Source organism: Streptomyces sp. YPW6 (assembly GCF_018866325.1).
Classification (GTDB): domain Bacteria; phylum Actinomycetota; class Actinomycetes; order Streptomycetales; family Streptomycetaceae; genus Streptomyces.
This window is the reverse complement of record NZ_CP076457.1, coordinates 1,642,672-1,699,006: the sequence shown is the minus strand read 5'-3', so window position 1 is coordinate 1,699,006 and position 56,335 is coordinate 1,642,672. Positions and strand designations below refer to the sequence as shown.

General features: G+C 71.5%; 52 protein-coding genes, 1 pseudogene and 1 riboswitch (2 of these 54 running past the window's edge). Of the genes and pseudogenes, 26 read left to right on the top strand and 27 right to left on the bottom strand.

Annotation, left to right across the window (positions count from 1 at the left end; all coding sequences use genetic code 11):
* The 3 genes in view from KME66_RS07335 to KME66_RS07325 are tightly spaced (each overlapping or abutting the next) and all read right to left on the bottom strand, a layout consistent with a single transcriptional unit that may run on beyond the window.
* Positions 1-359, bottom strand: partial view of a phage/plasmid primase, P4 family gene (locus tag KME66_RS07335; protein ID WP_253208253.1) — the beginning only. Its footprint begins 1,045 nt before the window's first position; the window shows 359 of its 1,404 coding nt (coding positions 1-359); its start codon is at positions 357-359; its stop codon lies off the left edge, out of view.
* Positions 356-706, bottom strand: coding sequence for a hypothetical protein (locus KME66_RS07330; RefSeq protein WP_216320320.1), 351 nt, complete (start codon positions 704-706; stop codon positions 356-358). Before KME66_RS07330 ends, KME66_RS07335 begins: the two co-directional genes overlap by 4 nt.
* Positions 703-1,614, bottom strand: a complete 912-nt coding sequence (locus KME66_RS07325; protein WP_216320316.1) for a bifunctional DNA primase/polymerase — start codon at positions 1,612-1,614, stop codon at positions 703-705. Before KME66_RS07325 ends, KME66_RS07330 begins: the two co-directional genes overlap by 4 nt.
* Positions 1,615-1,785: 171 nt before the next feature.
* Between KME66_RS07325 and KME66_RS07320 the strand changes: the two genes are divergently transcribed.
* Positions 1,786-2,799: a hypothetical protein gene (locus KME66_RS07320; protein ID WP_216320312.1), complete on the top strand. Its 1,014-nt coding sequence runs from the start codon at positions 1,786-1,788 to the stop codon at positions 2,797-2,799.
* Between the two features lie 43 nt (positions 2,800-2,842).
* Here KME66_RS07320 and KME66_RS07315 read toward each other — a convergent pair whose 3' ends face one another.
* The 11 genes from KME66_RS07315 to KME66_RS07265 form a co-directional block, all read right to left on the bottom strand.
* Entirely contained in the window at positions 2,843-3,031 is a 189-nt protein-coding gene (locus tag KME66_RS07315; protein ID WP_216320310.1) for a hypothetical protein, read from the bottom strand.
* Entirely contained in the window at positions 3,022-3,282 is a 261-nt protein-coding gene (locus KME66_RS07310) for a hypothetical protein (protein WP_216320307.1), read from the bottom strand. The genes KME66_RS07315 and KME66_RS07310 overlap by 10 nt, the downstream gene beginning before the upstream one ends.
* Before the next feature lie 152 nt (positions 3,283-3,434).
* Positions 3,435-5,513, bottom strand: coding sequence for a cell division protein FtsK (locus tag KME66_RS07305; protein WP_216320304.1), 2,079 nt, complete (start codon positions 5,511-5,513; stop codon positions 3,435-3,437).
* 86 nt (positions 5,514-5,599) lie between these two features.
* A complete protein-coding gene (locus tag KME66_RS07300; protein ID WP_216320301.1) occupies positions 5,600-5,923 on the bottom strand; it encodes a hypothetical protein in 324 nt (107 codons plus the stop codon).
* Positions 5,924-5,999: 76 nt separating this feature from the next.
* Positions 6,000-6,380, bottom strand: coding sequence for a DUF6251 family protein (locus KME66_RS07295; protein ID WP_216320298.1), 381 nt, complete (start codon positions 6,378-6,380; stop codon positions 6,000-6,002).
* Positions 6,381-6,424: 44 nt separating this feature from the next.
* On the bottom strand, positions 6,425-7,252 hold the full coding sequence (locus tag KME66_RS07290; RefSeq protein ID WP_216320295.1) for a phosphoadenosine phosphosulfate reductase: 828 nt from the start codon (positions 7,250-7,252) through the stop codon (positions 6,425-6,427).
* Positions 7,249-8,115 (bottom strand): protein spdB, encoded by an 867-nt coding sequence (locus KME66_RS07285; RefSeq protein ID WP_216320292.1) that lies wholly within the window; start codon positions 8,113-8,115, stop codon positions 7,249-7,251. The genes KME66_RS07290 and KME66_RS07285 overlap by 4 nt, the downstream gene beginning before the upstream one ends.
* Positions 8,112-8,303 (bottom strand): hypothetical protein, encoded by a 192-nt coding sequence (locus tag KME66_RS07280; RefSeq protein WP_216320290.1) that lies wholly within the window; start codon positions 8,301-8,303, stop codon positions 8,112-8,114. The genes KME66_RS07285 and KME66_RS07280 overlap by 4 nt, the downstream gene beginning before the upstream one ends.
* Entirely contained in the window at positions 8,303-8,575 is a 273-nt protein-coding gene (locus KME66_RS07275; RefSeq protein WP_216320289.1) for a DUF6284 family protein, read from the bottom strand. Before KME66_RS07275 ends, KME66_RS07280 begins: the two co-directional genes overlap by 1 nt.
* Positions 8,576-8,670: 95 nt before the next feature.
* Positions 8,671-9,093 carry an NUDIX hydrolase gene (locus KME66_RS07270; RefSeq protein WP_216320287.1) on the bottom strand — a complete coding sequence of 141 codons (423 nt, stop codon included), beginning with the start codon at positions 9,091-9,093 and terminating at the stop codon, positions 8,671-8,673.
* A gap of 530 nt (positions 9,094-9,623) precedes the next feature.
* Positions 9,624-10,340 (bottom strand): GntR family transcriptional regulator, encoded by a 717-nt coding sequence (locus KME66_RS07265; RefSeq protein WP_216320285.1) that lies wholly within the window; start codon positions 10,338-10,340, stop codon positions 9,624-9,626.
* A 56-nt stretch (positions 10,341-10,396) separates the two neighbouring features.
* Between KME66_RS07265 and KME66_RS07260 the strand changes: the two genes are divergently transcribed.
* The 5 genes from KME66_RS07260 (at position 10,397) to KME66_RS07240 (ending at position 16,695) form a co-directional block, all read left to right on the top strand.
* Positions 10,397-11,227: a bifunctional 2-polyprenyl-6-hydroxyphenol methylase/3-demethylubiquinol 3-O-methyltransferase UbiG gene (locus KME66_RS07260; protein ID WP_216320283.1), complete on the top strand. Its 831-nt coding sequence runs from the start codon at positions 10,397-10,399 to the stop codon at positions 11,225-11,227.
* A 162-nt stretch (positions 11,228-11,389) separates the two neighbouring features.
* On the top strand, positions 11,390-12,496 hold the full coding sequence (rlmN, locus tag KME66_RS07255; RefSeq protein WP_073213813.1) for a 23S rRNA (adenine(2503)-C(2))-methyltransferase RlmN: 1,107 nt from the start codon (positions 11,390-11,392) through the stop codon (positions 12,494-12,496).
* Between the two features lie 184 nt (positions 12,497-12,680).
* Positions 12,681-12,797: riboswitch (TPP riboswitch) on the top strand.
* A gap of 81 nt (positions 12,798-12,878) precedes the next feature.
* Positions 12,879-13,976 (top strand): thiamine ABC transporter substrate binding subunit, encoded by a 1,098-nt coding sequence (locus tag KME66_RS07250; RefSeq protein ID WP_216320281.1) that lies wholly within the window; start codon positions 12,879-12,881, stop codon positions 13,974-13,976.
* A 74-nt stretch (positions 13,977-14,050) separates the two neighbouring features.
* Positions 14,051-15,667 (top strand): iron ABC transporter permease, encoded by a 1,617-nt coding sequence (locus KME66_RS07245; RefSeq protein WP_216329136.1) that lies wholly within the window; start codon positions 14,051-14,053, stop codon positions 15,665-15,667.
* A gap of 5 nt (positions 15,668-15,672) precedes the next feature.
* A complete protein-coding gene (locus KME66_RS07240) occupies positions 15,673-16,695 on the top strand; it encodes an ABC transporter ATP-binding protein (RefSeq protein ID WP_216320279.1) in 1,023 nt (340 codons plus the stop codon).
* A gap of 165 nt (positions 16,696-16,860) precedes the next feature.
* Here KME66_RS07240 and KME66_RS07235 read toward each other — a convergent pair whose 3' ends face one another.
* Positions 16,861-17,529: a response regulator transcription factor gene (locus KME66_RS07235; RefSeq protein WP_216320277.1), complete on the bottom strand. Its 669-nt coding sequence runs from the start codon at positions 17,527-17,529 to the stop codon at positions 16,861-16,863.
* Positions 17,523-18,779: a sensor histidine kinase gene (locus KME66_RS07230; RefSeq protein ID WP_216320275.1), complete on the bottom strand. Its 1,257-nt coding sequence runs from the start codon at positions 18,777-18,779 to the stop codon at positions 17,523-17,525. Before KME66_RS07230 ends, KME66_RS07235 begins: the two co-directional genes overlap by 7 nt.
* 142 nt (positions 18,780-18,921) lie before the next feature.
* Between KME66_RS07230 and KME66_RS07225 the strand changes: the two genes are divergently transcribed.
* Both KME66_RS07225 and KME66_RS07220 read left to right on the top strand, forming a co-directional pair.
* Positions 18,922-20,337, top strand: coding sequence for a hypothetical protein (locus KME66_RS07225; RefSeq protein WP_216320273.1), 1,416 nt, complete (start codon positions 18,922-18,924; stop codon positions 20,335-20,337).
* A 276-nt stretch (positions 20,338-20,613) separates the two neighbouring features.
* Complete coding sequence (locus tag KME66_RS07220) at positions 20,614-21,069, top strand: SRPBCC domain-containing protein (protein WP_216320271.1); 456 nt, start codon at positions 20,614-20,616, stop codon at positions 21,067-21,069.
* Positions 21,070-21,079: 10 nt separating this feature from the next.
* Here the strand turns inward: KME66_RS07220 and KME66_RS07215 are convergent, their stop codons facing one another.
* The 4 genes from KME66_RS07215 to KME66_RS07200 form a co-directional block, all read right to left on the bottom strand.
* Positions 21,080-22,237 (bottom strand): hypothetical protein, encoded by a 1,158-nt coding sequence (locus KME66_RS07215; RefSeq protein ID WP_216320268.1) that lies wholly within the window; start codon positions 22,235-22,237, stop codon positions 21,080-21,082.
* Complete coding sequence (locus KME66_RS07210) at positions 22,219-22,956, bottom strand: ABC transporter ATP-binding protein (RefSeq protein ID WP_216320266.1); 738 nt, start codon at positions 22,954-22,956, stop codon at positions 22,219-22,221. Before KME66_RS07210 ends, KME66_RS07215 begins: the two co-directional genes overlap by 19 nt.
* A gap of 215 nt (positions 22,957-23,171) precedes the next feature.
* Positions 23,172-24,551, bottom strand: coding sequence for an aspartate aminotransferase family protein (locus tag KME66_RS07205; RefSeq protein WP_073213791.1), 1,380 nt, complete (start codon positions 24,549-24,551; stop codon positions 23,172-23,174).
* Positions 24,536-25,027, bottom strand: a complete 492-nt coding sequence (locus KME66_RS07200; RefSeq protein WP_073213789.1) for an Lrp/AsnC family transcriptional regulator — start codon at positions 25,025-25,027, stop codon at positions 24,536-24,538. Before KME66_RS07200 ends, KME66_RS07205 begins: the two co-directional genes overlap by 16 nt.
* A 177-nt stretch (positions 25,028-25,204) precedes the next feature.
* Here KME66_RS07200 and KME66_RS07195 point away from each other — a divergent pair, with 177 nt between their 5' ends.
* The 3 genes from KME66_RS07195 (at position 25,205) to KME66_RS07185 (ending at position 28,572) form a co-directional block, all read left to right on the top strand.
* On the top strand, positions 25,205-26,644 hold the full coding sequence (locus KME66_RS07195) for a gamma-aminobutyraldehyde dehydrogenase (RefSeq protein ID WP_216320264.1): 1,440 nt from the start codon (positions 25,205-25,207) through the stop codon (positions 26,642-26,644).
* A gap of 167 nt (positions 26,645-26,811) precedes the next feature.
* Positions 26,812-27,975 carry a spermidine/putrescine ABC transporter substrate-binding protein gene (locus tag KME66_RS07190; RefSeq protein ID WP_073213782.1) on the top strand — a complete coding sequence of 388 codons (1,164 nt, stop codon included), beginning with the start codon at positions 26,812-26,814 and terminating at the stop codon, positions 27,973-27,975.
* A gap of 54 nt (positions 27,976-28,029) precedes the next feature.
* Positions 28,030-28,572 (top strand): hypothetical protein, encoded by a 543-nt coding sequence (locus tag KME66_RS07185; RefSeq protein ID WP_073213780.1) that lies wholly within the window; start codon positions 28,030-28,032, stop codon positions 28,570-28,572.
* Between the two features lie 220 nt (positions 28,573-28,792).
* Here KME66_RS07185 and KME66_RS07180 read toward each other — a convergent pair whose 3' ends face one another.
* Together KME66_RS07180 and KME66_RS07175 are read right to left on the bottom strand one after the other, a co-directional pair.
* Complete coding sequence (locus tag KME66_RS07180; protein ID WP_216320262.1) at positions 28,793-29,506, bottom strand: glycerophosphodiester phosphodiesterase; 714 nt, start codon at positions 29,504-29,506, stop codon at positions 28,793-28,795.
* Positions 29,507-29,528: 22 nt separating this feature from the next.
* Positions 29,529-30,563, bottom strand: a complete 1,035-nt coding sequence (locus KME66_RS07175; protein WP_216320259.1) for an adenosine deaminase — start codon at positions 30,561-30,563, stop codon at positions 29,529-29,531.
* A 121-nt stretch (positions 30,564-30,684) separates the two neighbouring features.
* Here KME66_RS07175 and KME66_RS07170 point away from each other — a divergent pair, with 121 nt between their 5' ends.
* A complete protein-coding gene (locus KME66_RS07170) occupies positions 30,685-31,404 on the top strand; it encodes a DUF4190 domain-containing protein (protein ID WP_253208252.1) in 720 nt (239 codons plus the stop codon).
* Positions 31,405-31,489: 85 nt separating this feature from the next.
* Here the strand turns inward: KME66_RS07170 and KME66_RS07165 are convergent, their stop codons facing one another.
* Positions 31,490-32,047, bottom strand: a complete 558-nt coding sequence (locus KME66_RS07165; protein WP_216320257.1) for an NADAR family protein — start codon at positions 32,045-32,047, stop codon at positions 31,490-31,492.
* A 206-nt stretch (positions 32,048-32,253) separates the two neighbouring features.
* Between KME66_RS07165 and KME66_RS07160 the strand changes: the two genes are divergently transcribed.
* The 8 genes from KME66_RS07160 to KME66_RS07125 all read left to right on the top strand — a co-directional run bounded on the left by KME66_RS07160 (position 32,254) and on the right by KME66_RS07125 (position 42,021).
* Positions 32,254-33,768: a gamma-aminobutyraldehyde dehydrogenase gene (locus KME66_RS07160; protein ID WP_216320254.1), complete on the top strand. Its 1,515-nt coding sequence runs from the start codon at positions 32,254-32,256 to the stop codon at positions 33,766-33,768.
* Between the two features lie 76 nt (positions 33,769-33,844).
* Complete coding sequence (locus KME66_RS07155) at positions 33,845-35,092, top strand: PotD/PotF family extracellular solute-binding protein (protein ID WP_216320251.1); 1,248 nt, start codon at positions 33,845-33,847, stop codon at positions 35,090-35,092.
* A gap of 72 nt (positions 35,093-35,164) precedes the next feature.
* A complete protein-coding gene (locus tag KME66_RS07150) occupies positions 35,165-36,319 on the top strand; it encodes an ABC transporter ATP-binding protein (RefSeq protein ID WP_073213757.1) in 1,155 nt (384 codons plus the stop codon).
* Positions 36,316-37,248 (top strand): ABC transporter permease, encoded by a 933-nt coding sequence (locus KME66_RS07145; protein ID WP_216320249.1) that lies wholly within the window; start codon positions 36,316-36,318, stop codon positions 37,246-37,248. The genes KME66_RS07150 and KME66_RS07145 overlap by 4 nt, the downstream gene beginning before the upstream one ends.
* Positions 37,248-38,060 (top strand): ABC transporter permease, encoded by an 813-nt coding sequence (locus KME66_RS07140; protein ID WP_073213752.1) that lies wholly within the window; start codon positions 37,248-37,250, stop codon positions 38,058-38,060. Before KME66_RS07145 ends, KME66_RS07140 begins: the two co-directional genes overlap by 1 nt.
* 14 nt (positions 38,061-38,074) lie before the next feature.
* The gene (locus KME66_RS07135) at positions 38,075-39,490 is read left to right on the top strand and encodes an FAD-binding oxidoreductase (RefSeq protein WP_216320246.1); all 1,416 of its coding nucleotides are present in this window, start codon (positions 38,075-38,077) and stop codon (positions 39,488-39,490) included.
* 137 nt (positions 39,491-39,627) lie between these two features.
* Entirely contained in the window at positions 39,628-40,107 is a 480-nt protein-coding gene (locus tag KME66_RS07130) for a hypothetical protein (protein WP_216320244.1), read from the top strand.
* A gap of 90 nt (positions 40,108-40,197) precedes the next feature.
* The gene (locus tag KME66_RS07125) at positions 40,198-42,021 is read left to right on the top strand and encodes a chitinase (protein WP_216320241.1); all 1,824 of its coding nucleotides are present in this window, start codon (positions 40,198-40,200) and stop codon (positions 42,019-42,021) included.
* Here the strand turns inward: KME66_RS07125 and KME66_RS07120 are convergent.
* Positions 41,987-42,832 (bottom strand): phosphatase PAP2 family protein, encoded by an 846-nt coding sequence (locus KME66_RS07120; protein ID WP_216320238.1) that lies wholly within the window; start codon positions 42,830-42,832, stop codon positions 41,987-41,989. The genes KME66_RS07125 and KME66_RS07120 overlap by 35 nt on opposite strands.
* A gap of 148 nt (positions 42,833-42,980) precedes the next feature.
* On the bottom strand, positions 42,981-44,321 hold the full coding sequence (gabT, locus tag KME66_RS07115; protein WP_216320235.1) for a 4-aminobutyrate--2-oxoglutarate transaminase: 1,341 nt from the start codon (positions 44,319-44,321) through the stop codon (positions 42,981-42,983).
* A gap of 228 nt (positions 44,322-44,549) precedes the next feature.
* Between gabT and KME66_RS07110 the strand changes: the two genes are divergently transcribed.
* The 3 genes from KME66_RS07110 (at position 44,550) to KME66_RS07100 (ending at position 50,595) form a co-directional block, all read left to right on the top strand.
* Positions 44,550-46,958 (top strand): ATP/GTP-binding protein, encoded by a 2,409-nt coding sequence (locus KME66_RS07110; RefSeq protein WP_216320232.1) that lies wholly within the window; start codon positions 44,550-44,552, stop codon positions 46,956-46,958.
* Between the two features lie 196 nt (positions 46,959-47,154).
* Positions 47,155-48,729 carry a PucR family transcriptional regulator gene (locus KME66_RS07105; RefSeq protein ID WP_216320229.1) on the top strand — a complete coding sequence of 525 codons (1,575 nt, stop codon included), beginning with the start codon at positions 47,155-47,157 and terminating at the stop codon, positions 48,727-48,729.
* Positions 48,730-49,149: 420 nt separating this feature from the next.
* Complete coding sequence (locus tag KME66_RS07100; protein WP_216320226.1) at positions 49,150-50,595, top strand: aldehyde dehydrogenase family protein; 1,446 nt, start codon at positions 49,150-49,152, stop codon at positions 50,593-50,595.
* Positions 50,596-50,804: 209 nt separating this feature from the next.
* On the opposite strand, the gene KME66_RS07095 is transcribed toward KME66_RS07100, so the two are convergent.
* Positions 50,805-51,095, bottom strand: coding sequence for a hypothetical protein (locus KME66_RS07095; RefSeq protein WP_216320223.1), 291 nt, complete (start codon positions 51,093-51,095; stop codon positions 50,805-50,807).
* Positions 51,096-51,350: 255 nt separating this feature from the next.
* Between KME66_RS07095 and KME66_RS07090 the strand changes: the two are divergent.
* Positions 51,351-52,563 (top strand): annotated as a pseudogene (locus tag KME66_RS07090) (IS110 family transposase).
* Positions 52,564-52,598: 35 nt separating this feature from the next.
* Here KME66_RS07090 and KME66_RS07085 read toward each other — a convergent pair.
* A complete protein-coding gene (locus KME66_RS07085) occupies positions 52,599-52,934 on the bottom strand; it encodes a lysine transporter LysE (RefSeq protein ID WP_216320220.1) in 336 nt (111 codons plus the stop codon).
* A 297-nt stretch (positions 52,935-53,231) separates the two neighbouring features.
* Between KME66_RS07085 and KME66_RS07080 the strand changes: the two genes are divergently transcribed.
* Complete coding sequence (locus tag KME66_RS07080; protein ID WP_216320219.1) at positions 53,232-55,187, top strand: acyl-CoA dehydrogenase family protein; 1,956 nt, start codon at positions 53,232-53,234, stop codon at positions 55,185-55,187.
* A 502-nt stretch (positions 55,188-55,689) separates the two neighbouring features.
* Positions 55,690-56,335 carry the 5' portion of a 1-deoxy-D-xylulose-5-phosphate reductoisomerase gene (dxr, locus tag KME66_RS07075; RefSeq protein ID WP_073213721.1) on the top strand. The gene runs 608 nt beyond the window's last position, so only the first 646 of its 1,254 coding nucleotides appear in the window; its start codon is at positions 55,690-55,692; its stop codon lies off the right edge, out of view.

Here is a 56,335-nt window from a genome sequence, read left to right as displayed (position 1 = left end):
TGCTGGCCGTGCTCGTGGTCGATCCAGGACGGGGCGTCGGTGTCGGCGGGCAGCAGGGTGATTGCGGACATGGCGTCGAGAAGGTTGCTGATCTTCGTCTTCGTCGGGGCCCACGGGTGAGCCTCTGGCTCGCCCTTCTTGTTCAGCACGGTGTGGACGCAGTGCTCCAGCCGCTTGTAGAGCCCGGCGCGCATCTGCTGTTCGTCGTACTCACGCCAGCAGGTTCCGGTCCAGTGCATCCACGAGCCGCGCCAGCGACGCAGTCGCAGGTGTCCGTCCTGGGTGGTCCAGTCGGGGACGATGCGCCGTGCGACGGCGAGAGGGTTGGAAGGTGCGGGCAGCTCCTCGGCGGTGTTCACGCGGCGGTCCTCCCTTCGGTCTGGATCGGGCAGGTGGCCCGGTGGGCGGCGTGGTCGTCGATCAGCGCGAGGACGCGGGCCTGGCCCCGGGCGGTCTCGTGACGGCCGCAGGAGCAGACCGACTCGGCGGCCGGCCGAGCGTTCCGCCCTGGGGCGCTGATCCGGAGAAACCCGACCACCCGCCGCCCGTCCCCGACCTGCGGGTCAGGGCGAACAGCAACGGGGACGCCTTCGGCGACGCCTTTCGGCTCGCCACCGGTCATCCGTGCTGCCGTGGGGTTGGCGGCCTGCGGGGTGTTCGGGGTGGCAGGCAGGCTCTTAAGTCGCAGGTTCCTGGCGGTGGTCATGCCGGCCGCCCGGAGTTGTGGGCGACGGACCAGTTCAGAGCGCTCGCCACAGCCTTGCGGCACTCGTTCTCCCGGAGTCCGGCCGCCATTCCCGCCGAATTAAGAGCCTGCTCTACCTCATGGCGGGCGAGGTCGCCGGACGGGATGAACCGCCCCAACGCTCGGGCGGCCCGGACCAGCGTCCAGTTCCGCACGCCCTCCCCGGCCCCGGCGACGGCCGCCGTTTCGGCCCTGAGAGCCGCTGCGGCGTACCGAGAGGCCCGAACAGGCATGGGTGCAGCCGTCAGACCCCGGGGGGCCTGACGAGGCATCAGGAGGGCGTACAGCCATTCCGGGAGCGGTACGGGCTCGGTGGGGTCGACCACGTCGTACGTACCGTTCGGGAGGGTGCTCCCGGCGGCGACGACGTATCCGCCGTGGGCGCGGGTGTCGATGTGCTTGCCGAGCCTGCCCGCGCTGTTGCCGAGCCGGACCCCGGGCGGGGCGGTGAAGTACAGGTGGTGTCCGCCGCTCGCGGTCCGGGTCCGGTAGGTGGTGGGGACGGTCTGTCCGGCGCGCTCGCAGAGCGCTTGCAGGGAAGTGACGCCGTCAGGCGTTCCTTTCGGATCCTTGGCCTTGACCGGGTCCAGGTCCACCACGACCAGCCCGGACGGGCCCGTGGCCAGACCGACGTTGAACGCCCCGGTCGACCAGGCGGCGCGGATACGGTCGGGGTCGGTGGTGGCGCGCTGCTCCCACTTCCGGTGGCCGGCCGCGCAGTCGCCGGTGGCGGGACAGGCGGTCTCTCCGTGGAGGGCGGGGCGCTTGTCGTAGGGGCGCAAGGGGAAGAGGTGCCAACCGCGTTCGGCCGCGGTCAGGGCGGCGGCGAGGTAGCTGCGCTCTCGCCGGATGGGGGTGGGTTGGGTCATGCTGGGTGCCTCCACTGTTGAGTTGGGTGGAACGAGGGCGGCCCCGGACTTTGGCGAGACGGGGGCCGCCCTCGGCGTTGCGGTGGGATGTTGGGCGCGGGGCCCCGCGGTAGGTGTGGCCTGGGGAAATGGGAAGGCGCGGTGTCAGTGGCAGGGTCTAGGGTCGTTGGCATGCTGACCACCGCTGATCTTGTGCCGGGCCTCGTGACGATGCGCGATGACATCGCGGCAGCCTTTGGCTGCGGGACGTTCCAGGGAATCGAGCCGGCTTCGGCCTCGAAGAAGGTGTTCGTCTACTCCGACCCGGCCGCGGGTGAGGAGTACGGCTACACCTTCGATGGGCGGGGCGAGGACGACGAGTTCGGGCCGCTGTACCTGTACACGGGTGCCGGCGCGAATGGCCCGCAGAGCCCGACCGGCCGCAACAGCTCTCTGCTGACCGCAAAGGACAAGGGCCGTGATATTCACCTGTTCGTTGCGCACGGCGCGGTGTCACCCGGCGGCGCGATGAGGCAGCGGTACATCGGGCAGATGGTGCTGGACCCCGTCACCCCGTATGTCGTCCGCCGCGGTCCCGGTAAGGACGGCGTGATGCGGGATGTGTTGGTCTTCCGCTTCCGCCCGGCGCCGGGCACGACGCCGGCGTGGACGGAGGCGGACAAGCAGCCGCCGGCCACGAAGACGACGATGGAGATCACCGATCCCGCGGTGATGGTGCCGGCGCCGATCGTGTTGCCGAAGCAGAGCGGTGCGAAGGTCAAGAAGACCGAGCAGCACAGCACGTCGGAGACGGTCGCGGAGATCCCGGCCAGTCAGCGCAAGGTGAAGCGGCGCGAGGGCGAGCTCGTGAAGGCGTTCGTCGCGCACCTGACCGCGGCGGGGCACGAGACCCACAGCTTCCAGTTCACGATCGCGGGCGAGCCCGGGACGCTCACCCCTGACCTGTACGACGTGAACGACCACGCCTTGTACGAGGCCAAGGGGCTCACGACCCGGGCCAACGTCCGCATGGCCATCGGTCAGCTTGCCGACTACCGCCGGCGCGTACCGAACAACAAGACCCTGCGCGTCGCCGTGCTGCTGCCCACCGCCCCCACACCTGATGTGCAGGAGCTTCTTGAGGAGCAGAACATCGCGCTGGTCTACCAGACCGACGACGGCTTCGCCGGCTGGCCCCTCGCCTGACTGAGCCACGCCCCAAGCGCAGTTGCCGGATGGGGCGGGTTCCTCAGATGTTGGGGAGGGCGTCGATGAGGGCGGCGGCCATCTGGTTGATGGGTCCGGCGGCTCCGGTGGAGGCGAGGAAGAACCCGAACCCGGCGGCGGTGAACGCGCCGCCGGGCGTGAGGCTGCCGGACCGGAGCAGGAAGAACAGGACGAGTCCGAAGAGGGCGACGAGGGAGAGGGTCACTGCCATGGGGTGGCCTTCCGGTCGGTGGGCTGGGGTCGGGTGCCGGCCGCGTGGATGCTGCGGCTGTTGTTCAGCAGCCGGCGCCCGATGCGGAGTCGGGCGCGGTCGCCGTGGCAGCGGCGGCAGAGGGTGACGGTGCGGCGGCGGGTGCGGACGCCGATGCCGGAGCACTTCCGGCACGGGGCGAACGGCTTCACCGCGCACAACACTGCGTAACCGGCTGCGGTGAGGAGGATGAGGAGGCTAGCGAGCGCCACGAGGGGCTCACATCCCTTCGATGGGCGGGTTTCCGGGTTTTTCCGCAGGTGGGCTGCTAGACGCTAGGTCGCAGCTCATGGCGGGTGTGGGGTGCTAGCGGTGGTGCTAGACCTAGCAGCCGGGGGTGCTAGGTCTAGCAGCGCTGCTGGGGTCAGGCGGCAGCCTTGTTCTGGTTACGGCGAGTGATGGCGGCGGTGATGTCGGCGCGGTCGATCCCGCGCCGGTTCTTGCCCTCGCCCGTGTCGGTCTGGCCCCAGACCTGCCCGGCCTTGATGCCGTGGGGCTTGAGGGCGGCGGTGACGTTCTCCCCCTTCCACCCGCCGTAGACGTCCGGCAGGGCGGCAGCGAGCCGGGTGGCGATCCGCTCGCACCAGACGGCCCTCTCGTCGGGGGCGATGGCGGCGAGGACGTCGGCCAGCACATCGGACTGGCCGGTCTTCTCGGGGCCGTTGCCGATGGCGTGGCCGGTGACGTTGCCGTACTCCTCGCGGACCTGGCGGGCCCGTGCGGCGATCTGCTCGGCTGCCACCGCGTCCACGAACGCGGACGCGACGATGCGCGGGTCGTCGCCTTCACCGGCCATCCAGCAGATGCCCCGGTCCGAGCGGGAGAACATGGTGGCCCGGTACCCCGCCTTGTACATCGACGTGCCCAGCACCATGTCGTTGGCGGGCTGCCCCATGACCTTGAGGCAGAACCGCAGCACCGCGTTCGCGCTGATCCCGGTGGGCAGCGACTTCGCGTCCGGCCGCTGCGTCCCGAACAGCGTCACGATCCCGAGCGCCGGGCCGCGCTTGACGAGGTCGGTGCAGATCGCCTCGATCTCCTTGCCGTGCTCCTCGTGCTCGAACGGCACCTGGCACTCGTCGAACCCGGCCACGACGGGGTGCAGTCCAAGGCTCTTGTCGTTGGCGAGTTCGGGGGTGACTTTGGATTCCGGGCAGCGGGAGCGCGGCAGGGACTTGATGACCTTCGCCCGCCGGCGCAGCTCCTCCTTCAGCTCCCGCAACGCGTCCAGGACGTATGCGATGTCGTCGTTCTCCTCGCCTGCCCTGTAGCGGTGGCAGACGGGTTCGAGGGCGCCGAAGTCGCCGGTGCCCTTGAAGTCGAACGCGTGCAGCTCGGCGCGCGGGTCGAGTGCGGCGATGAGGAGGAACAGCCGCATGAGGAACGTCTTGCCCATCCGAGGGATGGACCCGACGACGACGGCGGCGAACATCAGCGTCACGGACACGTCGCGCATCCGCTGGTCGTTGCCGAACACCACCGGCCGGAACAGATCCACCTGCCCCGTCTTGAGGAGGGGCCAGGCGGGTTTGGTGGTCTCGTTCATCGGCTTGTCCCCGACCCACAGCACCAGGCGTCCTTCGTGCTCGGCGGGGTCGGGGGAGGGCCAGACGCAGCCGACCTTGCGGCGCAGCCCGGACGCCAGGGGCTTGCGGGCCTCCATGATGTCCTCGGGCGTCACCCCGTACGGGAGATCGAGGTCGGCGCGGTAGCCGGGGCCGTCGCGGACGATCTCGCTGGTGAAACGCAGCCCGTTCATCTCGCCGCCCTTCTTGATCGCGGCGGAGATCTTCGCGCTCCCGATCGAGTCGAGCCCGCGCAGCACGATGCTGCCGGTGAGCTTCTGCACCTCCGCCTTCAGCACGGCAGGGCCGATGACCGGGGCGTCGGGCTGCTGACCGGCCATACCGAGCAGCAGCACACCGCCGGCCGCGAACGCGTACATCAGCGCCGGGGCCATGACGTAAAGCCACAGGGCGAAGCCGACGCCGAATACGGCCGCGACCAGGGCGACCAGGCCGCGCAGCCGAACCCGGCCCGCGCGCAGCCGGGCCAGGCGCATGTACTCCTCGACGTCCTCCGCGCGGACGGCGGCGGCCCGCAACGGTGCGGCTTCCCGGTCCCAGATCCACCGGTTGGTGGTGGCGATGAACCGGCAGGCTCCCCGCGGCGACATCAGCGCAAGCCGACCGGCATACACCGGGAGCCGAACGCCGTGGAACAGGGCGCTGTATCCGACGTTCGCCCCGGCGTGGCGGGCGGTGGCAGTGAAGTCGCGCCGGTCGGTCAGCCAACCGGCCAGAACCGGCTTGCGCTTCTCCACGCTCACCTTCGGTTCCGGCAGCGCGGGGTTGTCGACCGCGACCGGCACGGTGGTCTCGGTGTCGTCGTCCAGGTCGGGGACCGGCCGCAGATGCGCGGCCGCCGTGGTGGTGTCCGTCATGCTGATGCTTCCTCCTGCTCGATGGTTCGGGACCGGGGGAAAGAAGGGGGTGGCCGGTTTCCTTGGCCGGGTCCGGCCACCCCCGCTCAGCTCCGCTCGGCCTTGTTCACGGCCCGCTCCGCCAGGCGTACGCGCTGCTCGGCGTCCTTGCGGGCTTGGCGGGCGGCGGCCCGCTCCGTGCGGGGCGCGGTGCGCTCGGCGGCCTTGGCGGCGGCCAGGTTCTGGCGGGCGGTGGCCTGCACCTCGTGCAGCGCCTTCAGCTCCCGCTGCCCGCGCTCGGCGGCAGCGGCGTCGATGGCCTCGATGCGGGCGGTGACCTTGCTGTCGACGCAGTCGGCCAGGGCCTCCTTGAAGCCCTTGCGGAACAGGCGGGCGCGCTCGCGGGACTCGGCTCGGGTGTAGCTGTACACGGTGAACCTCCCTGGTGGGGCCGGTCTGTCCGGCCCTCCACCCGCCCGGTTGCGAGACCGGGCGGACAGAGGACCGTCAGCGACGGCGGCCCTTGCGCAGCGAGGACGCGGCGGCCTTGCCGTCCGAGCTACCGACCGACTTCACGACCGTGACCACGCCCCAGGCACACACGGCGGCGACCAGGGCGAGGAGGGCGAGGTTCGCGGCGATGGCGGTGAGGACGCCGACCAGCAGGGGGCCGAAGTAGACGCCGGCGGCCACCGCCCCGGCGCCCATGCCGGAGCCGAGTGCGAGGCGCTGAACGGTGCGGTCCGGGGGTGCCTGGTGGACGTGGATGACCTGCGGTGCGGTGTTGGCCGGTTGGTAGGTGGCGGGGAGGTGGTCGGTGTAGGTGGGGGTGCCGTCCGGGAGGTGCACGACGGACGGCAGCCGGGCGGCAGGCAGGTTCTCTTCCATGCGGGTCCTTCCCAGGGGCGGGGCGGTAGCAAGGGGGTCGGGGGTCATGTCATGCACCAGCCGGAGTCGCACAGCCCGTCGGTGTCCTCAAAGCCGGGCAGGACGTCGACCCCGTCCGGGATGGCTTGGCGCAGTGGCCGGCCGAACCGGGTGAGGTAGACGTGGTCCTTGCCGAGCACGTCGCGACGCCTGTTCAGCAGCTCTTCGAGCTGGCACGACTTCTCGAACAGGGCGGGTTCGTTGCGGCGCATGTCGTGCCAGGTCTCGGGCCGGTGGAACGGGCAGAACCAGCACGAGGACTTCGGCGGGACGGGCAGGCCCGCTTCCCGGATGATCTGGGCGCAGTCGATCCGCCGCAGACCGAGTTCGAGCAGCGGGTAGACGATCTCCTCGTACGGTTCGCAGCGGCGCTTGTTGGCACGGTGGATCTCATCCAGGCTGATCCCGATCCCGATCGTCGCCGGGTGTTGCTTGGTGGCGCCCCGGCGCTTCAGCTCACGGCCGATCACCTTGATCTTGAAGTCGGCGGTGCAGCTACGCGTCCCGGGGGCCCCGTTGGACATGCGGACCGGGATGGCGAGGGACCGGCTGCCTTTCTTGGTGAGCTGCCCGTATAACGTGCGGGTCTCACCCGTGCGGACCATCACCCGGTCCAGCACCGCCAGCTCGATACCGTGCTCGGCTGCGAACGGGCGGGCGTACTCCTCCAGATACCGCAGCGTCCCCGGATGCTCGCTGTCGTCCCCGACGTTGGCCATCAGGAACGTACGGAAGTCGATCCGCCCCTGCGCGGCCAGAACCAGCAGGGCGGTGGACTGGACGCCCCCGCCGTAGCTGACGGACCGGATCGGTGTCTCCGTCGGCGTGCTCATGCCGCCACCCGCTTCCACGCGCCCCGCAACCGGACCTCGGAGGCGGAGTGGCCGGCGGCCCGGAACCGGGTGGACATCTCCCGGTAGGACAGGGCCGGTGTCTCGCTGTGCCGGATCTCATCCACCAGCCGGTCCAGCTCCGCATCCGTGAGCGCGGGGGCCGCGTCCAGGGCAGGGACGGGGTTGGTGGGGCCCCACACGGGCAGCTCCCACGTGGGTGTGACGCCGGGTGTGACGCGGGTCGTCACGCTGGTCAGCGCCCTGCCCGTGTCCTTCCCGGACCGGGTGCTCTCCAGCATCGACCACGCCCGGGCGAGGGTGGTGGCGGTCTGTGCCTGGACGCGTGCGACGCGCGCCCCGGCCTGCGTCACAGCCGTCAGCCGCGTCTCCTCCGTGCCCGCCTCTGCCCGAAGCCGGGCCCGGGCCACGGCGGCTTCGTCGCGGGCTTCCTGCTGGATGCCCTGGATCGCCTCCAGCGCGGACCCGGTCAGCGCGGTGCGCTCCCACAGCCCGTGGACCAGCCACAGGGCCTTCGCGGCCAGCGGCAGCCAGGCGACAGCGAGCCACGCGCCGGCGCTTTCGTCGGCGGTGACGGCGTGGGCGACCAGGACGCCCGTGGCGACCAGGCCGAAGCCCCAGCCCACCGCCGTGACCGGGGTGGAGTGGTCACCCTGCGCGGCGAGACGGCGTTCGTAGGCGAGGGTGGCGAGCCACCCGCCGTCGATCCCGAGACCGACCACGAGAGCGATCGCCCACGGCATCGAGGTGCCGAGCCACATCACGACCACGGCCAGCGTGAGGACCATGGACACCGCCGTCATCGCGACCGCGGGAAGAACCGTCTTCGCGGCCTTGGCACTCATGCCGCACCACCCGAAACCGGAGGGTCGACCATCTCGATGAGGCTTTCCACGGTCACCTCAAGGCGGCCGATCATCCGGGCCATGGCGGACGCATCCAGCAGGCTCACGGCCTGCGCGTCCGCGAGGGCCTGCCGGGCGGCGAGGATGCGGGTGCGGTCGTACTCGGTGAGATCGAAGCGACTGTCCATCAGGCCGCACCCCCCGACAGGCTCACGCCGGCCGACCGGTTGGCCAGCTCCCGGCGGGCCGCCAGGACCCGCCGGCGGGCCCGCCGGATGCGCTGGTGGTCCAGTTCGGTCGGGGTGCGGTCGATGGTCATGATCTGCGCATCGAGCAGGGCGACATCCGCCAGGATGGCGGGCATCTCCCGGTCGATCGCGTCCAGCTCGGCGTCCGACGGCTCACCGCCGAACGGGGCGGCAGCCGTAACGGCGGCCTGAAGTGCTGCGATGCTGTGCATGGGTCGTGTTCTCCCTAGCAGGTGTGACGGCCCGAAGAGGCCCCGGTGTGTCCGCACCGGGGCCTCGCGCCGTCTGGGGTGACTGGTGTGGTGTGTCAGGAGGCCGAAGCCGTGACCGTGCGGAGGATGTCCGCGTGGTCGAAGGCGAGCGGGGGCAGGTCGCTCAGCGGCCACCACTCGGCACGGGTCGCGTCGTCACCGGCCTCCACGATCGTTCCGGGGATGACGGTCAGGTGGTAGGCGACCGTGATGTACCGGCCGCGCGGGTCGCGGTTGGGCTGGTCGAACGTGCCGATCTGCTTCAGCTCGCCGGGGGCCGCGTACACGCCGGCTTCCTCGGCAAGCTCACGGGCGGCGGCCTCGCGGCTGGTCTCGCCGGGGTCGACGTGACCGCCGGGCAGGGCCCACGCACCCTTGTGCGGGTCCCAGCCGCGCTCGATCAGCAGCACGTGTCCGTTGGTGGTGGTGACGACGACATCGGCGGTGAAGCGGATGGTCTCGAAGGTCTCGGTACTCATGTCTCCCCTTGGGGTTGTAGATCCGGACAGCCCGGCTCCCCTCAGCCCCGCCCGTACAGCACCGCGTGAAGCGAACTGGACGGGCGGAGGAGGCAACCGGCCACAGCGGTCATGGGCACTGCGGATGGTCTGGACGTGCGTGTGTCTCCTTCGGGAACACGAGCTCCCGGGTAGGCGTATGGAGACGTGACCTTTCGGTCTAAGCCCTCCGGTTGACCAGGGATCCGGGACCCTCGGCCCGATCTCTCACGGGCCCCTTGGCGTCACATCCGAAGATGTGACGCCCAGTCGTGCAGGTCGAAGCAGCCCAAAGAGGGCCCCTTCTGCGTGGTTCATCGCCCTTTCCGGAAGTTCCGGATCGGGCGATGGCCACAACCAAGAGACTGGACCGGTGGACCGGTCCAGTCAAGCGGTGGACTCACGCTTCGTCGTGCCGAAGTGACGGAAAGTGCAGGTAGGGCGGCGTTTCGAGGCAATAAAAAAAGCTGAACCGGTGGACCGGTCCAGCCGTTTCGTTTGCCGCTTTATGCCTACATTGCGTAGGTATCGACCTGTTCGAAGAGCGAGGACGGTGTGACGCCTTCCTCGCAGACCAGCGGCTTGCCTTGCTCGTCGTACGCGGTGTGCAGCAGCACGGCTACCGGTGCCCCCTCCTGTACCCCCAGGCGGTCCGCTTCCGTCTCCGACGCGCCGCGCACAGTCGTTACGTCCACGCCTTCTGCCGGGCCCCGCCCGGTCTGACGTCGGACGTATCGCGTCGTCCCTTCTGCGATCGGGGCGGTGTCTGCCAGGCGCGGCGACACCTCCGCGACCTCCGGCGGGAACCACGCCTCAACGCAGCTATTCGGCGTTCCGTCCGGGAGCTGGAGCACGCGAACGCGCCGGAGCGCTTTCGCCCCGGGGGAGAGCCCAAGGGTGGCGGCGACGCGGGCGGGGGGTTCCGCCCAGTCGGGCTCGCCGACGCGCAGGAACGGCATCCCGCCCAAGATGCGCGCTGATCCGGCACGGCGAGCGCCGGCGGGGCGTGCAACGGGCGTCTCCGTGACCACGAACCCGGTTCCCTGCTTCGCCACGACCACGCCATCGTTTCGCAGTACATCGACTGCCTTGATTGCGGTGGCGCGTGACACATCCCACTGCTCGGCCAGCTCTCGGCCGGACGGAATTGTGTCCCCGGGCGCGATCTCACCAGCGGCGATGCGGGTGCGCAGGAACTCTGCGATCTCTTCGTACTTCAGGACTGCCATGGCTTCCCCTATTCCCTGCACTGGACTGGTCCACCGGTACACACGATACTGCGACCATGTCGAATCTCGAATTGGCTCCCTCCGTGATGCGGTTCTATGGCGAGACGGTCAACGAGGACAGCCGCCTGCGCAGCTCGGCAGACGGTCGGATGGAACTGGCTAGAACTCAGGAACTCCTCCGACGCTTTCTGCCCCCCGCGCCGGCACGGGTGCTCGACGTGGGCGGGGGGACCGGGATTCACGCTGAATGGCTGGTGAAGGACGGCTACGACGTCGCTCTGGTGGACCCGGTGCCCCGTCACGTTGAGGCCGCGACGGCGGTGTGCCCGGCGGTGGTCGGTGACGCGCGCGACCTTCCCGAGCCGGACGACACATTCGACGTTGTCCAGCTCCTCGGGCCGCTGTACCACCTGCCCGACCCGGCCGACCGGCAACGGGCACTCGCGGAAGCCTCCCGTGTGGCCAAGCCCGGGGGACTGGTGGCCGCCGCCGCGATCAATCGCTATGCGTCGCTCTTCGAGCACGTCACGTACGCCCACCTGCACACCGAGCGGATTCACAACTCCGTCTCCAAGATCCTGGAGACGGCCGTCTATGACGGATCGCGGGGGTTCACCCTCTCGTACTTCCACCGAGCCGAAGAGCTGGTGGAAGAGCTGGTCGCCTCCGGGCTGGTGGATGTGCAGGTCTTCGGCATCGAGGGCCCGGCCTGGTCGCTGGTGAAGGCGGCAGAGCAGCAGCCGGGCGAAGGTCCCACGGATGAGCTGATCGCCTCAGCCATGGACGCGGCCCGCATGGCGGAGCCGTACCCGGAACTCCTCGCCGCCAGCTCGCACCTCTTGGCCGTCGGCACGGTTCCCGCCAGCAGTGCCGACCGGCGGCCGTGACCTGCGGACGCGGCCAACGGGCCGGGCCGTCTGTGGGCCGTCGAGGGGCAGCCAACGACGACCCACAACCACCATCAACGACCGGCACCGGCCCGCCCGGGTCGCCGCTGAGCTGGGCGACGACCCGGGGCACCTCGGCGTGTCTGCCACACTGGATGAACCATGCCTAAGCCCGGAGAACTCACTTTCGTCGCGCCCCGCGGAGCCAAGAAGCCGCCGCGGCACCTCGCCGACCTCACGCCCGCCGAGCGCAAGGAAGCCGTCGCCGCGGCCGGCGAGAAGCCGTTCCGCGCCCAGCAGCTCTCGCAGCACTACTTCGCGCGGTACGCGCACGACCCGGCCGAGTGGACCAACATCCCGGCCGCGTCGCGGGAGAAGCTCGCCGAGGCGCTGTTCCCCGAGCTGATGTCCGTGGTCCGGCACATCAGCTGCGACGACGACACCACCCGCAAGACCCTGTGGAAGCTGCACGACGGGACGCTCGTCGAGTCCGTCCTGATGCGCTATCCGGAGCGCGTCACGATGTGCATCTCCTCGCAGGCCGGCTGCGGGATGAACTGCCCCTTCTGCGCCACCGGGCAAGCCGGCCTCGACCGGAACCTGTCGACCGCCGAGATCGTGCACCAGATCGTCGACGGCATGCGCGCCCTGCGCGACGGCGAGGTGCCCGGCGGTCCCGCCCGGCTCTCCAACATCGTCTTCATGGGCATGGGCGAGCCGCTCGCCAACTACAAGCGCGTCGTCGGCGCCATCCGCCGGCTCACCGACCCCGAGCCGGACGGCCTCGGCCTCTCGCAGCGCGGGATCACCGTCTCCACCGTGGGGCTCGTCCCGGCCATGCTGCGCTTCGCCGACGAGGGACTCAAGTGCCGCCTCGCCGTCTCGCTGCACGCCCCGGACGACGAGCTGCGCGACACCCTGGTCCCCGTCAACACCCGGTGGAAGGTCCGCGAGGTCCTGGACGCCGCCTGGGAGTACGCCGAGAAGTCCGGCCGCCGGATCTCCATCGAGTACGCCCTGATCCGGGACATCAACGACCAGGCCTGGCGCGGCGACCTGCTCGGCCGGCTGCTCAAGGGCAAGCGGGTGCACGTCAACCTGATCCCGCTGAACCCCACGCCCGGCTCCCAGTGGACAGCCTCGCGCCCCGAGGACGAGAAGGCGTTCGTCGAGGCCATCGCGGCCCACGGCGTGCCCGTCACCGTCCGGGACACCCGCGGCCAGGAGATCGACGGAGCCTGCGGTCAGCTGGCGGCCTCCGAGCGCTGAGGGCTGTCGTCCGACCGGCGTCGTCGCGTCCGACCGGCGTCGTCGCCCGCAGCCCGTCGCACAGCAGGCGACGGGCGAGGACGCCAGGTCCCGCGCCGTCGGTCCTGCGCCCTCGGTCCCGCGCCCCGGGGCCTCTCCGCTTCGGCCGGAATCCGCCGGTGTAGCCTGGGCCGAAATCAACTTCATATTCCGACAGGGGAGCGCCACAGCGCTGAGAGTGCGGCACCAAGGACAGGTTGGCCGCAGACCCTCTGAACCTCGCCCGGGTCATTCCGGGTAGGAAGTTCGGACCTTACTCAAGCTGTTGCGCCCTGCCCGCTTCCGGTTCGCCGGACAGCGGGCGGGGCCGCGTCTCTTCCTGGTCACCTCCAGGAGGAATCACATGAACACCACCACGAAGTACGCTGCGACCGCGCTCGCCGCGGCACTCGGCGTCACCGTGCTCGCCGGCTGCGGCAGCGACGACGGCTCCGCGGGCTCCGGGGCGTCCGAGGGCAGCGGCTCCAAGACCGTGACCCTGGTCAGCCACGACTCCTTCAACGTCTCGAAGGACGTGCTGAAGGCCTTCACCCAGGAGACCGGCTACACGGTCAAGACCCTCAAGAGCGGCGACGCCGGGGCCGCGCTCAACCAGGAGATCCTGACCAAGGGCTCCCCGCGCGGCGACGTCTTCTTCGGCGTCGACAACACCCTGCTCTCCCGCGCCCTCGACAACGGTCTGTTCACCGCGTACGAGGCCAAGGGCCTGGACCGCGTCGCGGCGGACACGCAGACGGACGAGAAGCACCGGGTCACGCCCGTCGACACCGGTGACATCTGCGTCAACTACGACAAGAAGTACTTCGCCGACAAGAAGCTCGCGCCGCCGCAGACCTTCGCGGACCTGTTGAAGCCCGCGTACAAGAACCTCCTCGTCACGGAGAACGCGGCCAGTTCCTCGCCCGGTCTCGGCTTCCTCCTCGGCACCATCGCCGCCGAGGGCGAGGACGGCTACGAGGCGTACTGGAAGAAGCTGAAGGCCAACGGCGTCAAGGTCGTCGACGGCTGGGAGCAGGCGTACAACGAGGAGTTCTCCGGCTCCGCGGGCGGCAAGAAGACCAAGGCCGACCGGCCGCTCGTCGTCTCCTACGCCTCCAGCCCGCCGGTCGAGGTGCTCTACGCCGACCCGCAGCCGAAGGAGGCCCCCACCGGGGTCGCCACCGGCACCTGCTTCCGGCAGACCGAGTACGCCGGGCTGCTGAGCGGGGCGAAGAACGAGGCCGGCGGCAAGGCCCTGCTGGACTTCATGATCAGTAAGACGTTCCAGGAGGACATGCCGCTGAACATGTTCGTCAACCCGGTCGTGACGGACGCCGAGCTGCCGGAGCTGTTCACGCAGCACGGCGAGAAGGTCGACACGCCTCCCACCGTCGCGCCCGAGAAGATCGCCGCCAACCGTGAGCAGTGGATCCAGTCGTGGCAGTCGCTGGTCCTGAAGTAGGGACCGGGAAGGAGGCCGCCCGGCCCGCCCGTGGCGGGTCCGGGCGGCGTGGAGCCGCGGTGCGGCTCGGCCTGATGGCCGTGCCCGTCGCGTTCTTCGCGCTGTTCTTCGCCTATCCCGTGACCGCCATCGTCGGCCGCGGGCTCAAGGTGGGCGGCGACTGGCAGTTCGCGCGGATCGGCGAGGTGCTGAGCCGCCCGGACATCCTCGGCGTCCTCTGGTTCACCACCTGGCAGGCCCTCGCCTCGACCGCGCTCACCCTGCTGATCGCCCTGCCCGGGGCGTATGTCCTCGCCCGCTTCGACTTCCCCGGCAAACAGCTGCTGCGGGCCGTCGTCACCGTGCCGTTCGTGCTGCCCACCGTCGTCGTCGGCACCGCGTTCCTGGCGCTGCTCGGGCGCGGCGGGCTCCTCGACGAGCTGTGGGGCGTCCGCCTCGACACCACCGTCTGGGCGATCCTGCTGGCCCACGTCTTCTTCAACTACGCCGTGGTCGTCCGCACGGTGGGCGGCCTCTGGTCCCAGCTCGACCCGCGCCAGGAGGAGGCCGCCCGGGTGCTGGGCGCCGGGCGGTTCGCCGCGTTCCGCCGGGTGACGCTGCCCGCGCTCACCCCCGCCGTGGCCGCCGCGGCGCTGATGGTCTTCCTCTTCACCTTCACCTCCTTCGGCGTCGTGCAGATCCTCGGCGGACCGGCGTACTCCACCCTGGAAGTGGAGATCTACCGGCAGACCGCGCAGCTGCTGGACCTGCCGACGGCCGCCGTGCTGACCCTGGTGCAGTTCGCCGCGGTCGGCGGGATCCTCGCCGTGCACGCCGCGACCGTACGCCGCCGGGAGCGGGCGCTGAAGCTGGTGGACCCGGCGCAGACCTCCCGCAGGCCGCGTGGCGCGGGACAGTGGGCGTTGCTCGGCGGGGTCTTGCTCACCGCCCTGCTGCTGATCCTGCTGCCGCTCGGTGTGCTGGTGGAACGGTCCTTCGACGGCCCCGGGGGGTACGGCTTCGGCTACTACGAGGCCCTCCAGTCGGTCGGGGCGGGCGGCTCCTCCACCTTCCTGGTGCCGCCGCTGGAGGCCGTCGGCAATTCCCTGCGGTACGCGCTCGTCGCGACGCTCATCGCCCTGGCCGTCGGCGGGCTCGCGGCGGCGGCCCTGACCCGGCGGGCCGGGCGGCTGGTGCGGGGGTTCGACGCCCTGCTGATGCTGCCCCTCGGGGTCTCCGCCGTGACCGTCGGCTTCGGCTTCCTGATCACCCTGGACAAGCCGCCGCTGGATCTGCGGACCTCCTGGATCCTGGTCCCGCTGGCCCAGGCGCTGGTCGGTGTGCCCTTCGTCGTACGGACCATGCTGCCCGTGCTGCGGGCCGTCGACGACCGGCTGCGGGAGGCCGCCGCCGTGCTCGGGGCATCGCCGCTGCGGGCTTGGCGGGAGGTCGATCTGCCGCTGGTGCGACGGGCGGTGCTGGTCGCCGCGGGCTTCGCGTTCGCCGTCTCCCTCGGGGAGTTCGGCGCGACGGTCTTCATCGCCCGGCCCGACAACCCGACCCTGCCGGTCGCCGTGGCCCGGCTGCTCGGCCGGTCCGGGGAGCTCAACTACGGGCAGGCGATGGCCCTGAGCACGATTCTGATGCTGGTGTGCGCGGTGTCGCTGCTGCTCCTGGAGCGCATCCGCACCGACCGATCCGGGGAGTTCTGAACGCCATGCTGAGCTTGCAGGCCGCCACCGTACGGTTCGGGGAGCGGGCCGCGCTCGACGCGGTCGACCTGGAGGTCGCCGACCACCGGATCGTCTGCCTCCTCGGGCCCAGCGGCAGCGGGAAGTCCACCCTGCTGCGGGCCGTCGCCGGGCTCCAGCCCATGGACGGCGGACGGGTCCTGCTGGCCGGACAGGACCAGGCGGGCGTCCCGGTGCACCGGCGCGGGCTGGGCCTGATGTTCCAGGATCACCAGCTCTTCCCGCACCGGGACGTCGGCTCCAACGTCGGCTTCGGGCTGCGCATGCACGGTACCGGCCGGGCCGGGACGGACGCGCGGGTCCGCGAACTCCTGGAGCTGGTCGGTCTGCCGGGCGCGGAGCGCCGGGCCGTCGCCGCGCTCTCCGGCGGCGAGCAGCAGCGCGTCGCCCTGGCCCGCGCCCTCGCCCCACGCCCGAGGCTGCTGATGCTCGACGAGCCCCTCGGCCAGCTCGACCGGAGCCTGCGCGAACGGCTCGTCGTGGAACTCCGCACGCTCTTCCGGGATTTGGGGACGACCGTGCTGGCCGTCACGCACGACCAGGGCGAGGCGTTCGCGCTCGCCGACCGGGTCGTCGTGATGCGGGACGGCCGGATCGCGCAGGAGGGCACCCCGCTGGACGTCTGGCGGCGCCCCGCCTCCGCGTTCGTCGCCCGGTTCCTCGGCTTCGACAACGTCACCCCCGCCACGGTCACCGGACAGGCCGCCGCCACCGCCTGGGGCAAGGTCCCGGTGCCCGACGGCTCCCCGCAGGGCGAGGCCGACCTGCTGGTGCGGCCCGCCGGGGTCCGGATCGGCGCTCCCGAGGACGGTCTGCGCTGCACGGTCGGCGTCCGCACGTTCCGGGGGAACCACGTGACCGTACGGCTGCTGCCCGAGAACGCCCCGGTGCTGGAGGCCGAATGTTCCCTGCGGGACACCCCGGACGAGGGCGCGGTCGTGGGCGTCCGCTTCGACGCGGCGGAGACCGTGGTGCTGGCGGGCGGGTGAGAGGCGCGGGGGTGGCGTTGCCGTGGTCCTCGTGAGGGGCGGAGGGGCGGGGCGGCCCCGTGGCCCTCCTGGAGGGCGCGGCGGTTGTGCCCCCGTTGTCCGGGTGAGAGGCAGGGCGGTCGCGTTGCCCTACCCCCCCCGTGAAGCTCTACCCCCCCGCGAAGCTCACGGCGATGGCGTGCCCGCCACCACCAGGCCCCGTTCGTACGCCAGGATCACCGCCTGTGCCCGATCCCGCAGCCCCATCTTCGCGAACAGCCGGTTGATATGGGTCTTCACCGTGTGGTCCGTGATGGTCAGCCGGTCGGCGATGTCCGCGTTCGACAGCCCTCGGGCGATCAGGACGAGGACCTCGGCCTCGCGCGCGGTCAGCCCGTCGACCGAGCGCGGCGGGGGAGTGCTGATCCGCTGCCGCGTGAACTCCGCGATGAGCCGCCCGGTGATCTCGGGGGCCAGCAGGGCGTGGCCGCCCGCCACCACCCGTACCGCGTGCAGCAGTTCGGGAAAGGTCGCGTCCTTCAGCAGGAAGCCGCTGGCTCCGGCGGTGAGGGCGCCGTACACGTACTCGTCCAGGCCGAACGTCGTCAGCATCAGCGCCCGGGTCGCCCCGTTCGACGCCGCGACGATCTCGCGCGCCGCCTCGATGCCGCCGAGTCGGGGCATCCGGATGTCCAGCAGGGCCACGTCGGGCCGGAGTTCGGCCGCACCGAGCACGGCCTGCTCGCCGTCCTGAGCCTCCCCGACCACCTCGATGTCCTCCTGGGTGTTCAGCAGAGCGGAGAACGCCGTCCGTACGACGGCCTGATCGTCCGCCACCAGTACGCGGATCACCACGGCAGCTCCGCCTCCACGAGGAAGCCGCCGGCCGGGCCCCGGCCGGCGGTGAGCGTTCCGCCGAGCAGGGAGGCCCGTTCGGCCATGCCCACCAGCCCGTGCCCCGCCCGCCCGGCGCCGCCGGACGGATCGGGGCCCGGCCCGTCATCGGTCACGCGTACCGTCAACAGGCGCGGCCCGTGATGGAGTTCCACGACCACGTGCGTTCCCGGGGCGTGCCTCCGGGCGTTCGTCAGGGCCTCCTGGACGATCCGGTACGCCGACAGCTCCCAGGACGCGGGCAGCGCAACCCGCTCGCCGCTGGTCCGCAGCTCGACCGCGCCGCCCACCGCCCGGTGCTGGTCGAGCAGGGCGTCGAGACCCGCCAGCGAGGGCTGCGGGGCGGTGAGCGGTGCCCGTTCCGTGTCGTCGCCGGACCGCAAGACCCCGAGCAGCCGCCGCAGTTCGGCCATCGATGAGCGTGCGGTGCCCGCGATCTCCTGGAAGGCGTCCCGTGCCGGGGGCGAGAGGTCCGGGGTCGTGTACGTGGCGCTCTCGGCCCGGACCGCGATCACCGAGACCGAGTGGGCGATCATGTCGTGCAGCTCCCTCGCTATCGCGGCCCGTTCCGCCTCGGCTGCCTGCCGCCGCTCCATGTCCAGCAGCCGGGACTGGGCGGCCGCCCGGGTGTGCCGGGTCTCCTCGCGCGCCCGCACCGCGTCCCCCGCGCTCACCGCGCCCAGGATCATCACCGTCAGCACCAGCGTCTCGGCGTACAGACCCGGACTGAACCGGTCGGCGCCCTGGAGCGCGGGCAGCCCGGGGGAGCCGTCCCGGGCCCACCGGTCGATGTGCACCAGGTTGACCGTCAGCGACGCCAGCGAACCGGCCGGCACGAGGACCGCCGGATGCTGCACCCGGTGCCGCCCCAGGGTGTAGCAGCCGATCAGGGCCCCCGCGAGGGTCGCGTACGCCATGTTGCCGTCGGTCCCGAAACTCAGCAGGGCCGCGCCCACGGTCAGGAACCCGACGGCGGGCCAGGCCGCCCGCAGCGCCAGTGACGCCGTGCAGAGCACCACCCCGAACGCCGTGACCGCCGAAGCCGGTACGAGGGCCAGCTCCACGACCGCGAAGAGCGTCAGCCCCGCCGCGGTGAGCCAGGCGTAGGTGGGCGCCGCCGTCCAGTGCCGCAGCCGTCGCCGCAGGGTGCGGTCGGTCGGCGGGGCCCCGGGGCCGGTGGCCGGACGGTCCGGCGTGATGGTGCGCGTCATACGGAGATTCTTCGTCACCGCCCCGGCCGGGCGCATCGGAGCGGGGGTGGAACGCGGAGCGGCGGGTCATGCCACGGGTTGACCCCGAGGACCGGAGGGTGGTGTGACGATCCGTGAACGCCCCGTTCCTAGCCTCGCATCCATGGCGACGACCACCTCCCTCACCCCTCCTGACCAGCACCGCGAGCCGCCACCGCAGCTCGGTGGAGTCCTGTGGTGGGCCTTGTGCGCGGCCGCGGCCCTGGGGCTCGCTGTCTGCTCCTCGCTCGGCCCGCACCGTGTCTGGGGAGCCGCCGCCGCGTTCGGCTACCTGGCGGCGGCCCTGATCGCGGCACGCGGGCGAAGCTCCCGTACGGCAGAGACGGTCGCCCTCGCCGGGGCGGTGGCGCTGCCGCTGCTCTGGCTTCTCGCCGTGGACCGGGCGCAGTTGGAGGTGCGGGTGGTCGCACGGTCGGCGGCGCTGCTGCTCGCCGAGGGGACGCCGTACCTCCACCGGCCGTGGGTGCCGGGCGACTTCAACCCGTACCTCCCGGGCATGTCCGTCTTCGGTCTGCCGGAGGCCCTGGCCGGGCCGGGGCCGCTCACCGACCCACGGCTGTGGATGGGCGCGGCGTTCCTCGGCGCACTCGCCCCGGCCCTTCCGGCGGGGTCCCGGAGCGCGCCGCTGCGGTGGATCGCCGCCTGCCCGCTGGTCGCGTTGCCGCTCGCGGTCGGGGGTGTCGATCTGCCGGTGGCCGGGCTGATGTGCCTCGGCCTCGCGCTGGCCGGACGGGGACGAGCGGGCGCGGCCGGGTTGACGCTCGGCGCGGCCGCCGCCCTCAAGTGGACGGCCTGGCCCGCGATTCCGGTGGTCCTGGCCCTGATGACGGCGTCCTCCCGATCCGGTGGGCGTGCGGCGGGTGGTGCGGTGGTCCGGTCCGATGGCCGGGAGGCCGGTGGTGAGGTGGTTCGGTCCGGGGGCCGGGAGGCGGGCTGTGGGGCGGTTCGGTCCGGGGGCCGGGAGGCCGGTGGTGCGGTGGTCCGGTCCGACGGCCGGGAGGCGGGTGGTGAGGTGGTTCGGTCCGGGGGCCGGGAGGCGGGCTGTGGGGTGATTCGGTCCGGGGGCCGGCAGGCCGGTCGTGCCGCCTCGCGCTGCGGGCTCGTCGCCCTGCTCACGGCAGCCGTCCTCGTCCTGCCCGCCGCGCTGCGGGACCCGGGCGCCTTCCGGGCTCATGTCGTGGACTTCCCGCTCGGGCTGACCGACGCGGTCTCGTCCGCCGCCAGTCCGTTCCCCGGCCACCTGCTGGCCACCCACGTCCCCGGCGGCCGCACCCTGGCCCTCCTGCTGCTCGGAGCCGGCGCCCTCCTCCTCGCCCTCTCCCTCCTCGTCCGGCCCCCGGCGACGGCGGCCGACGCGGCGGTGAGGCTCGCGCTCGGGCTGCTCCTGGCCACCGCGTTCATGCCCGCGAGCCGGTTCGGCTATCTGGTGTACCCACTGGTCCTCGTGGCGTGGGCGGCGGCCCGGGAAGGACCCGGCCAGGTCCTGTTCCGCCGCGTACGGGAGTCGGCGCCCCGATGACCCGCCGCCGCACCCTCGGGGTGACCGGCAATTCCCGCCGTGCCGCATCGGGGCGGCATCGCGGCCTCGTCCAGGCGATGACGGCCCCGGCGCTCGGAACCCGTACCGGCCCGCCGCCCCCGGAGACGGCGGACGCCAGCGCCCTCGTCGCGGACGCCCGCACTCCGGAACGTGGGAGCGGACACCGTACGCCGCGACAGCGCGCCCCCGGCCCGGCAAGCTGGAGGTCCGGCCCCCGTACCCGTACGCCGTACGACAGCGAGAAGGACCATGACCATGACCGGAGGCACCCGCGAGGGCATCGACCTCACCCGCGTCCTCGACGCCCCGCAGCAGCGGGTCTTCGCCGCCTGGACGTCACCCGAGGACTTCGCCGCCTGGTACGGGGGCGAGGCGGACGTCCCCCTGGAGCGGGTGGCGATGGACGTACGGCCGGGGGGTTCGTGGAGCCTGGTGATCGTGATGCCGGGGGTCGAGATGCCGTTCCGCGGGATCTACCGCGAGGTGAGCGAACCCGACGGGCTGGTCTTCACGCTGAAGGACGGCTCCGCCCCCGAGGACGCCGAGGGCGAGACCGTGACCGTCACCTTCAGCGACCTCGGGGGAGGCCGGACCGAACTGGCCTTCCAGCAGCGCGGCGGGAACCTCACCCCCGAGCAGTACGCGGCGGCCGAGGACGGCTGGGAGGCCTTCTTCGACGCCCTCGCCGACCACCTCGCCACCCACCCCTGACCCGGGTCCCCTACGCCAGCGGAAGCGCCGCGAGCTGCGCGATCACCCAGGTCAGCGGGGCGAACAGGGCCAGCAGAGCACCCGCCCGCAGCAGCGTCGCCCGGCGCAGCACGGCCGCCGGAGCGCCCATCCTGAGCAGCGCCTGCGCCGTGTGGGCGCGGGCGTGCTTGGCCTCCAGCGCGGAGGTCAGCAGGGTGGCCGTCGTGCAGCCGAGGACCAGCACCGCCCCGAGAGCCGTGAGCGGACCGTACGGGCGCTCGTCGCCCCCGTACAGCGCCGCGGCGGCGACCACCGCGGACAGCGCCGCGCACACCACGCCGAGCGGGCGGCCGATCCGGCGCGCCTCGTCCATCAGGACCCGGCCGGCCAGCAGCCGTACGGCCCCGGGACGCACCGCCTGCAACGCCCGGCCGCACAGATAGGTCAGGCTCGGTCCGGCCATCGCCAGGCCGACCGCGGTCAGTGTCCATCCGATCAGCACCGCGACCGGGGTGGAGTCGAACCGGCCGGGCAGCGGGAACGCGTTCCCCGCCGTCCCCCGTGAGGCGATCGCCTCGACCGCGAGTCCTGCCGCCGTCAGGGCCACGCCCCAGGGCAGCCCGGCCGGGGCCGGTGCGGGCTCGGGCAGTTCCTCGGAGCCGAAGGTGTCCCGCGCCGGGTCGGGCCGCGACCGCAGCGCCAGGGCGCTCGCCGTCGACGCGGCCACCGGCACGAGCGCCAGCAGCACGAGGGCAGCGGCGAGCGGCAGCTTAGTGCCCGCGCCGAGGAACTCCGCCGCGCCCCCGTCGAACGGCATCCCGGTCAGATCGCCGCGCAGATGCAGGAAGAAGAGCAGCGCCACCGCCGAGCCGAGCAGGGTCGAGACGGCCGTGGAGACCGCGGCCAGCGCGGACAGCCGGATCGGACCGAGGCCCAGGGAGGACAGGCCCGGCCGGGGCCGGGTGCTCGGGTCGGTCCGGGCCACCGCGACGGCGAACTGCACGGTGGCGGCCAGCGGGACGAAACACCACAGCAGCCGGAGCACCGAACCGGCGGACGCGGGATGCGCGGCGGCGTAGCCGAGCGCGCTGAGGAGGAGGAACCCGACGCCGGCCGACGCGGCGGCCACCAGCAGCCGCCGGATCAGGACGAGGGGATGGGAACCGCGGGCTAGACGGAGAGCGAGCACGCCGCGCGGCCCTCCGCTTCCGGTTTCGACGGCAGGGTGACGGTGGCGACGCAGCGGCCGTCGAGCAGGGGGACGGTCCGGTCGGCGAGCGCTGCGACCTCCGCGTCATGGGTGGCCAGCACCACGGTGATGCCGTGCGAGCGGGCCGCCGTGGTGAAGGTGCGCAGCACCTGGGCACGGTCCGCGCGGTGCAGGGTCGCGGTGGGCTCGTCGGCGAAGATGACGGTCGGTGCGCCGCACAGGGCGCGGGCCACGGAGATCCGCTGGCGCTGCGCCTGGAGGAGGGTGTGTGGACGCTTCCTGGCGAACGCCGCGATGTCCAGGCGCTCCAGCCACTCGGTGGCGGCCTTCCTGGCGGCCCGGTGCGAGACACCGCGCAGCAGCAGGGGCAGCGCGGTGTTCTCCCAGACGGTCAGCTCCGGGACCAGCCCGGGATCGGAGGCGATCCAGCCGAAGCGCTCCCGGCGCAGCTGTTCGCGGATCCGCGGGGCCATGGTGTGGACGGGAACGCTGTTGAACCAGACCTCCCCCTCCTGCGGCACGAGCCGGCCCGAGAGGCAGTGCAGCAGCGTCGTCTTGCCGCTGCCGCGCGGGCCGGTCACGGCCAGGATCTCCGCGTCCCGGACGCCGATGGAGACCCCGCCGAGACCGGGCGATCCGTTGTGGGAGTGGTGCAGTGAACGCGCCCAGATCACGTCGTTGTCCGGCGGGGCCACCATGGCGTACACCTCGGTTCAGGTCAGATTTCCCGTTCCCCCGTACGGGGGAACGAAGACGCGGCCGATCGGTCACTGGGCACCGTAGATAGTCGGACCGGTCCGGGAGCACGGCACGCGGCCCGGATACCCCCTTCTCACTCGAAGGGCCGTATCCGGGCCGCGTGGACCGATGAAATGACCGCTGGGCGGCTGTCGGCCGGGGAACCTGGTGCCGGTCAGAGCTTGGCCCAGGCCTCCGTGAGGACGGTGCGCAGAACGCCCTCGATCTCGTCGAACGTGGACTGGTCGGAGATCAGCGGCGGGGCGAGCTGGATGACCGGGTCGCCGCGGTCGTCGGCCCGGCAGTAGAGACCGTTCTCGAACAGCGCCTTGGAGAGGAAGCCGTACAGGACGCGCTCGGTCTCCTCGTCGGTGAACGTCTCCTTGGTGGCCTTGTCCTTCACCAGCTCGATGCCGTAGAAGTACCCGTTGCCGCGGACGTCGCCGACGATCGGCAGGTCGTGCAGCTTCTGGAGCGTGGTCAGGAAGGCGTTCTCGTTGTCGAGGACGTGCTGGTTGAGGTTCTCGCGCTCGAAGATGTCGAGGTTGGCGACGCCCACGGCCGCGGAGACCGGGTGGCCGCCGAAGGTGTAGCCGTGCAGGAAGGTGTTGCCGCCCCGGTAGAACGGCTCCGCGATCCGGTCCGAGACGATGCAGGCGCCGATCGGGGAGTAGCCCGAGGTCATGCCCTTCGCGCAGGTGATCATGTCCGGTACGTAGCCGAACTTGTCGCAGGCGAAGATCGTGCCGAGCCGGCCGAAGGCGCAGATGACCTCGTCGGAGACGAGCAGCACGTCGTACTGGTCGCAGATCTCGCGGACCCGCTGGAAGTAGCCGGGCGGCGGCGGGAAGCAGCCGCCCGCGTTCTGCACGGGCTCCAGGAAGACGGCCGCGACGGTCTCCGGGCCTTCGAAGAGGATCTGCTGCTCGATCTGGTCGGCGGCCCAGCGGCCGAAGGCCTCCGGGTCGTCACCGTGGATCGGGGCGCGGTAGATGTTGGTGTTGGGCACCTTGTGCGCGCCGGGGACCAGCGGCTCGAAGGGGGCCTTCAGGGCCGGGAGGCCGGTGATGGACAGGGCGCCCTGCGGGGTGCCGTGGTAGGCGACGGCCCGCGAGATGACCTTGTACTTGGTCGGCTTGCCCTGGAGCTTGAAGTACTGCTTGGCCAGCTTCCAGGCGGTCTCCACGGCCTCACCGCCGCCGGTGGTGAAGAAGACCTTGTTGAGGTCGCCCGGGGCGTAGTCGGCGAGCCGCTCGGCCAGCTCGACGGCCTTCGGGTGGGCGTAGGACCACACCGGGAAGAAGGCGAGCTCCTGGCCCTGCTTGTACGCCGTCTCGGCGAGCTCGTGACGACCGTGACCGGCGTTGACCACGAACAGGCCGGAGAGGCCGTCCAGGTAGCGCTTGCCCTTGTCGTCGAAGATGTACGTTCCCTCGCCACGCACGATGGTGGGAACGGGCGCGTTCTCGTAGTCCGACATGCGGGTGAAGTGCATCCACAGGTGGTCGTACGCGGTTCGGCTGAGGTCCTTGCTCACGGCTATCGGGTTCCCCACATATAGGTCTGCTTCTTGAGCTTCAGGTAGACGAAGCTCTCGGTGGAGCGCACGCCGGGAAGGGTCCGGATGCGTTTGTTGATCGTCTCCAGCAGGTGGTCGTCGTCCTCGCAGACGACCTCCACCATCAGGTCGAAGGAGCCCGCGGTCATCACCACGTACTCGCACTCGGCCATGGCCGACAGGGCTTCGGCCACCGGATCGAGGTCGCCCTCGACATTGACGCCGACCATCGCCTGCCGCCGGAATCCCACGGTGAGCGGGTCCGTGACGGCGACGATCTGCATCACGCCCTGGTCGAGCAGCTTCTGGACGCGCTGGCGCACAGCCGCTTCGGAGAGGCCGACGGCCTTGCCGATCGCGGCGTACGGACGCCGTCCGTCCTCCTGGAGCTGCTCGATGATTGCGAGGGACACGGCATCGACCGCCGGCGGTGATCCGTTCCCTGTCCTGGAGTCTGCGCTGCGACTGGCCACGTACCCACCATGCACCGCTCCTCGTCTGTCTCGCAACCCCAGATCGATGAAATTCGTTGAGTGAGTGCTCAGAGTCGACTGAATCCGAAGTTGGGGGCGGTTGGGTATGTCGAAAGCGTTGCCGAAGCGATTAGGGTGGATGTCTCACCCATCGGACAGCCGACAGGAGGGGTGGTTGTGACCACCGAGGTGCGCCGTCTGCGCAACTACATCAACGGAGAGTTCCGGGACGCCGCGGACGGGCGGACCATCGATGTGGTCAGCCCGGTGACGGAAGAGGTCTACGCAACCTCGCCGCTCTCGGGCCAGGCCGACGTCGATGCCGCCATGGAGGCCGCAGCGGCGGCCTTCCCCGCCTGGCGCGACACCACGCCCGCCGAGCGCCAGAAGGCCCTGCTGAAGATCGCGGACGCCTTCGAGGAGCGGGCCGAGGACCTGATCGCCGCCGAGTCGGAGAACACCGGCAAGCCGATCGGCCTCACCCGCAGCGAAGAGATCCCGCCGATGGTGGACCAGATCCGCTTCTTCGCGGGGGCCGCCCGGCTCCTGGAGGGCCGCTCGGCCGGCGAGTACATGGAGGGCCTGACCTCCATCATCCGCCGCGAGCCGGTCGGCGTCTGCGCGCAGGTCGCGCCGTGGAACTACCCGATGATGATGGCCGTGTGGAAGTTCGCCCCGGCGCTCGCCGCGGGCAACACGGTCGTCATCAAGCCGTCCGACACCACCCCGGCGTCGACGGTCCTCATGGCCGAGATCATCGGGCAGATCCTCCCCAAGGGCGTCTTCAACGTCCTGTGCGGCGACCGCGACACCGGCCGTGCCATGGTCGAGCACCCGACCCCGGCGATGGCCTCCATCACCGGTTCGGTACGGGCCGGCATGCAGGTCGCCGAGTCCGCCGCCAAGGACGTCAAGCGCGTCCACCTGGAGCTCGGTGGCAAGGCGCCCGTCGTGGTCTTCGAGGACGCCGACATCGCCAAGACGGTCTCGGGCGTCTCCGAGGCGGGCTTCTTCAACGCCGGGCAGGACTGCACGGCCGCCACCCGCGTCCTGGTCCACGAGTCCATCCACGACGCGTTCGTCACCGCGCTCGCCAAGGCCGCCGCCGACACGAAGACCGGGCAGCCGGACGACGAGGACGTGGCGTACGGCCCGCTCAACAACGCCAACCAGCTGAAGCAGGTCAGCGGCTTCATCGAGCGGCTCCCCGCCCACGCCAAGGTCGAGGCGGGCGGCCACCGGGTCGGCGACCAGGGGTACTTCTACGCCCCGACCGTCGTCTCCGGCCTGAAGCAGGACGACGAGATCATCCAGAACGAGGTCTTCGGCCCCGTCATCACCGTCCAGTCCTTCACCGACGAGGACCAGGCCGTCACGTACGCCAACGGCGTCGAGTACGCGCTCGCCTCCTCGGTCTGGACCCAGAACCACGCCCGCGCCATGCGCATGTCCAAGAACCTCGACTTCGGCTGCGTGTGGATCAACACCCACATCCCGCTGGTCGCCGAGATGCCGCACGGCGGATTCAAGAAGTCCGGCTACGGCAAGGACCTCTCCGCGTACGGCTTCGAGGACTACACCCGCATCAAGCACGTGATGACGTCCATCGAGGACTGATCCGCGGATCGCCGCCGCGAACCCACGGCCCCGGGCTCCGGCCCGGGGCCGTACGCGTGCCTGGACAAGGTGTGCGGGGCGGGACCGTCCCGCTGGACGCTTGGTCCATTGCCCGCGCGTCCGCCGACCGGCATTCTGCGCGGGTGCGAGCGATCAGGAACAACCCCATGTCCCGCCGGTCCCTGCTGCGCGCCCTCGGGGCGGGAGCCGCCGGCGCCGCCCTGGCCGGCTGCGGGGTGCCCCCGGCCTTCGTCGAGCCGGCCGACCGTGCCGGACGCGACCTCTCGGCCACCGACCGCACCCTGCACTTCGCCAACTGGCCGCTGTACATCGACACCGACGACGAGGACGAGTCGAAGCGGCCCACCCTGGACGCCTTCTCGGAGCGGACGGGGATCTCCGTCACGTACACCGAGGAGATCAACGACAACGACGAGTTCTTCGGGAAGATCAGCCCCGCCCTGATGAACCACCAGCAGACCGGCCGGGACCTGATCGTCATCAGCGACTGGATGGCCGCGCGCTTCGTCCGGCTCGGCTGGGTCCAGGAGATGGACCGGGCCAAGCAGCCCAACGTCGCCACGTACCTCGACCCCCAACTGCGCGACCCCGCCTTCGACGAGGGGCGCCGCCACAGCGTCCCGTGGCAGTCCGGGATCACCGGCATCGCCTACAACCGCAAGAAGCTCGGCCGCGAGATCCGGTCCACGGGCGACCTGTGGGCGGACGACCTGCGCGGCCGGGTCACCCTGCTCTCCGGGCTCGACGAGTCGTTCGCGCTGCTGATGCAGGGCAACGGCGTCGACATCACCCGCTGGACGGCCGACGACTTCCACGAGATCTGCGAGCAGACCGAACGGCGGGTCCGCTCGAAGCACATCCGCCGCTTCACCGGCAACGACTACATCAAGGACCTGTCCACCGGCGACGTGCTCGCCTGCCAGGCGTACTCCGGCGACGTCATCCAGCTCCAGGCCGACAACCCGGACATCGAGTTCGTCGTCCCCGAGGAGGGCGCCGAACTGTGGGCCGAGTCCCTGATGATCCCCAACCTCGCCCGCCACAAGCGCAACGCGGAACGTCTGGTGGACCACTACTACGATCCCGAGGTCGCCGCGGAGCTGGCCACCTGGGTCAACTACGTCTGCCCGGTCCCCGCCGCCCGTGACGTCCTCGCCTCCTCCAAGGACGAGGAAACGGCGGCACTCGCCGAGGACCCCCTGATCTTCCCCGACGGTGCGATGCGCGAACGGCTCGCCATCGCCCGCGACATCACCTCCGAGGAGCGGGTGGACTTCGCCAGGAAGTGGAACGGCATCGTCGGCTTGTGAAGCGGTAACAGGGGTGCCGTAAAGGGGCGGTAAACACGGGCGTACGCTGCGGACATGAGCGAGAGACAGGCCCTCACACGGGGGATACGCAGGTGGCTGGTCTTCTTCATCGTCTGTCTGGTGCTGAGCGGGCTCACGGCCTTCCCGCTCGTCACCGAACTCCGCTGGGCCGAGGATCTGCTGAGCGCCTCCGCCTCCCCGGTCCCCGAGCACTTCCCCGGTCTGATGGAGTGGATCACCCGGGTCCGGGAAGGGCTCGACACCATCGACCGCGAGCAGCCCTTCATGCTGTACGGCACTGACTGGCTGGCCTTCGCCCACCTGGTGATCGCGGTCGCCTTCTACGGGCCCTACCGCGACCCGGTCCGCAACATCTGGGTCATCGAGTTCGGCATGATCGCCTGCGCGGGGATCATCCCGCTCGCCCTGATCTGCGGCCCGATCCGGGGCATCCCGTTCTGGTGGAGCGTGATCGACATGTCGTTCGGGGTCTTCGGCGTCATCCCGCTGCTGATCGTCCGCCGCATGATCAAGCGGCTGGAGGTCCTGGAACGGGCGGCCGCGGCGGACCCGGCGCCCTCGACGGCGGCTGCCTGAGCCTCCGGTGTCCCTGCGGGCGGGTGCCCGGGGCCTGCGGTGTGTGCCTGCGGGCGGGCCCGAGTCCACCGGTGTGCCTGCGGGCGGGTGCCCGGGGCCTGCGGTGTCCCTGTGGGCGGGTGCCCGGGGCCACCGGTGTGCCTGCGGGCGGGTGCCCGGGGCCTGCGGTGTGCCTGCGGGCGTGGTGCCCTGAGCGCTCCCGCTCGACCGTCCGGCCCGGTCACGAGGCTCCGGGACCGGGCGAGTTGGCCAGCAGGCGGCGGAGGGTGTCGATCCGGTTGGTGGTGATCGAGTCGACGCCCCGGTCGATCAGCCGGCGCATCGTGCGCTTCGTGTCGGCCGTCCACGCGGAGACGAGCAGCCCGTCCCGGTGCGCCCGGTCCGTCAGTTCGCGGCTGATCAGCCCGAAGCGGTAGTTCAGCCAGCGCGGCTTCACCGCGGCCAGCAGCTCCGGGCGCGGCGGGGCCAGTGTGGTCCAGGTCAGGGCGATCTCGGCGGACGGGTCGGCGGCGCGCACCCGCAGCATCGCGTCCGAGCTCGCGCAGTAGTACGCCCGCTCGCCCGCCCCGCACTCGCGGACCGTTCCCACGATCTTCCTCACCGAGGCGTCCGTCGAGCCGGGCAGGTCCACCATCACCCGGTGTGCCCCGGTGGCGAGCAGCGCCTCGCGGAGCGTGGGCACCCCGCCGCCGGTCAGCTCCTTCAGCTCCGCGTGGTCGATCCCCTCCAGCCGCCGGTCGTGGCCCCACAGCCGCTCCAGCGTCGCGTCGTGCAGCAGGACGGGCACCCCGTCGCGGGTCACGCGTACGTCGATCTCGACCGCGTCCGCCCCCCGTTCGAGGGCGGAGCGGATCGAGGGCAGCGTGTTCTCGCGGGCGAGGTAGGGATCGCCGCGGTGGGCCACGGCGGTGACGCGGGAGACGGTGTCGGCCATGAGGCCATTGTGACGACCGGGGTCAGCCGGCGGGCGCCCGGAGCCAGTTCGCCGTGTACGTGTCGATCTCCTCGGCCAGCTTCCGCTTGCCCGCCGGGTCCAGGAACGAGGCCTCCACGGCGTTCTTCGCGAGGTCCGCGATGCCGCGCTCGTCCAGCTCCAGCAGCCGCGCGGCCACCGCGTACTCGTTGTTGAGGTCGGTGCCGAACATCGGCGGGTCGTCGCTGTTGACGGTCACCAGCACCCCGGCCCGGACCATCTCCCGGATCGGGTGCAGCTCGATGTCGGTGACCGCGCGGGTGGCGATGTTCGACGTCGGGCAGACCTCCAGGGCGATCCGGTGCTCGGCCAGATGCTCCAGCAGCTTCGGGTCCTGCACGGAGCTGGTGCCGTGCCCGATGCGCTCGGCGCGCAGCGCGGTCAGCGCGTCCCAGATCGTCTGCGGCCCGGTGGTCTCCCCGGCGTGCGGCACCGAGTGCAGGCCCTCGGCGATGGCCCGGTCGAAGTAGGGCTTGAACTGCGGGCGGTCCACCCCGATCTCGGGCCCGCCGAGACCGAAGGAGACCAGCCCGTCGGGCCGGTGCTCCACCGCGAGCCGGACGGTCTCCTCCGCCGACCGGAGCCCGGCCTCGCCCGGGATGTCGAAGCACCAGCGCAGGACCACGCCCAGCTCGGCCTCGGCGGCCCTGCGGGCGTCCTCGATGGCCTCCATGAACCCGGCCTCGGGGATGCCCCGGCTGGTCGAGCTGAACGGGGTCACGGTCAGCTCCGCGTACCGGATGTTCTGCCGGGCCATGTCCCGCGCCACCTCGAAGGTGAGCAGCCGGACGTCCTCCGGGGTGCGGACCAGGTCCACCACGGAGAGATAGACCTCGATGAAGTGCGCGAAGTCGGTGAAGGTGAAGTAGTCGGCCAGCGCCTCCGGGTCCGTGGGGACCTCGGAGTCCGGGTGGCGGGCGGCCAGCTCCGCGACGATCCGGGGCGAGGCAGACCCGACGTGGTGGACATGGAGCTCGGCCTTGGGCAGCCCGGCGATGAAGGGGTGCGGATCGGTCATCGGAAATCTCCCGGTTCGGTGTGACATCGGCCGGGCGGGCCGGCCGCACCGATCATCGCAGGCGGCGTCCTGGCCCGTCGGGCCTGGCCGTAGCATGACGGGACCACGATGGGGGAGGCCCATGTCAGACAACACAGAGCAGCCCGGGGGCGGGGCCGCGCCGCGCGATCCGTGGGCACCGCCGGACAGCACCAGGGTGGACCTGGGCAAGCAGGGTGCGCAGACGCCGCCGCCCGCCGCACCCACACCGCCCGCGGTCCACGACCAGCCGACCGTGACGTCGATGCCGAGCGCCGGACCGGGGGAGAGCACCGGTCCGATACCCGGGGCCGGAGGCTTCGGTCCGGCGCCCTCGGAGATACCACCGCCGCCGGTCGGCCCGAACGGCCCCGGCCACGCGGGCCCGCCGCCCGCCGCGCACTACGGCTACCCGGCACCGCCCGCGCAGCCGTACGGCGGATACCCGGGCTACGGCGCCTACGGTGCCGGGCCGGCCGCCTGGGGCCCGGCGCCCAACAACGGTCTGGGCACGGCCGCCATGGTGATCGGCATCATCTCCGTGGTCGGCTTCTGCCTCTACGGGCTCAACATCATCCTCGGTATCCTCGCGCTGATCTTCGGCATCATCGGCCTCGGCCGGGCCAAGCGCGGCGAGGCCACCAACCGGGGCATGGCGCTCGCCGGGGTCATCCTCGGCTCCGTCGGCATCGTCGTCGGCGCCGCGATCCTCGGCTTGATCATCTGGGCCGCCACGACCGCCGAGAGCGACGAGGACGGGATCTACGACAGCGAATACGACGACCCGTTCGCCACGTCGCTGGTCGTCGAGGACCGCCGCTAGCGGACCTCGCGCCGAACGCTCCGACGACCGGCCGGGCAGGGACCGCTCCCCGCCCGGCCGGTCGCCGTGGCAGGTGAACCCCGCCTCACCCGGTGGCGCCCGCCCGCAGCCTCTCCCGGGCCTCCATCAGCGCGAAGCCCAGCAGATTCAGCCCCCGCCACTCCCGCGGCCGCTCCGTCCGCGCGTCGTCCGCCGTGAGTCCGACGCCCCAGATCCGGTCCACCGGCGACGCCTCCACCAGCACCCGGTCCCCGGTCGACAGCAGATAGCCGGCCAGCTCAGGGTCCTGCCCGAACTTGTGCACGCTGCCCGCCACCACCAGGGCGAACCGCTCCCGTATCCACACGTCCTCGTCGAAGCCGCGCACCAGCCGCCCCGCCTTCTTCGCCGCCCCCGGACTCCTCGCCGCCACGGCCGCCGCCTCGCCCTCGGGATCGCCGAAGAGCCGCGCCTTCCCGGCCATCATCCAGTGCTCGGCGCTCGCGTACACCACCCCGTCCACCGTGAACGGCGACGGCCACCACTGGCTCAGGCAACTCGGACCCGGCCGCCCGTCCGGGCGCGGACGGTGCCCCCAGAACGGCAGATACTTCACCCGCTTGCCCCGCGCCACGTCCTCCAGAAGCTCATCCATCGGTCCCATGCATGTGAGTGTGGCATCCGCCACTGACACTCCGTACGGGGATTTCCGCACCGACACGACACATGGTCGACAGATTCCGTCGCGTAACCAAAAGGCAACAACGGAATCACTTGTTGGGCGTGAACCGCTCTGTCAGGATCGGCACTCAATTCACGAAGAAGCTACGCCGACCCCGCCCAGCGGGTACAGCGGCGGAGGAGAGCGTCATGAGCAACGGCTTCCAGGTGCAGGACCGCTTCGCGGAAGGTGCGCAGTACATCGGCGGCAAGCTGCTCCCCGGCACGTCCGGCCGCCACCACGACATCGTGAACCCCGCGACCGGCGAGAGCGTGCTCCGCTACGAGCTCGCGGGCGCCGAGGACGTGGACGCGGCCGTCGCCGCCGCCCGCGCCGCCTTCCCCGGCTGGTCCGGCGCCACCCCCCGCGAGCGGTCCGACGCCCTGCACCGGTTCGCCGCCGTCCTCGCCGAGCAGGCCGACGACTTCGCGTACGCCGAATCCCTCCAGTGCGGCAAGCCGGTCAAGCTCTCCACCGAGTTCGACGTGCCCGGCACCGTCGACAACGCCGCCTTCTTCGCGGGCGCGGCCCGTCACCTGGAGGGCAAGGCCGCCGCCGAGTACGACGGGGACCACACCTCCTACGTACGCCGCGAGGCGATCGGCGTCGTCGGCTCCATCGCCCCCTGGAACTACCCGCTCCAGATGGCCGCCTGGAAGATCCTCCCGGCCGTCGCCGCGGGCAACACCATCGTCCTCAAGCCCGCCGAACTCACCCCGCTCACCTCGCTGATGTTCGCCCAGGCGGCCACCGAGGCCGGCATCCCCGACGGGGTCATCAACATCGTCACCGGCGCGGGCAAGGACGCCGGCGAGCACCTCGTCGGCCACCCCGACGTCGTGATGACCTCCTTCACCGGCTCCACCGCCGTCGGCAAGCGGGTCGCCGAGATCGCCACCGCCACCGTCAAGCGCCTCCACCTGGAGCTCGGCGGCAAGGCCCCCTTCGTGGTCTTCGACGACGCCGACCTGGAGGCCGCCGTCCACGGCGCGGTCGCCGGTGCCCTCATCAACACCGGCCAGGACTGCACCGCCGCCACCCGCGCCTACGTCCAGCGCCCGCTCCACGACGCCTTCGTCCGGGACGTGGCCGCGCTCATGGAGACCGTCCGGCTCGGCGACCCCTTCGACGCCGCCACCGATCTCGGCCCGCTCATCAGCCACGCCCAGCGCGACCGCGTGGCCGCCTTCGTCGAGCGGGCCCGCGGCTACGCCCGGGTCGTCACCGGCGGCGAGGCCCCGGGCGGCGACCTCGCCGACGGAGCGTACTACCGGCCGACCCTCATCACGGACGCCGCCCAGGACAGCGAGGTCGTCCAGTCGGAGATCTTCGGCCCGGTCCTGGTCGTCCTCCCCTTCGACACCGACGACGAGGGCATCGCCCTCGCCAACGACACCCCGTACGGACTGGCCGCGTCCGCCTGGACCCGCGACCTGTACCGCGCGAACCGCGCCACCCGCGAGATCCAGGCGGGCTGTGTGTGGGTGAACGACCACATCCCGATCCTCTCCGAGATGCCGCACGGCGGATACAAGGCCAGCGGCTTCGGCAAGGACATGTCGGCGTACTCCTTCGAGGAGTACACGCAGGTCAAGCACGTCATGTACGACAACACCGCGGTCGCCCGCAAGGACTGGCACCGCACGATCTTCGGGGACCGATAGCAGCTGCCGCACCCCGGGGCCCGACCATGACCACGGCGGGCCCCCGCGGCCTCCCACCCGAAAGGGCAATCAGCGTATGGAGAGTTACGAGCCCGAGCGCCTCACGCCGGTCCAACTGGCGGCCATGAGGCGGTCCCTGACCAGCGGCAGGGGCGCCCTCACCCGCCGTTCCCTGCTGCGAGCCTCCGGCATGGGCGCCCTCGCCCTGGGCGGGGCGGCCACCCTCGGCGCGTGCGGCATCCCGCCCGCCCAGCGCGCCGACACCGGTACGGCGTCCGACGACCACTCGGACCGGGAGAAGACGCTCAACTTCTCCAACTGGACCGAGTACATGGACGTCAGCGAGGACGAGAAGAGCCGCCCCACCCTCCGGGCGTTCACCGAGCGCACCGGGATCAAGGTCAAGTACACCGAGGACATCAACGACAACGTCGAGTTCTTCGGGAAGATCAAACCGCAGCTCGCGGCCGGTCAGAACACCGGACGCGATCTCATATGCGTCACCGACTGGCTCGCCGCCCGCATCATCCGGCTCGGCTGGGCGCAGAAGCTCGACCCCTCGAACCTCCCGCACGCCTTCGCCAACGTGTCCGCCCAGTTCCGCACCCCCGACTGGGACCCGGGCCGCGCCTACTCCTACCCCTGGACCGGCATCCCCACGGTCATCGCGTACAACATCAAGGCGACCGGCGGCCGCAAGGTCGACTCCGTCACCCAGCTCCTCGACGACCCGAAGCTCAAGGGCCGCGTCTCCTTCCTCTCCGAGATGCGCGACTCCGTCGGCATGACCCTGCTCGACCAGGGCAAGGACCCGGGGAAGTTCACCGACGCCGACTTCGACGGCGCGATCGGCCGGCTCCAGAAGGCCGTCGACAAGAAGCAGATCCGCCGCTTCACCGGCAACGACTACACCGCCGACCTCAGCAAGGGCGACATCGCCGCCTGCGTCGGCTGGGCCGGCGACATCATCCAGCTCCAGGCCGACAACCCGGACATCAGGTTCGCGATCCCGGCCGCCGGATACATCACCTCCAGCGACAACCTCCTGGTCCCCGCGCAGGCCCGGCACAAGACCAACGCCGAGAAGCTCATCGACTACTACTACGAGCCGCCGGTCGCCGCCCAGCTCGCCGCGTACATCAACTACGTGTGCCCGGTCGACGGCGTACGCGAGGAACTGGCGAAGATCGACGCGTCGATGGCCTCCAACACGCTGATCCTCCCCGACAAGGACATGGCGGCGAAGTCCCGCTCCTTCCGGTCCCTGACCACCGAGGAAGAGACGGCGTACGAAGAGAAGTTCGCCAAGCTCATCGGCGCCTGACCCGGCGGCCACCGGCACCCCACCGGCCCCGCCCTCTCCGAACTCCCCCCGAACACACTGGGACCGCGACCCATGACACAGCAGCAGACCGCAGGCGGCGATGTCCGCCTCGCCGGGATCAGCAAGACCTACGGCTCCTTCACCGCCGTGCACCCGCTCGACCTGACCGTTCCCCAGGGCTCCTTCTTCGCCCTGCTCGGCGCGTCCGGCTGCGGCAAGACCACCACCCTGCGGATGATCGCCGGCCTGGAGGAGGCCACCACCGGCACGGTCTTCCTCGGGAACAAGGACATCACCGACCTGCCCCCGTACAAGCGGCCCGTCAACACCGTCTTCCAGAGCTATGCGCTCTTCCCGCACCTCGACATCACCGAGAACGTCGCCTTCGGGCTGCGGCGGCGCGGCATCAAGTCCGTGAAGAAGCAGGTCGACGAGATGCTGGAGCTGGTCCAGCTGGGCGACTTCGCCCGCCGCAAGCCCCACCAGCTCTCCGGCGGCCAGCAGCAGCGCGTCGCCGTCGCCCGCGCCCTCATCAACCACCCGCAGGTCCTGCTGCTCGACGAACCGCTCGGCGCCCTCGACCTCAAACTGCGCCGCCAGATGCAGCTGGAGCTGAAGCGGATCCAGACCGAGGTCGGCATCACCTTCGTGCACGTCACCCACGACCAGGAGGAGGCCATGACCATGGCCGACACCGTCGCGGTGATGAACGCCGGCCGGGTCGAGCAGCTCGGCGCCCCCGCCGACCTCTACGAGAACCCGCGCACCACGTTCGTCGCCAACTTCCTCGGCACCTCCAACCTCATCGGGGGCGAGATCGTCTCCACCGGCGACGACCTGGTGGTGGCCGCGGGCGGCGGAAAGCTCACGGTGCCCCGCGAGCGCTGCTCGGCCTCCTCCACCACCGCCGGCGGCCGTCTCCTCCTCGGTATCCGGCCGGAGAAGATATCCCTGGCCCACGCGGACGACGCCGACTCCGTCGCCGCCGGCCGCAACCGGGTCACCGGCCGCATCACCGACTCCAGCTTCATCGGCGTCTCCACCCAGTACGTGGTCGAGAGCCCGGCCGGCACCGCGCTCCAGGTGTACGAGCAGAACGTCGAACGCGACACGCGCCTGGTCCCCGGCGCCGAGGTCGTCCTGCACTGGAACCCCGCCCACACCTTCGGACTCGACGCCGCCCAGGACATCGACGCGGGCGTGGAGAGCGTGGAGGACGCGGCGTGAGCGTCACCCAGGCGCCGCCCGCGCCCCCTTCCGAACCGCGGGAGCCGGTGCTCCGCAAGCCTTCCACCCGCAAACGGCTCGTCCCCTACTGGCTGCTGCTCCCCGGCATCCTCTGGCTGCTCGTCTTCTTCGCGCTGCCGCTCGTCTACCAGGCCTCCACCTCCGTACAGACCGGCTCGCTGGAGGAGGGCTTCCAGGTCACCTGGCACTTCCAGACGTACGTGGACGCGCTGCGCGAGTACTACCCGCAGTTCCTCCGGTCCCTGCTCTACGCGGGCACCGCCACGATCCTGTGCCTGCTGCTGGGCTACCCGCTCGCCTACTTCATCGCGTTCAAGGCGGGGCGCTGGCGCAACCTCGTCCTGGTGCTGGTCATCGCCCCGTTCTTCACCAGCTTCCTCATCCGTACGTTGGCGTGGAAGACGATCCTCGCCGACGGCGGTGCGGTCGTGGACGTCCTCAACACCCTGCACGTCCTGGACGTCACCAGCTGGCTCGGCTGGACCGAGTCCAACCGGGTGCTCGCCACGCCGATGGCCGTCGTCTGCGGTCTGACGTACAACTTCCTGCCGTTCATGATCCTGCCGCTCTACACCTCGCTGGAGCGGATCGACGGCCGGCTGCACGAGGCGGCGGGCGACCTCTACGCCACCCCCGCCACCACCTTCCGCAAGGTGACGTTCCCGCTCTCCATGCCCGGCGTGGTCTCCGGCACCCTGCTGACCTTCATCCCGGCCAGCGGCGACTACGTCAACGCCGAACTGCTGGGCTCCACCGACACCAAGATGGTCGGCAGCGTGATCCAGAGCCAGTTCCTGCGGGTCCTGGACTATCCCACGGCCGCCGCGCTCTCGTTCATCCTCATGGCGATCGTCCTGCTGATGGTCACCTTCTACATCCGCCGCTCCGGGACGGAGGACCTGGTCTGATGCCCGTACTGCGCTGGATACGCCGGAACCTGGTCGTCATCGCGGGTCTGCTGACCCTCGCGTACATGATCCTTCCGAACATCGTCGTGATGGTGTTCTCCTTCAACAAGCCGAAGGGACGCTTCAACTACGCCTGGCGGGAGTTCTCGCTGGACGCCTGGAAGGACCCCTGCGGCGTCGCCGACATGTGCGGCTCGCTCTCCCTCTCGCTCCAGATCGCCTTCTGGGCGACGCTCGGGGCGACCGCGCTCGGCACGATGATCGCCTTCGCCCTGGTCCGCTACCGCTTCCGGGCGCGCGGCGCGATCAACTCGCTGATCTTCCTGCCGATGGCGATGCCCGAGGTCGTCATGGCCGCCTCCCTGCTCACCCTCTTCCTGAACATGGGCGCCAAGCTCGGCTTCTGGACCGTGCTGATCGCCCACATCATGTTCTGCCTCAGCTTCGTGGTGACCGCCGTCAAGGCGCGCGTGATGTCGATGGACCCGAGACTGGAGGAAGCCGCCCGCGACCTGTACGCGGGCCCCGTGCAGACCTTCGTACGGGTGACCCTTCCCATCGCCGCCCCGGGCATCGCGGCGGGAGCGCTGCTCGCTTTCGCGCTCTCGTTCGACGATTTCATCATCACGAATTTCAACGCGGGCTCCACCGTCACCTTCCCCATGTTCGTCTGGGGATCGGCACAGCGCGGTACGCCCGTACAGATCAACGTCATCGGCACCGCCATGTTCGTCCTCGCGGTACTGATGGTTCTTGTCGGCCAGCTCATCGCGAGCCGCCGCAAGAGCAGCGCTCGACACGGAAATTCCTGAAGGAGTTGGAAACCATGGCCCCAGCTGCCATGCGTACTGCTGCATCCTCCCTTTCCGGCGCCAAGCCGGTCTCCTACTGGCTCGACGACCCGGCCAGGCCCGCCGCGCTCCCCGCCCTCACGGGCGACGAGCACACCGACCTCCTGGTCGTCGGCGGCGGCTACAGCGGACTGTGGACCGCGCTCATCGCCAAGGAGCGCGATCCGCGGCGGGACGTCGTCCTCATCGAGGGGCACGAGGTGGGCTGGGCCGCCTCGGGCCGCAACGGCGGCTTCTGCGCCGCCTCCCTCACCCACGGGCTGGCCAACGGCGTGGAACGCTGGCCCGGCGAGATCGCCGAGCTGGAGGAGCTGGGCGCGCGGAACCTCGACGCCATCGAGGAAGCCGTCGCCCGCTACGGCATCGACTGCGAGTTCGAGCGGACCGGCGAGATCGACGTCGCCACCGAGCCCCACCAGCTCGAAGAGCTGCGGGAATGGCACGAGGAGATCGTGAAGCTCGGTATCACCGGCGTCGACTTCCTGGACCGCGACGCCCTGCGCGCCGAGGTGGACTCGCCCACCTTCCTCGGCGGCCTCTGGGACCGGCGCGGTGTCGCGATGCTGCACCCGGCGAAGCTCGCCTGGGGTCTGAAGCGGGCCTGCCGGGATCTGGGCGTGCGGATCTACGAGCACACCCGCGGCCTCGATCTCGTCCGCTCGGGGGCGGGAATGGCGGTCCGCACCCCGTACGGCCGCGTCTTCGCCCGCCACGTCGCGCTCGGCACCAACATCTTCCCCTCGCTCGTCAAGCGCGTCCGGCCCTACACCGTGCCGGTCTACGACTACGCGCTGATGACCGAACCGCTCAGCGCCGAGCAGCTGGAATCCATCGGCTGGAAGGGCCGCCAGGGGCTCGGCGACAGCGCCAACCAGTTCCACTACTTCCGGCTTTCCGCGGACAACCGGATCCTGTGGGGCGGATACGACGCGATCTATCCGTACGGAGGCCGGCTCAGCGCCGATCTCGACCAGCGTCCGGAGACGTTCCTGAAACTGGCGGAGCAGTTCTTCACGTGCTTCCCGCAGCTTTCCGGGCTGAATTTCTCGCACGCCTGGGGCGGTGCGATCGACACCTGTTCCCGCTTCACGGCATTCTTCGGGACGGCGCATCAGGGGCGGGTCGCCTACGCCGCCGGATACACCGGTCTCGGCGTCGGCTCGACCCGTTTCGGGGCCGATGTGATGCTCGATCTGCTCTCGGGCGAGGAGACCGGACGGACCCGTCTGGAGATGGTCCGCTCCAAGCCGATGCCCTTCCCGCCGGAGCCCTTCGCCTGGGCCGGGATCGAGATCACCAAGCGGTCCCTGGCCCGCGCCGACAGCAACGGCGGCCACCGCAATCTGTGGCTGAAGACCATGGACAAGCTGGGCCTCGGCTTCGACAGCTGACACGCCGTCCAGCGGTGTGACCCACTTCACTACCAACTGGTAGCCCGAACCCGCGTCATAGTCGCGGCCGAACGCGCTCTCGCACGTGTACGCACCGGCGGAACCCCGCCGGTGTCCACGTCAACGGGAGGCTGGTCATGACGGGACCGGAAACGAAAGCCGCGATCGAGTGGCTCACATCGGTGGCACCGGACCCCGGGGCCTGCCGGTGGGAATGGGAGCGCAACCCCCAGGGCGTCGCGCTCCTCCCCGCCGGCAGGCGCTGGGACGTCCTCATCCTCCCGGCCCGACTGGGCCATCCGACGCTCGACGTCCTCACCCGCCTCATCGACCGCCCGGGTCCCGTCCTCGCCGACTTCGGGGAGTCCCGCATGGGCTTCTTCGTCCCGCCGGGGACCGTCTCCCGCTGGATCGGCACGGGGGTCAGGGGCTGCGGCCGGGGCACCTGGATCGTCGTGCCGTATCCGGGGCGCGCCACCGGGGGAGTGCGCTGGCTCATCCCGCCGGACGGCTCGGGGACCCTCACCGACGCGGCGCTCCTCGAACTCGCCCTGCACGAGGCGGCGGGCGCCGCGGCCGGCGGCGCCCGCGGGGCGCGCCGCCGTCCGGAGGGCTGAGGGGCGCTGCCAGAGGTCTTGACAACCTCATTGGTCTGGACCATGTTGTGCGCACGTCACTCGCCGACTTCCCCCTGCGCGGAGGCTGTTGTGGAACGCACCGGACCAACCGTCAGACTTTCCGGACTTCTGGCCGCCGCCACGGCCGCCGTGCTCGCCGCCGGCGCCCTGGTCGCCACGGCGCCGGCGGCCGGCGCGGCGGACGTGGACCTGGCCCGCAACGGCGGCTTCGAGTCGGGGCTCGACGGCTGGAGCTGTACGGCCGCCAGCGGGGCGGTCGTCTCCACCCCGGTGCACGGCGGCGCCAAGGCGCTGAAGGCCACCCCGGCGGGCAGCGACAACGCCAAGTGCTCCCAGACCATCACGGTCAAGCCCAACTCCTCGTACACCTTGAGCGCCTGGGTGCAGGGCAGCTACGTCTACCTCGGAGCCACCGGGACCGGCACCACCGACGTCTCCACCTGGACCCAGTCCCCCGGAGCGTGGAAGCAGCTCACCACCACGTTCACCACCGGCCCCTCCACCACCTCGGTGAGCGTGTACACCCACGGCTGGTACGGCACCCCCGCCCACTACGTGGACGACCTCACCCTCGTCGGCCCCGGCGGCGACCCCGTGGTGATCCCGGCCGTCCCCGCGGGCCTGAGGGCCACCGCGATCACCTCGTCCTCCGTCGCGCTGTCCTGGAACGCCGTGTCCGGCGCGAGCGGCTACCACGTCTACCGCGGCGGTACGAAGGTGGCCACGGCCACCGGTCCCTCCGCCACCGTGACCGGCCTGTCGCCCTCGACCGCGTACAGCTTCCAGGTCACCGCCGCCAACGCGGCCGGCGAGTCCGCGAAGTCGGCGGCGGTCACGGCGACCACCACGGCGGGCGGAGGGGGCGGCGACACCGGCCTCCCCGCCCGCGCGCTCGTCGGCTACCTGCACTCCAGCTTCGCCAACGGCTCCGGCTACACCCGGATGGCGGACGTGCCCGACTCCTGGGACGTCATCAACCTCGCCTTCGGTGAGCCCACCTCCGTCACCTCCGGCGACATCCGCTTCTCGCTCTGCCCGGTCGCCGAGTGCCCGAACGTCGAGTCCGAGGCGGAGTTCAAGGCCGCGATCAAGGCCAAGCAGGCCGCGGGCAAGAAGGTGCTGATCTCGATCGGCGGCCAGAACGGACAGGTGCAGCTCGCCTCCACCGCCGCCCGCGACGCCTTCGTCACCTCGGTCTCCAAGATCATCGACACCTACGGTCTCGACGGCCTCGACATCGACTTCGAAGGCCACTCGCTCTCCCTCAACACGGGAGACACCGACTTCCGCAACCCGACCTCACCGGTGATCGTGAACCTGATCTCCGCCGTGAAGTCCCTCAAGGCGAAGTACGGCTCCGGCTTCGTCCTCACGATGGCGCCGGAGACCTTCTTCGTCCAGCTCGGCTACCAGTTCTACGGCTCGGGCCCCTGGGGCGGCCAGGACCCGCGCGCCGGCGCGTATCTCCCGGTCATCCACGCCCTGCGCGACGACCTGACCCTGCTGCACGTCCAGGACTACAACTCGGGCCCGATCATGGGTCTCGACAACCAGTACCACACCATGGGCGGCGCGGACTTCCACATCGCGATGACCGACATGCTGCTCGCGGGCTTCCCGGTGGCGGGCGACACGACCAAGGTCTTCCCGGGCCTGCGCCCCGACCAGGTCGCCATCGGACTCCCGGCCTCTCCCCAGGCGGGCAACGGCCACACCACCCCGGCCGAGGTCAACAAGGCGCTCGACTGCCTGATCAAGAAGACCGGCTGCGGCTCCTACCAGACCCATGGGACCTGGTCCGACCTGCGCGGACTGATGACCTGGTCGATCAACTGGGACCGCTTCAACAACAGGGAGTTCAGCCGGAACTTCGACGCTTACTTCGGCAGCTGAACCACCCCAGGGGCGCCAGCACCAACGGCCCCAGGCACCAGCTGGCCAGCACGTCCAGCGGCCAGTGGTAGCCGTGCAGCACCAGACCGATGCCCGTCGCCGTGGTCAACGAGATCGCGGCGACGGGCATCATCCACGCCCGGGGCCACGAAGCCCCCCGCAGCCACACCGGGCGGGGCAGCGCCAGCAGCACCAGGGCCGTGGCCCCGTAGGCCACGGCCGCCGTCGCCGTATGGCCGGACGGGTAGTAGTTGACGGCCTCGGTCAGCGGCCCCTGCCGGGCGGTGGCCACCTTCAGCGGGATCACCAGCGCGGGCACCGCCGCCATGGTGAGGGCCGCGTACACGGCGAGCCGCAGCGCACGGCGCCACAGGGCGTACGCGACCGCGCAGGTCAGCACCGCGAGCGCCACCGGCATCCCGCCGAGGTCGGAGAAGACCTGGGTCAGCCCGGCCGGACCGCGCTCGAACAGCTTTGCCCCGACCCGTTCGTCGAGCCGCAGCAGCGGCCCCCCGACGGCGACCTGCCAGGTGATCAGCGCGAAGAGGACCGCGAGCAGACCGAGCACGCCGGAGACGTATCGGGGAGAGAGGGGGGCCGGCCACCCGGGAACAGGGGGGGTTGTTCCGGGATGGCCGGCGGGATCGGTTCGCCGCGCGCCCCGGGGGGTGTGGGGCGGGCGGCCGTCCGATCGGTGAGGAGCCCCGGAGCCGTCGGCTCCGGCATGCGCGAGCGCATGCTCCGGACGGTGCTGGGGAAGCCCCTGCCCGGAGTCGGCCACGGTTTCCCGGGGCCGAGGTGTTTCTCTCATCCGCAGAGACCGTACGGCAGCAAAGGAGCGGCCGACAGTCGCCACCGCCTCCCGCCATCGCCCCCGCACACGTTCTTCACAGGCTCTCACCCGGATGCCGGACGGAGGCGGCCGACGCCCGCCGCCGCCCGTTCCCGGGTTCGAGGCGTCAGAGCGTGCCGAACGCCCGCTCGATGATGTCGAGGCCCTCGTTCAGCAGGTCCTCGCCGATCACCAGCGGCGGCAGGAAGCGCAGGACGTTGCCGTACGTGCCGCAGGTGAGGACGAGCAGCCCCTCGGCGTGGCAGGCCTTCGCGAGCGCGCCGGCCACCTCCGGGTTCGGGTCCTTCGTGCCGGACTTCACCAGCTCGATCGCGATCATCGCGCCACGGCCGCGGATGTCACCGATGATGTCGCCGTTCGGGAGCTTCGCCTGCATCTCGGCGAGGCGGCCCTTCATGACCTCCTCGATCCGCTTGGCCCTGCCGTTCAGGTCCAGCTCGCGCATCGTCTCGATCGCGCCCAGCGCACCGGCGCAGGCGACCGGGTTGCCGCCGTACGTACCGCCGAGGCCGCCCGCGTGCGCGGCGTCCATGATCTCGGCGCGGCCGGTGACGGCGGAGAGCGGCAGGCCGCCCGCGATGCCCTTGGCGGTGGTGATCAGGTCCGGGACGACACCCTCGTCCTCGCACGCGAACCACTGGCCGGTGCGGCAGAAGCCGGACTGGATCTCGTCCGCGACGAAGACGATGCCGTTGTCCTTGGCGAACTGCGCGATCGCCGGGAGGAAGCCCTTGGCCGGCTCGATGAAGCCGCCCTCGCCGAGGACCGGCTCGATGATGATCGCGGCGACGTTGTCGGCGCCGATCTGCTTCGTGATCGCGTCGATGGCCTGCGCGGACGCCTCGGCCCCGGCGTTCTCGGCACCGGTCGGCCAGCGGTAGCCGTAGGCGACCGGGACGCGGTAGACCTCGGGGGCGAACGGACCGAAGCCCTGCTTGTACGGCATGTTCTTCGCCGTCATGCCCATGGTGAGGTTCGTGCGGCCGTGGTAGCCGTGGTCGAAGACGACGACGGCGGTGCGCTTGGTGTACGCGCGGGCGATCTTCACCGCGTTCTCGACGGCCTCGGCGCCCGAGTTGAACAGCGCGGACTTCTTCGCGTGGTCGCCGGGCGTCAGCTCGGCGAGCTGCTCGCAGACCTCGACGTACCCCTCGTAGGGCGTGACCATGAAACATGTGTGGGTGAAGTCCGCCAGCTGCGCGGAGGCCCGCCGCACGACGGCCTCGGCGGACGCGCCCACGGACGTGACGGCGATCCCGGACCCGAAGTCGATCAGCCGGTTGCCGTCCACGTCCTCGATGATCCCGCCGCCCGCCCGGGCGGTGAACACCGGCAGGGTGGAGCCCACACCTGCGGCGACGGCCGCGGTACGACGAGCCTGCAGCTCGACGGACTTCGGGCCGGGGATGGCAGTGACGACGCGGCGCTCCTGCGGGATTGCGGTCATGCGGGGCTCCTGGGGGTGTTTCGGACGCTCTTCTTTTTGCAGGCTAGGGGTGGGGGAGGGGTGCGGGCATGCTCCGATCGGGAGTGGTGGGGGTGTGTCCTTGTCCTTGGCGGACAGGTGGGACGAGGCGGTCCGCGAACCGGAATGACCCGTGTGGCGCTGAATCCGGGTACTAGATTGAACGACTGCACCGGGAGAACGCCTTGGCACGTCAGGGGAGCAGTGGCAATGGGCACGGAGGGCACGTACGACGCGCAGCGCGAGCAGGGCGGGCAGGGCGCGGACGATGCCGGCGCGCGGCGGCGCGACCACCCCTTCGGGGGTGATGCCGCAATCGCCCGAGTTCCCGGACCGGCCTCGGCCCCACCCGCCATGCCCCCGTTGCCGCCCCGGCCCCCCGCCGCCGTCTTCGACGCGCGAACCTGGCTCCGGGCACATCGCGCGGACGCCGAGCCGGGCCTCTGGCGGTACGGGCACCGGCCGAAGGCGGCCGACGCAGCCGACGAGGTGCCCACCCGCGCGCTGGTCGTGGGCGCGCTCATCTCGATCGCTTGCGGGGTCTTCGCCTGGGCGGTCTGGCGCACCGACTACATCGCGGTCCAGCGGCTTCCCCTGAAACTGTTCACGCCCTCCGACTGGTGGCGCGGCGAGCCCGGACAGTCGGCGCGGACGGCCAGTGCCGTCTACAACAGTCTTTTCGCCGTCCTCCTGATCTACTTCTGCGGACGGCTCGGCAACTGGCCGGCGCTGTACCGGAGGGTCGTCCTCGACCGCCCGCAGCCGGGCAGGGCGCTCGGCGCCGCGCTCACAGGGCTCTTGGTGGTGTGGATCGTCCTCGGGACGAGCCTGCTTCCCTTCTTCTACGCGATCCTCCACGCACTGGTGCCGGTATCCGTACTGAGAGGTGATCCGCAGGTGGCCGCCGTGGTGGGGGTGGCCATCTACGTCCTGATCGCGGCGGCGCTGCTGTGGCCGTTCGCCCGCACGGGCGGATGGACGGACTTCTTCCGGAAGCCCGGCGCGCCCGTAGCCCTCGCCGAGACGGAGACCGAGGCCGATACCGGGACGGCGGAGGATCCCGCCGGATGGCCGCACCTGCGGGCGGCGGGACAGCCCGGGGCCGCGGACAGGCTGGCCGCCGAGATCGCGGCCCGACGCATGAACGATGTCGACTGCGCCCGGATCGGCCATGCGTGGTCGCGCGTGGAATCCGGGGCGCTTTCCGCCGGTGTCTTCGTCGACGGAGTGATGAAGCAGGGAGCGGCGGCCTGCCTGCATCCTTCGGGCGACCGCGATCTCCCGATCCGTGCGGCCACCCACGACCTGCTGACCGCACAGGTGAGGATGGGCGCCTACGCGGAGCATCCGCGCAATCCCGCCACGCGGCGAGGAGCGGGAGCGGCCCTCGACCCCGGCGTTCTCGGCACCTCGCTCCTCGCCGTCGGCCCCCACGGGCCCGACCGGACACGCCGCCTGGTGAGGCCGGTGGTGGAGTCGCTGTCCCTCCAGGCTCTGGCCGGACGGGCGGCCGTGGTCGTCGTCTCCGGCGAAGGCGTCGAGCTCGGGCCCGAGGACTCCTACGACGTGGTGGTGAGGATCGGTGATTCCAGGTCGCTGTACGACCTCGATCTGTACGGCGGGGTCACCGATCCGGACGAGGCCGCGATGCTCCTGTCCGAGGCCTTCACCGGTGACCTGCCGGACGTGGACAGCCGCCGCGCCGCCGTCACCCTGGGCCAGCTGATCGGCCCCTTCAACGCTGTCCACGGCCGCTTTCCGTCCCTGCCGGAACTGCGGGAACTCCTCGACGGCGGTCGCGGGACGCTGGACCGGCTCCGCGAGGACCTCGACCCGGAGGAACACCGGTCCTATCTGCGGGAAGTGGACGCACGCGAGCGTCAGCTCGGCACCTCCGCGGATCTCAGCGGGGTGCTCGCGGACAGGATCGCCTTTCTCGACAGGCCCGCCTTCAGCGCGTTCTTCGACACCCGGGGACGGTCGAGGCCCTTCTCCCTGCGCGCCCTGGAGCATCCGGTACGCGTCCGGATCGTGCTGCCCGAGCGGAGCCACCCGGAAGCCTCGCGCATTCTCACCCGGCTGGTCTTCGCGCAGTTCGTCTCCAGCGTCGGGGCGCGCCGCGACACCTCGCTCTTCGCGGCGCTCGTCCTCGACGACGCCGCGAGTGCCATGACCACCGACTCCGTCCGGGCGGTGCAGCGGCTGCGTCAGCTGAACGCCGGAGCGGTCCTGGCCGTGCGGTCCCTTGACGACGTGGGGCCGCATCTCCACGCCGCGCTGCTCGGTGCGGTCGGCTGCCTGATGACGTTCCCCGGCATCACCACCTGGGAAGGCAAACGGTTCGCCGAAGCCTGGGGCAAGGAGTGGGTGGAGACCCGCGAGGTCGCCCAGCACACCGTCTTCGCCGACCAGCCCTTCACCCGGGCCCTGCACGCCGTGCGCAAGCTCGTCACCGGCAAGGCCGTGACCACGGACGCGGTGACCGTACGGCAGGTCGAGCGGGAGCGCTGGTCGGCCTCGGAGCTGGCGTACGCGGTTCCGGCCGGGCACGCCGTGCTGTCCCTCACCACCGTCCAGGGAGAGCACGCGCCTCCTCTCCTCGTCCACCTCGACGGCTGAGACGACCCAAGCGGCTACCCGGAGGTAACGCGGAGCTCGACGGAGAGCGGTGCCCGGCACCCTGCCAGCCTGGCAGAATCGGAGTGAGCCGTTCATACGGGACGGCGAAATGCGGGGCCACCGTCGCGGCCGGGGATCCGGTCGTCCGTGCGTCGGCGCCCGCGTCCTCATCCCCGACCCCGAGGGTTCCCGGCCCATGCCCCTCACGCTCGCCTCGCTCGTCCACCACTCGGCGCTCAAGCTCACCGTGCGGGCGGGCGCGGACCGGCTCGACACCCCTGTGCGCTGGGCCCACGCCAGCGAGCTCGCCGACCCCGTTCCGTACATGGACGGCGGCGAACTCCTCCTCGTGACCGCCACCAACCTCGACGCCGAGAACGCCGACTCCATGCGGCGCTACGTGCGACGGCTGGCCGGGGCCGGAGTCGCCGGGGTCGGCTTCGCCGTCGGAGTCACCTACGACGACATCCCGCAGGCGCTCGTCGACGCCGCACAGGAAGCGGGCCTTCCGCTGCTCGAAGTGCCCCGCCGCACCCCGTTCCTGGCCATCAGCAAGGCCGTCTCCGCCGCCATCGCCGCCGACCAGTACCGCGCGGTCACCGCCGGCTTCGAGGCCCAGCGCGAGCTGACGAAGGCCGCACTCGCCGGGGACGGGGCCGCCGGCCTGCTCGCCCGGCTCGCCGCCCACATCGACGGCTGGGCCGCCCTCTACGACACCTCCGGCGCGGTCCTCGCCGCCGCCCCCGACTGGGCCGCCCGCCGCGCCGCCCGCCTCACCCCCGACGTCCAGCGTCTCCGGGACCGACCCGCCCCCGCCAGCATCGTCGTCGCCGACAGCGAGGACCGCGTGGAGCTCCAGTCGCTGGGCACCGGCCGCCGGGCGCGCGGCGCGCTGGCCGTCGGTACGGGAGCGGCGCTCGGGACCGCCGAGCGGTACGCCGTGCACTCCGCCGTCGCCCTGCTCACGCTGACCACCGCCCGCTCCCGCTCCCTCCAGGGCGCCGAGCAACGCCTGGGCGCCGCCGTCCTGCGGATGCTGCTCGCCGGACAGCCCGACCACGCCCGGGCGGTCGCCGGAGACCTCTACGGCGACCTGCTCGACGCCCCGTTCCGGCTGCTCATCGCCGAGGCCGCCGCGCCCGCCGGACCCGAGCTGCTCACCGAGACGATGGAAGCCGCCGCCGCGCGCAGCGGCGAGGCGCTGCTCCTGGTCCCCGAGGGCGGACGCGTCGTCGTGCTCGCCGCCGACGGCGGAGCCGCCATGGCCGCCTGCGCGGCCTACGCCGAGGCCCAGGAGGACCGCGCCCCGCGCGAAGGCGGCGCCGAGGACAGCGATGTCGTGGTGGGGCTCTCCGCCCCCGCCGGCCCGGTCGCCGTCTCCGCCGCCTACAAGCAGGCCGAACAGGCCCTCTCCGTCGCCCGCCGCCGGGGCAGGGCCCTCGTCGAGCACGAGGAGCTGGCCGCCGGTTCGGTGCTTCCCCTGCTCGCCGACGACGCGGTACGGGCCTTCGCCGACGGCATGCTCCGCGCCCTGCGCGAACACGACGCCAAGGGCCGCGGCGACCTCGTGGCCTCTCTGCGCGCCTGGCTCTCCCGCCACGGCCAGTGGGACGCCGCCGCCGCCGACCTGGGCGTGCACCGGCACACCCTGCGCTACCGCATGCGCCGGGTGGAGGAGATCCTGGGCCGCTCCCTGGACGACCCGGACGTCCGCATGGAGCTGTGGCTCGCCCTCAAGGCGACGGCGGCCACCACACCCGCCGAGGACTGAACGCGGCCCACCGACGGCTCCGGAGGACTTGGTGGAGCCCGTGGAGCGCCGAACCGCGCCCGCCGCGGGCTGGACGTGGCCCGGTGAGGCTCCGGAGGACCTGGGGTCGCCAGTCGAGGGCGCAACGCGGCCCGCCGAGGACCCGGGAGGGCTGGGGGCCGCCCGTCGAGTGCCGGCCCCGCCCGCCGAACGCCTAGATGTATTGACCCGCCGACCGGACGGCCGGCGCTCCACGCCCACCGCTTCCGCCAATTCGGCGCACCCGGCCCCCGCTCCGCTCCACGCCGGACAAACGCCCTGAGCGCCTCTCCGCCCTACCGTGGGACCACCGAAGGGGAGCCTTCCGGGCACCCACGACGTACGTCACCACCTCCCCGCAACGACCACCGAACTCACGACCTCCGAAGGGCCGGAACCTCCATGACTTCGCCCCACGCCTTCTGGGTGGCCGGCCGCCGGGCCACCGGTGCCGACAGCTTCGACGTCACCAACCCGTACGACGGGCGCCTCGTCGGCACCGTCAGCGTGCCGACCGATGCCCAGGTCGAGGAGGCCGTCGCCGCCGCCCACGCCGTACGCGACGAGTTCGCCGCCACCCCGGCGCACGTCCGGGCCGCAGCCCTCGACCACGTCGTACGGCGGCTGACGGAGCGCACCGAGGAGATCGCCCAGCTGATCTCGGCGGAGAACGGCAAGCCGATCAAGTGGGCCCGCGGCGAGGTCGGCCGGGCCGTGTCCGTGTTCCGGTTCGCCGCCGAGGAGGCCCGCCGGTTCAACGGCGGAGAGGCCCAGCGGCTCGACACCGACCTCGGCGGAACGGGCCGCCTCGGGCTGACCCGGCGCTTCCCGCGCGGGGCCGTCCTCGGTATCGCCCCCTTCAACTTCCCGCTGAACCTCAGCGCCCACAAGGTCGCCCCGGCCATCGCCGTCGGCGCCCCGATCATCCTGAAGCCGGCCCCGGCGACCCCGATCTCCTCGCTCGTCCTGGGAGAGCTGCTGGCCGAGACCGACCTCCCGGCCGGTTCCTGGTCCGTCCTGACGGTCCCGAACGACAAGATGCCCGCCCTGGTCCAGGACGAGCGTCTGCCGGTCATCTCCTTCACCGGCTCGGGCCCGGTCGGCTACGCGATCATGGAGTCGGTGCCCCGCAAGCACTGCACCCTGGAGCTCGGCGGCAACGGCGCGGCGGTCGTCCTCGGCGACTACGCCTCGGACGAGGACCTGGACTGGGCGGCCGGCCGGATCGCCACGTTCTCCAACTACCAGGGCGGCCAGTCCTGCATCTCCGTGCAGCGCGTGATCGCCGACGCCTCGGTCTACGACCGGCTCGTCCCGAAGATCGTCGCCGCCGTCGAGGCCCTCGTCACCGGTGACCCGGCCGACGCCGCCACCGACGTCGGCCCCCTCGTCAGCGAGGACGCCGCCCAGCGCGTCGAGTCCTGGGTCGACGAGGCCGTCCGGGCAGGCGCGGAGCTGCTCACCGGCGGCAAGCGCGACGGCGCCACCTACGCCCCGACCGTCCTCGCCGCCCTCCCCGACGACGTCACGCTCTCCTGCGAAGAGGTCTTCGGCCCGGTCATGTCGATCCAGAAGGTCGACGGCGAGGCCGAGGCGTTCGCGGCCGTCAACTCCTCCAAGTACGGACTCCAGGCGGGCGTCTTCACCCACGACATCCAGACCGCCTTCCGCGCCCACCGCGCCCTGGAGGTCGGCGGCGTGATCGTCGGGGACGTCCCCTCGTACCGGGCCGACCAGATGCCGTACGGCGGCGCCAAGCAGTCCGGCGTCGGCCGCGAGGGCGTCCGCTACGCCATGGACGACTACACCTACGAGCGCGTCCTGGTCCTCACCGGCCTCGCCCTGTAACACCCCGGACGACCCCCGCCCGCGCCCCCGCCCGGACAGCGAGCGCGAGCGGGGGTGCGCAGGAAGAACGGCCTGAGCCCACTGTGCGGGGGCTCAGGCCGTTCGCGTCCGTCCGGTCGGAGTCCGCACTCCCCACGGACGTCTTCCCCACGGACGTCTTCGCCGCGGGCGCCGTGGCCCTGCCGGCCCGGCCCGGGGAGAACGGGCCGTCAGTCGAACACCGGGAACACGGTGCTCACCGTCAGGACAAGGAGGCCGAAGACGGACACGAACCCTCCCCAGATCCGGACGAACAGCCGCTGCCCGAGGGCAGAGCGGTAGAAGCGCATCTGCGGATGTCCGACGCCCCACCGGGCGTAGCGCCGCAGAACCCTCGGATCGGCGTGGGCAGGGTTCATCAGAACCTCCACGACCCACCGGGCCGCCCCGCGGTGGTCGGCCGCCACAGCGAGGCCGGCCAGGAACAGACCGCCGCCCAGCAGCGGGGGTATCAGGGACATGCGCAGGCCTCCCGGGCGTGTGTGGAGACGCACGGTACGCGCTGCGACCCCCGTTGTGTTTTTCGCGGCTCCGCAATGGGGCTGCTGGTCTCCGGGCCCGGGGGTGTTCGTCGGAGACGCTGATCCGAGGTCCGGCCACCGTCCGGTCCGGCGCAATGCCGGACGGCTCCCGGGCGGCAGGTCTGCATAACGTGGATGCGCGAGTACGACACCCCAGGCCGAGGCCAGCACCGTCAACACCCAGGAAGGGTCACGATGTTCGAGATCGAAGACGTGGGCGTGTTCCTCGGCCTGGATGTCGGCAGGAGCAGCCATCACGGTCATGGGCTCACCCCGGGCGGGAAGAAGGTCTTCGACAAGCCGCTGCCCAACAGCGAGCCGAAGCTGCGGGCCGTGTTCGACAAGCTGACCGCGAAGTTCGGCACCGTGCTGGTGATCGTGGACCAGCCTGCCTCGATCGGCGCCCTGCCGCTGACCGTCGCCCGGGACGCGGGCTGCCAGGTCGCCTACCTGCCCGGACCGGCCATGCGCCGGATCGCCGACCTCTACCCGGGCGATGCCAAGACCGACGCCAAGGACGCCGCCGTCATCGTGGACGCCGCCCGGACGATGCCGCACACCCTGCGCTCGCTGGAACTCACCGACGAGATCACCGCCGAGCTGACCGTCCTCGTCGGCTTCGACCAGGACCTGGCCGCCGAGGCCACCCGCACCTCCAACCGGATACGCGGCCTGCTCACCCAGTTCCATCCCTCGCTGGAGCGTGTCCTGGGCCCGCGCCTGGACCACCAGGCGGTGACCTGGCTGCTGGAGCGATACGGCTCCCCGGCCGCCCTGCGCAAGGCCGGACGCCGCAGACTCGTCGAACTGATCCGCCCGAAAGCACCGCGCATGGCCGCCCGACTGATCGACGACGTCTTCGACGCCCTCGACGAACAGACCGTCACGGTCCCCGGCACTGGCACTCTCGACCTCGTCATCCCCTCCCTGGCTGCCTCGCTGGCCGCTGTCCACACCCAGCGCCGGGCGATGGAAGCCCAGATCAACAGCCTGCTGGAGGCTCACCCTCTTTCCCCGGTCCTGACGTCGATGCCCGGCGTCGGCGTCAGGACCGCCGCCGTCCTGCTGGTCACCGTCGGCGACGGCACCAGCTTCCCCACCGCCGCCCACCTCGCCTCCTACGCCGGCCTCGCCCCCACCACCAAGTCGTCCGGGACCTCCATCCACGGCGAACACGCACCCCGAGGCGGCAACCGGCAACTCAAAGGCGCCATGTTTCCTGTCCGTCTTCGCCTGCATGAACGCCGACCCGGCCTCCCGCACCTACTACGACAAGCAACGAGCACGCGGCAAGACCCACACCCAGGCCCTCCTGCGCCTCGCCCGCCAACGCGTCAGCGTCCTGTTCGCCATGCTCCGCGACGGCACCTTCTACGAGTCACGCGTTCCCGAAACAGCTACCGCATGACCGGCCTCGGACTTGCGTAGCTGAACCAAACGGCCTCACAGGCAGTCGCATCCTGTGGAGTAGAGCAGCAGGAAGAGGGCCGTCATGGCGGTCACAGTGAAACCGACAGCGGTCAGGGCTGCGAGGCCCCGACGGCGCCCCTTCGCGGGAGTACGGAAGGTCTGCCAAGCGCCGTGGGCGAGGAGGAGGCTGAGCAGCCCAGCCCCCGCGATGGTGAAGCGCGGGCTGAGGGACCAGCTCAGGTAGGCGATCAGAGCCAGGCAGCCGAGCAGGGCACAGGCGAGCAGGCTGAGGATCACCTCGGCGACGGCTTCTCCCAGCGTCTCGACCAGGAAGTCGCCGACGCCTTTCGCTGCCCTGCGGACCCCCATGACGCTCCTCCCTCTTGCGTCGATGGCCCCGAGCGGGGCCTGGTATGGAGGACCCCCGCCGAGCCGGAATGGTTGCCGGGGTGCTCAAGAGTCGCCGACTGCGGCACACGGTCACACTTGACGAAGGACATAGAGGCACCCCCCCCGCCCCGGCGGCCCACCCCGTGCGCGGGGTCTGGTGCGGGTGCCGAACCACGGGTACACGGGTTACATACGGACCAGTAAGCAGCGACTAGCAGTCCGTGCGTACCGGGCGGTTCTTCCCTCCCGGTCGCGCGCGGCGAGGTGAGGTCCCTCATGTCCGCACCACACAACACCCCTCAGGTCCCCCAGGCCCCCAAGGTCACCGAACGCGAAGCGCGCCGGGTCGCCGAAGCCGCCCGTGAGCAGGACTGGCGCAAGCCCAGCTTCGCCAAGGAGCTGTTCCTGGGGCGCTTCCGGCTCGACCTGATCCATCCCCACCCCCTGCCGCCGCCCGACGACATACGGCGTGGCGAGGAGTTCCTGGCGCGGCTGAGGGCGTTCTGCGAGACGCACATCGACAGCGCGCGGATCGAGCGGGAGGCGCGGATTCCCGACGAGGTGATCAGCGGGCTCAAGGAGCTCGGCGCGCTCGGGATGAAGATCGAGACCAAGTACGGCGGGCTCGGACTCACCCAGGTGTACTACAACAAGGCGCTCGCTCTCGTCGGCTCCGCCAGCCCCGCGATCGGCGCGCTGCTCTCCGCGCACCAGTCGATCGGTGTACCGCAGCCGCTGAAGATCTTCGGCACCCAGGAGCAGAAGGACGTCTACCTGCCCCGGCTGGCCACCACCGACATCTCCGCCTTCCTGCTGACCGAGCCGGACGTCGGCTCCGACCCCGCCCGCCTCGCCACCACCGCCGTGCCCGACGGTCCGGACTACCTCCTGGACGGTGTGAAGCTCTGGACCACCAACGGCGTCGTCGCCGATCTGCTCGTCGTCATGGCCCGGGTCCCCGCCTCCGAGGGGCACCCCGGCGGCATCACCGCGTTCGTCGTCGAGGCCGACGCCCCCGGCGTGACCGTGGAGCAGCGCAACGCCTTCATGGGCCTGCGCGGCATCGAGAACGGCGTCACCCGCTTCCACCGGGTCAGGGTGCCCGGTGCCTGCCGGATCGGGCCCGAGGGGGCCGGGCTGAAGATCGCTCTGACCACCCTCAACACCGGGCGGCTCTCGCTTCCCGCGATGTGCGTGGGCGTCGGCAAGTGGTCGCTGAAGATCGCCCGCGAATGGTCCGCCGTACGCGAGCAGTGGGGCCGGCCCGTCGCGCGGCACGAGGCGGTCGGCTCCAAGATCTCGTTCATCGCGGCCACCACCTTCGCCCTGGAGGCCATCGTCGACCTCTCCTCGCAGATGGCCGACGAGGACCGCAACGACATCCGCATCGAGGCCGCCCTCGCCAAGCTGTACGGCTCCGAGATGGGCTGGCTGATCGCCGACGAGCTCGTGCAGATCCGCGGCGGGCGCGGATTCGAGACCGCCGAGTCGCTGGCCGCCCGCGGCGAGCGGGCCGTCCCGGCCGAGCAGATGCTCCGGGACATGCGGATCAACCGGATCTTCGAGGGCTCCACCGAGATCATGCACCTGCTGATCGCCCGCGAGGCCGTCGACGCCCACCTCAAGGTCGCGGGCGACATCATCGATCCCGACAAACCGCTCTCCGCCAAGGCGAAGGCGGGCGCCGGCGCCGCCGGGTTCTACGCCCGCTGGCTGCCCAAGCTCGTCGCCGGTCCGGGGCAACTGCCGGGCACGTACGCCGAGTTCCATCCGGCCGGGCACCGAGACCTCTCCGGGCACCTCCGGTACGTCGAGCGGTGCTCGCGCAAGCTCGCCCGGTCCACCTTCTACGCCATGTCCCGCTGGCAGGGCCGGATGGAGACCAAGCAGGGCTTCCTCGGCCGGATCGTCGACATCGGCGCCGAACTCTTCGCCATGAGCGCCGCCTGCGTCCGCGCCGAGCACCTGCGCGGAGCGGGGGAGCACGGCCGCGAGGCCTACCAGCTCGCGGACGTCTTCTGCGAGCAGGCCCGCATCCGGGTCGAGGAGCTGTTCACCCGTCTGTGGTCCAACACCGACGACCTCGACCGGCGCGTGGTCGACGGCGTCCTGTCGGGGACGTACACCTGGCTGGAGGAGGGCGTCATCGACCCGAGCGGCGAAGGCCCCTGGATCGCGGACGCCGCCCCGGGCCCCTCCGTCCGGGAGAACCAGCACCGGCCGCTGCGCTAGCGACCGCCGTACGGGGTGCGCCGGGTGCGACGGCCCGCGTCCATCCACCGGCGCACCCCGCTCGGGCCCCTCCCGATTCGCCGCCGCCCTCACCGGCGGGCGGGGCCACTGTCCTCGGCGCCGACGCGCTCCGGTGCGGCCCGTGCTCCGTCGTCCGGGCCCACCGCGGCGCGCCGAAGCCGGCCGGGAGGCCACCGTCTCCGCCACCGTCGCGCTCCGGTGCGGCCCGTGCTCCGTCATCGGGGTCCGCCGCGGCGCGCCGAAGCCGGCCGGGAGGCCACCCACGGCATCCGCCGCGTCGAAATGCCCCCGTGGCCGCCGAACTGCACACACCGGGCCCCACCTGCGAAGGCCCCGGCCGCGTACGCACGGCTCCCCGCGCCTCCACGAGGGGCCCCACGGACTTCGCGCACGGCCCCGAAGGGCGCTGAACGGGGTCGCGGGCCCGGCTCACACGGGACGCGCTGTCCCCGCGCACAGCCGGAGCGGCAACAATGGGGGCATGAGCGACAGCCCCGCCCCCCTCGCCGATCCGCATCTCCTCTTCGACGCCGCGGACGGCCGCCGGGATCTCGTGATCCTCGGCTCCACCGGGTCCATCGGCACCCAGGCCATCGACCTGGTCCTGCGCAACCCCGACCGCTTCCGGGTCACGGCGCTCTCGGCCGCCGGCGGCCGGGTCGCCCTGCTGGCCGAGCAGGCCCGCCGACTGCGCGTGAACACGGTCGCGGTCGCCGCCGAGGACGCGGTCCCCGCCCTGCGCGAGGCGCTGCGGGACCAGTACGGGGCCGGGGAGCCGCTCCCCGAGATCCTCGCCGGACCCGACGCGGCCGCCACCCTCGCCGCGAGCGCCTGCCACACCGTGCTCAACGGCATCACCGGCTCCATCGGGCTCGCCCCGACCCTCGCCGCGCTGCAGGCGGGCCGCACGCTCGCCCTCGCCAACAAGGAGTCGCTGATCGTCGGCGGCCCGCTGGTGAAGGCGCTCGCCGCCCCCGGCCAGATCATCCCGGTCGACTCCGAGCACGCCGCGCTCTTCCAGGCGCTGGCCGCGGGCACCCGCGCCGACGTCCGCAAGCTCGTCGTCACCGCATCCGGCGGACCCTTCCGGGGCCGTACGCGCGAGGAGCTGGCCGACGTCACCCGCG

Excerpts from the sequence above, each read along its gene's own strand:
- KME66_RS07330 (WP_216320320.1), bottom strand. The coding sequence starts at position 706 with ATGACCACCGCCAGGAACCTGCGACTTAAGAGCCTGCCTGCCACCCCG.
- KME66_RS07325 (WP_216320316.1), bottom strand. The coding sequence starts at position 1,614 with ATGACCCAACCCACCCCCATCCGGCGAGAGCGCAGCTACCTCGCCGCC.
- KME66_RS07320 (WP_216320312.1), top strand. The coding sequence starts at position 1,786 with ATGCTGACCACCGCTGATCTTGTGCCGGGCCTCGTGACGATGCGCGAT.
- KME66_RS07315 (WP_216320310.1), bottom strand. The coding sequence starts at position 3,031 with ATGGCAGTGACCCTCTCCCTCGTCGCCCTCTTCGGACTCGTCCTGTTC.
- KME66_RS07305 (WP_216320304.1), bottom strand. The coding sequence starts at position 5,513 with ATGACGGACACCACCACGGCGGCCGCGCATCTGCGGCCGGTCCCCGAC.
- KME66_RS07295 (WP_216320298.1), bottom strand. The coding sequence starts at position 6,380 with ATGGAAGAGAACCTGCCTGCCGCCCGGCTGCCGTCCGTCGTGCACCTC.
- KME66_RS07290 (WP_216320295.1), bottom strand. The coding sequence starts at position 7,252 with ATGAGCACGCCGACGGAGACACCGATCCGGTCCGTCAGCTACGGCGGG.
- KME66_RS07285 (WP_216320292.1), bottom strand. The coding sequence starts at position 8,115 with ATGAGTGCCAAGGCCGCGAAGACGGTTCTTCCCGCGGTCGCGATGACG.
- KME66_RS07280 (WP_216320290.1), bottom strand. The coding sequence starts at position 8,303 with ATGGACAGTCGCTTCGATCTCACCGAGTACGACCGCACCCGCATCCTC.
- KME66_RS07275 (WP_216320289.1), bottom strand. The coding sequence starts at position 8,575 with ATGCACAGCATCGCAGCACTTCAGGCCGCCGTTACGGCTGCCGCCCCG.
- KME66_RS07270 (WP_216320287.1), bottom strand. The coding sequence starts at position 9,093 with ATGAGTACCGAGACCTTCGAGACCATCCGCTTCACCGCCGATGTCGTC.
- KME66_RS07265 (WP_216320285.1), bottom strand. The coding sequence starts at position 10,340 with ATGGCAGTCCTGAAGTACGAAGAGATCGCAGAGTTCCTGCGCACCCGC.
- KME66_RS07260 (WP_216320283.1), top strand. The coding sequence starts at position 10,397 with ATGTCGAATCTCGAATTGGCTCCCTCCGTGATGCGGTTCTATGGCGAG.
- rlmN (WP_073213813.1), top strand. The coding sequence starts at position 11,390 with ATGCCTAAGCCCGGAGAACTCACTTTCGTCGCGCCCCGCGGAGCCAAG.
- KME66_RS07250 (WP_216320281.1), top strand. The coding sequence starts at position 12,879 with ATGAACACCACCACGAAGTACGCTGCGACCGCGCTCGCCGCGGCACTC.
- KME66_RS07245 (WP_216329136.1), top strand. The coding sequence starts at position 14,051 with ATGGCCGTGCCCGTCGCGTTCTTCGCGCTGTTCTTCGCCTATCCCGTG.
- KME66_RS07240 (WP_216320279.1), top strand. The coding sequence starts at position 15,673 with ATGCTGAGCTTGCAGGCCGCCACCGTACGGTTCGGGGAGCGGGCCGCG.
- KME66_RS07230 (WP_216320275.1), bottom strand. The coding sequence starts at position 18,779 with ATGACGCGCACCATCACGCCGGACCGTCCGGCCACCGGCCCCGGGGCC.
- KME66_RS07225 (WP_216320273.1), top strand. The coding sequence starts at position 18,922 with ATGGCGACGACCACCTCCCTCACCCCTCCTGACCAGCACCGCGAGCCG.
- KME66_RS07220 (WP_216320271.1), top strand. The coding sequence starts at position 20,614 with ATGACCGGAGGCACCCGCGAGGGCATCGACCTCACCCGCGTCCTCGAC.
- KME66_RS07210 (WP_216320266.1), bottom strand. The coding sequence starts at position 22,956 with ATGGTGGCCCCGCCGGACAACGACGTGATCTGGGCGCGTTCACTGCAC.
- KME66_RS07190 (WP_073213782.1), top strand. The coding sequence starts at position 26,812 with ATGTCCCGCCGGTCCCTGCTGCGCGCCCTCGGGGCGGGAGCCGCCGGC.
- KME66_RS07185 (WP_073213780.1), top strand. The coding sequence starts at position 28,030 with ATGAGCGAGAGACAGGCCCTCACACGGGGGATACGCAGGTGGCTGGTC.
- KME66_RS07180 (WP_216320262.1), bottom strand. The coding sequence starts at position 29,506 with ATGGCCGACACCGTCTCCCGCGTCACCGCCGTGGCCCACCGCGGCGAT.
- KME66_RS07175 (WP_216320259.1), bottom strand. The coding sequence starts at position 30,563 with ATGACCGATCCGCACCCCTTCATCGCCGGGCTGCCCAAGGCCGAGCTC.
- KME66_RS07170 (WP_253208252.1), top strand. The coding sequence starts at position 30,685 with ATGTCAGACAACACAGAGCAGCCCGGGGGCGGGGCCGCGCCGCGCGAT.
- KME66_RS07165 (WP_216320257.1), bottom strand. The coding sequence starts at position 32,047 with ATGGGACCGATGGATGAGCTTCTGGAGGACGTGGCGCGGGGCAAGCGG.
- KME66_RS07160 (WP_216320254.1), top strand. The coding sequence starts at position 32,254 with ATGAGCAACGGCTTCCAGGTGCAGGACCGCTTCGCGGAAGGTGCGCAG.
- KME66_RS07155 (WP_216320251.1), top strand. The coding sequence starts at position 33,845 with ATGGAGAGTTACGAGCCCGAGCGCCTCACGCCGGTCCAACTGGCGGCC.
- KME66_RS07150 (WP_073213757.1), top strand. The coding sequence starts at position 35,165 with ATGACACAGCAGCAGACCGCAGGCGGCGATGTCCGCCTCGCCGGGATC.
- KME66_RS07140 (WP_073213752.1), top strand. The coding sequence starts at position 37,248 with ATGCCCGTACTGCGCTGGATACGCCGGAACCTGGTCGTCATCGCGGGT.
- KME66_RS07135 (WP_216320246.1), top strand. The coding sequence starts at position 38,075 with ATGGCCCCAGCTGCCATGCGTACTGCTGCATCCTCCCTTTCCGGCGCC.
- KME66_RS07130 (WP_216320244.1), top strand. The coding sequence starts at position 39,628 with ATGACGGGACCGGAAACGAAAGCCGCGATCGAGTGGCTCACATCGGTG.
- KME66_RS07120 (WP_216320238.1), bottom strand. The coding sequence starts at position 42,832 with ATGAGAGAAACACCTCGGCCCCGGGAAACCGTGGCCGACTCCGGGCAG.
- gabT (WP_216320235.1), bottom strand. The coding sequence starts at position 44,321 with ATGACCGCAATCCCGCAGGAGCGCCGCGTCGTCACTGCCATCCCCGGC.
- KME66_RS07110 (WP_216320232.1), top strand. The coding sequence starts at position 44,550 with ATGGGCACGGAGGGCACGTACGACGCGCAGCGCGAGCAGGGCGGGCAG.
- KME66_RS07105 (WP_216320229.1), top strand. The coding sequence starts at position 47,155 with ATGCCCCTCACGCTCGCCTCGCTCGTCCACCACTCGGCGCTCAAGCTC.
- KME66_RS07100 (WP_216320226.1), top strand. The coding sequence starts at position 49,150 with ATGACTTCGCCCCACGCCTTCTGGGTGGCCGGCCGCCGGGCCACCGGT.
- KME66_RS07095 (WP_216320223.1), bottom strand. The coding sequence starts at position 51,095 with ATGTCCCTGATACCCCCGCTGCTGGGCGGCGGTCTGTTCCTGGCCGGC.
- KME66_RS07085 (WP_216320220.1), bottom strand. The coding sequence starts at position 52,934 with ATGGGGGTCCGCAGGGCAGCGAAAGGCGTCGGCGACTTCCTGGTCGAG.
- KME66_RS07080 (WP_216320219.1), top strand. The coding sequence starts at position 53,232 with ATGTCCGCACCACACAACACCCCTCAGGTCCCCCAGGCCCCCAAGGTC.